Source organism: Maritalea sp., assembly GCF_051251695.1.
Classification (GTDB): domain Bacteria; phylum Pseudomonadota; class Alphaproteobacteria; order Rhizobiales; family Devosiaceae; genus Maritalea.
In genome coordinates this window covers 1-57,671 of sequence record NZ_JBPOEU010000009.1, presented here as the reverse complement: position 1 = coordinate 57,671, position 57,671 = coordinate 1, and the positions used below count along the sequence as shown (strand labels likewise).

Below are 57,671 nucleotides of genomic sequence, written 5' to 3'. Positions count from 1 at the left end.
GTGACGGCGTTGTTCCGATGGGCATTTCCAATGGCCCCTATTCCGGCAAACCAAATCCACATGCATGGATGTCGGCAAGTGATGCGATGATCTATGTCGATAATATTGCAAAGGCATTTGCAACGCATGACCCTGAAAATGCACAAACTTATCTTGCAAACGCTGAGCGTTACAAAACTGAAATTACGGCCACAGTAGACCCTATTCGAGCGGCAATTTCACAAATTCCAGAAGACCAGCGTTGGTTGGTGACGAGCGAAGGGGCATTTAGTTATTTGGCCAGAGATTTCGGCCTTAAAGAATTGTATCTTTGGCCAATCAACGCAGATCAGCAAGGCACACCGCAGCAAGTACGAAATGTGATTGACCAAATTCGTTCCAACAACATCAAAGCGATATTTAGCGAAAGCACCATTTCATCTTCACCGGCGGAACAGGTTGCCCGCGAAACTGATGCTCAATATGCTGGTATTTTGTATGTGGACTCGTTGACTGATGAGAACGGGGCCGTGCCGACATTCCTTGATTTATTGCGGGTTACATCTCAAACCATTGCCGATGGGCTGTCACAATGAACGATTTGCATGACACTATAGTTGAGAATAACTCCCAACAGGGCATCAATGTGTCCAATGTTACCGTGACGTATCGCAATGGGCACACCGCCTTGCGCGACGCTACGTTTCAGTTGCCAAGAGGCACGATAGCAGCGCTGGTGGGCATTAATGGCAGTGGTAAATCCACCTTATTCAAATCCATTATGGGCTTTGCGCCAATTTCCACTGGCGACGTACAAATTTTAGGACGCTCCGTCCGCGACGTTTTAAAAGAAAATCTGGTTGCCTATGTGCCCCAAACCGAAGATGTCGATTGGAACTTCCCAGTTTTGGTCGAAGACGTGGTGATGATGGGGCGTTATGGACATATGGGCTTTTTGCGCCGCCCGAAAAAGCACGACCATGAAATGGTCAATCAGGCATTGGCCCGTGTGAACATGGAAGAGTTTCGGCATCGGCAAATTGGCGAACTTTCCGGCGGACAGAAGAAGCGCGTTTTTCTTGCCCGCGCTTTGGCACAAGAAGGCGAAGTCATTCTATTGGACGAACCGTTCACTGGGGTTGATGTCAAAACCGAAGACACCATTATTGCGCTATTACGGGCGTTGCGCGACGAAGGCAAAGTCATCCTCGTATCCACCCATAATTTGGGATCAGTGCCCGAGTTCTGCGACCGCACCATTTTGGTAAAAGGTACTGTCCTTGCTTATGGCAAAACAGCAGATGTCTTCACCCAAGATAATCTGGAAAAAGCATTTGGCGGCGTACTGCGTCATTTCGTGTTTGGTGGCACCGATTTGCACGACGATGAAGATGCAAGGCAAATCGCTGTCATCACCGACGACGAACGCCCTCTCGTGATGTATGGCGAGCAGAACAAGATGAAACATCGACGTTCGAAGAGCCGAAAAGATGATTGATCTGCTGCTCGAACCCCTCACCTATAGCTATATGCGCAACGCCATTTGGGTTAGCGCGCTGGTGGGCGCCGTATGCGCGTTTCTGTCTGCTTATTTGATGCTCAAAGGGTGGTCGCTGATCGGCGACGCGCTCTCCCATTCAATTGTTCCCGGTGTTGCTGGAGCCTACATGCTCGGCCTGCCATTTTCCGTTGGGGCGTTCTTTTCTGGTGCTTTGGCCTCTGGGGCGATGTTGTTTCTCAACCAACGCACCAAGTTGCGAGAAGATGCGATTATCGGCCTTATCTTTACATCGTTCTTTGGGCTGGGATTATTTATGGTGTCGATATTTCCCACATCGGTGAATATTCAAACCATCGTGCTAGGCAATATTCTTGCTGTCACGCCTTCAGATATGGTGCAATTGGTCATCATCTCAGTGATTTCACTCTCCATTTTATTGTTGAAATGGAAAGACTTAATGGTGACATTTTTTGACGAGGAACATGCACGCTCCATCGGCATCAACCCCACTGCTTTGAAAATCTTGTTTTTCACGCTTTTGAGCGCCTGCACGGTCGCTGCGTTGCAAACTGTTGGGGCGTTTCTCGTTATCGCAATGGTCGTCACACCCGGCGCAACAGCCTATCTTTTAACGGATAGATTCCCCCGCTTGATCGCCGTTAGCGTCTTTATCGGCACCATGAGTGCCTTGGTCGGGGCTTACATAAGTTACTTTTTAGACGGGGCAACCGGCGGCATTATTGTTGTGCTGCAAACGCTCGCGTTTCTAACGGCATTTGTATTTGCGCCAAAGCACGGCATTCTTGCCCAACGCAAACGCCGAATGGCACAGCCGGAGGCAAGCCAATGAGCGAATTCTTCGAACTGGCATTAATGCCGTTCCAATTTGAATTCATGCGCAATGCGTTCATCATCTCGATTTTGGTGTCTATTCCCGCCGCGCTTTTATCTTGCTTTTTGGTGCTAAAGGGTTGGTCCTTGATGGGCGATGCCATTTCACATGCAGTTCTTCCGGGCATAGTACTTGCCTATATTTTAAACATCCCGCTTGCGATTGGCGCGTTTGCCGCTGGCATGACCTGCGCAATTTCGACGGGCTACATAACCGAAAACGCGCGCGTTAAAGAAGATACGGTAATGGGGGTCGTGTTTTCGGGCATGTTCGGCCTTGGCATTGTGCTTTACACAAAAATTGAAACAGACATCCATCTTGATCACATCTTGTTTGGCGACATGCTTGGCATCAGCGTTTATGACCTGTTTGAAACAGGTATTATCTCCGCGCTCATCGCCATTTTGATCGCGTTCAGATGGCGAGATTTGTTGCTATACATATTCGACCCTCAACATGCTAGTGCCATCGGACTGCCGGTTAAATGGCTGCACTACGGCCTTTTAGCGATTATTTCACTCAGCGTTGTGGCCGCGCTTAAAGCGGTCGGCATCATCCTCGCCATTGCACTTTTGGTCGCACCGGGGGCTATTGCTTATCTCATCACCCGTCGAATTGAGCAGATGTTAATTTGGGCATTATGCATATGTGTGGGGTCTGCTTTTACCGGGGTTTATCTTGCTTTTTTCATCGACAGCGCACCTGCCCCAACCATTGTTCTCGTCATGACGGTGCTTTTTGTGATTGCGTTTTTCCTGTCGCCAAATGCCAAAAAACTATCCGGCGTAGAGACAGAAGTTTCACCTCAATAAAAAAGGGCGGTGTTGATTAGACCGCCCCTTCATACGTTGTTTATTGATGATAGTTTCGTTCATCGCTAAGCCCTATATCTTTTCTAATATGCGGGCTTAATTCACCAGCCCCCAGATAATAGGCACGTACCAATTTCCGTTTTTGACGTGCCTCAATATAGTTCAGGAAAACCTGACCAAAGCGGCCTAATCGTTCGAAATATTGCTCCGATATTGCGTGTTGTTTTTTCATGTGAATATGCTCGGCCAGAACCACAAAGCTCCGCCGCTCCTCATTTTGAATAAATTTGTACTGAAATCACCGCGCAAAACTGCGCAGGAACGAACAGCGACTGATTGTTGATCATCCACACCGTGTGCAGACAAAGAGAGTTGAAAGGTGAATCCTAAAATGCAGCAGCTAGGACGCTGGACAAAGGATCAGTTGCGCTAGTGTTAAACTGGCAAACAATTTGCCAGAAGCGTTTGAAATGTGAACATATGAAACCTCCTTGGCGTTATGGCTGGCGGGACCAACCTGTTTTAAAGACAATCGTGCAATACGCTCGCAGAAATGCAACTGCAACTAAAAACTGCGACAGTTTGGCACATGCGCTCCAATTGTTGCAATTTGAACACATAGTTAGGTCGCCCCAAAATGGATACAAATTCTGCACCACTTGCAGAACATATAAAGAACAGTTATAGTTGTTCAACATTTGTTCCGATTCTATTTCAGGCTGTAAAGGACTTCAAAATGTTGACCCGCAAGCAACATGAACTGCTTATGTTCATTCATGAGCGCATGAAGGAAAGTGGTGTACCGCCCTCATTTGATGAGATGAAGGATGCTTTGGACTTAAAGTCCAAGTCCGGTATTCACCGCTTAATTACAGCTTTGGAGGAACGGGGCTTTATTCGTCGCCTGCCCAACAGGGCGCGAGCGATGGAAGTCATTCGTTTGCCAGACAGTATGAACCCGTCTCTTGGTGGTAAGAAGTCCAAGTTCGAACCCAGTGTCATTCAAGGTGATCTTGGCCGCGCCAGAGAACCTGTTTCCGCCTCCACAATTGCGCAGGATGAAAACCCCAACGCGCCTGTTACGATCCCTGTGATGGGACGAATTGCGGCCGGTGTTCCTATTGCAGCCATTCAAGAACAAAGTCACACCATATCGGTTCCACCTGAAATGTTGGCTGGCGGCGAGCATTATGCGCTCGAGGTTAGCGGCGACTCTATGATTGATGCAGGCATTTTTGATGGTGACACGGTACTGATCAAAAAGCAGGTTACGGCCAGCAATGGTGAAATTGTTGTCGCTTTGGTCAATGACGAGGAAGCAACATTGAAACGTTTGCGCAAAAAAGGTCAGTCCGTGGCCTTAGAAGCAGCAAACCCTGCTTATGAAACAAGAATTTTCGGCCCTGACCAAGTAGCGGTTCAAGGACGATTGGTTGGTTTATTTCGCAAGTACTGACCCCGTTGGGACCTAGTGGCCCCAACATCCCCGATTGCGAACACTTGACCCGACAGCTATGCTTTTCGCATCGGTTGCTCGGGTTTTTTTATGCACTCAAGGACGCCATGGTCGGTTTTCATCGTCTAGTGCCCACTTCACGTCAAAACCTCCGGTTTTGTTCCTAAATAATGTGGCGACGCCGAACCGGTCTAATTCTTTTTGTGTAATCACTAACGCGTTCGGGCAACTAACGGACCGCCGTTGCCTAACGATCAGGATGTCGGCATTGGGGCAATCTTCCCGTAAGCCAACGCTGTTTTTAACTGCAGAAATGACAAGTCCGTCGATCTGAGCGCTGCAGCCATGTTTGTCACAATTGCCAATCGCTTCATTGTTTAGCATATCGGCGCCAAACCGTTCAGACCAAGCCCTTGTTGTAAAACTGTTTGATTTGCGGCCGAGCTGATTGAACGACGCCCCATTATTTACAATTATCGCTTGTGTGCTGTCAGATATAACTGCAAACGGAAGTCTGGCTGGCCCGAAAGCAAACAGGCAGATTGAGAAAACAATTGGTGCGGCAAATTTGATTTTTCCATGGAAAAAGCTCAACCATCCGAGCATCACCAAACATGCAGGCAAAACCCAATTTGCCAACATTGGCGTCTGTGTGAAATCTGCACTTATGGCCGAAATATGTTTAGCAATTTGAACGATCAAATCGATGCCTGCGCCCATCAACAGCAAAAATGGTTCCTCAAGACCAAGAGGCATTAAAAGCACCGAAATCAATCCACACGGTAAAACAAAAAACCCAACAATGGGCACTGCGATCAGGTTGCCGAGCAAACCTAGCGGCGCGAATTGTTGAAAATGCACCGCAGCAATCGGGGCTGTCGCAATTCCAGCGATCAAGCTGGTTAGCGCAATCCCGCCAAACAATTTTGCCCAATAGGGAAAAACGATGGCCGACCGGCCAATGCCTGCGTAAACTGCGACCAGTCCGACCACTGCAGCAAAAGATAGCTGGAACCCAGGTTTGAAAATCTCATGCGGAAACATCAAGATGATCACAATCGCCGCAAGAGCAACGTTACGCATGGTGATGGCGCGGCGGCCCACAATGATAGCCATAAAAGCCAAAACCAACATCAAAGTAGCCCTTTGGGTCGCCAAATTTGAACCAGAAATCAAAAGATACGCAATTGCCACCCCAATCGCCACCAATGCCGCCATTGGTTTTATCCGTCGGTCATGCCGCACCAATTGCGATATAAACAGTCGAACCAGAATAAATACACTGCCCACAACCAACGTGAGATGAAGCCCGGAAATGGCAAGCACATGTGCCAATCCCGCATTCGCAATTTCCTCTCGAAGCTCGCTGGCAATGCCAGATTGGTCACCAATTATCAGTGCTCGTGCAATGCCCGACTGCTGATCTGACAAATATTGATCCAACCGATTTCCAATCGACCACCTCAACCCATCAATGTTTGCCGAAAGAGATTTTCCACCAGGCTCAATTATTTTGGCTGGTCCCAAGGAACTTGCAAACCCACCTACTCCCGCGAAAAAACTGTGAAATTGCGCATCATAACTATCAGCGTAAACCGGCTTGGGCACGGGAATAATTCGCGCCCGCAATTCAATTCGATCACCCAGCTGGAATGCATTTTCCGGGTCAAAATGTTCGCTTTTTACGTTCAGCCGCAAACGCCGAACATTCACCAAGCGCGTATCACCAGCCAGTTGGTCAATCACCAGCCGTTCTTTACTACCTTGGATGACCGTTCGGGCAACAACTACGCCCGAAAGCTGGTCAACTGCCATAGGATAGCTGATCATGAAGGTGCCGAACCATTGGGCGCTCAGCGAAATTAAGGAATAGCCAAACCAAGCAGCAAGTGTCAGCGCTAAAGCCCTTCCTGTTCGCTGCCGAATTCGTTGCCAAATAAAGCAAATACCCAGCACGAAAAGAACGAACAAAACCGCCATCCAGTTTGGTTCAAACCGAACATTTTTATAGATGGAAATGCCAAATATCAGCGCAAATGGCAGCAGCACAATGAACTGACGATGATAAATTGCACTAGAAACGGCATCGGCGAGCAGATTAGCAGGCGATTTGCGTTGTTTTACTGCCGCATTCGGGCGCAACCTTACAGGTTCGTCGCCCTTGGGCGACAATTGAGTATGGCTTTTAAGTATCGTTTCGCCTTCAAAAGCGGCCATTAGCTCGCCTCTATCTTGCGCAATATTCCGCTTATGTTACACATGCTGCAAAATTTCGCCAGCATTGCCTCCATCTCGGAGCAACAAGCGGTGCCATCAGCCTTCATTTGATAATTGAGAACGCTCAGCATGACAGATAAAGTGATTACACGGTTTGCGCCGTCACCAACCGGATTTTTGCACATCGGCAATGCCCGCACTGCCCTTTTCAACTGGGCCTTGGCCAAATCTCTTGGCGGCGAAATGTTGCTGCGCATTGAGGATACCGACAAAGATCGCTCAACCGACGAAGCCATTGCTGCCATCATCACCGGCATGGATTGGTTGGGGCTGGACTATGCAGGTGAGCCAATCTTCCAGTCGAAAAACATCGATCGACACACCGAAATTGCCAATCAATTGCTGTCGGAAGGCAAAGCCTATAAATGCTACGCCACCGCTGAAGAATTGACGCAAATGCGTGAGAAGGCGAAAGCAGACGGACGCCCAATGGTCTATGATCGTCGTTGGCGAGATCGGCCTGAAAGCGATGCGCCAGCAAATACACCATTTGTCGTGCGGATCAAAGCACCAACCAGCGGCGAAATCGTGGTTCATGACAAGGTGCAAGGCGACGTGCATTTCAAGGCTGAAAACCTTGATGATTTTGTTATTCTGCGCTCTGACGGTTCCCCGACCTATTTGTTGGCCGTTGTGGTTGACGATCACGATATGGGGGTCACTCACATTTTGCGCGGTGACGACCATTTGGTGAATTCGGCAAGACAAATCACGATTTATAATGCGCTTGATTGGCACATTCCGACGATGGCGCACACGCCGCTTATTCACGGACCAGATGGTGCAAAACTGTCAAAACGGCATGGCGCACTTGGCGTAGAAGACTATCGACGTATGGGCTATCTACCTGAAACAATTCGCAATTATTTTGCACGTCTAGGTTGGGCCCATGGCGATGAGGAAATTTTCTCATCGGAGCAGTTTATCGAGTGGTTTTCATATGGCGGGCTTAACAAAGGCGCCAGCCGCATTGATTTTGCCAAAATGGAAAATGTGAACGCGCATTACATTAAGGCAAGTGAAGACGCACGCCTGTTTGATTTAATGGTGTCGCTTGCAGAAGAAATTGAAGATGAAACGGCGCTCAAAGGTCTAACCAAGCACGCTGAAACGGTTAGGGAGGCCCTGCCCGCACTTAAGACCCGCGCCAAAACCATTCTCGAGTTGAACAAGGCCGCCGAATTTATTTTTGCCGCTCGTCCACTTGCGTTTGAAGATAAAGCATTGGCGGCGACACAGGGTGAAAACTTGGACATTCTTCGCAATGTCCAACCAGTTCTCCAAGGACTGAACGATTGGTCCCACGATGGAATCGATGCTGCGCTTCGCGCTTTTGCGGAACAAAACGATCTCAAGTTTGGCAAAGTGGCTCAACCAATTCGGGCAGCTGTGACCGCAAAGAACGCCTCCCCCGGCTGTTTTGATGTTTTGTTACTGTTAGGCAAAGAAGAAAGTTTGTCTCGTCTGAGCGAAACCACTGCGGTATAAACACGCAATTTGGTATTGGATTGGCGTTCATCGCTTGCGAATTAACGTCAAATCCGGTACCTCATGCGCAACCTGATTTGCAGGTCGACGACGCTTACGTTTGTGGGGACGATTCGCTGAGTCTAAATTTTTTGAAATCTTGAAGGAGGCCTTGCTTATGACCGATCGGATTGCAAAATTAGAAATTGATGGCAAAAGTTATGAATTCCCCATAATTTCAGGCACAGTTGGTCCTGACGTTATCGATATCCGTTCTCTATATGCTCAAACCGGGCATTTCACATTTGATCCAGGATACACGTCCACCGGATCTACAGAATCAGCAATCACCTATATTGATGGCGGCAAAGGTACTTTGTTGTACCGTGGCTATCCAATCGAACAACTAGCTGAAAAATCAAGCTTTTTGGAAGTCTCCTATTTGCTCTTAAAGGGTGAGTTGCCGACCGCCGACCAGTTTGCGGAATTTTCAAACACCGTCACACGACACACTATGCTACATCAGCAAATGGGGAAGTTTTTTGAAGGTTTCCGCCGCGATGCGCACCCAATGGCTATTGTTTGTGGTGCAGTTGGCGCAATGTCTGCATTCTATCACGATTCAACAGACATTACCGATCCGGCGCAGCGCGTTATTGCCTCGCACCGTTTGATCGCTAAAATCCCAACAATCGTTTCATGGGCATACAAATACTCCATCGGGCAACCGTTTGTTTCACCACGCAATGATCTTGATTACGCGTCAAATTTCTTGCGCATGTGTTTTGCTGTACCGGCTGAAGAATACGAAGTTTCGCCAACCATCGCCAAGGCGATGGACCGGATTTTCACGCTACACGCCGACCACGAACAAAACGCATCAACATCCACTGTGCGTCTTGCTGGCTCATCACATGCAAACCCATTTGCGTGTATTGCCGCTGGTGTTGCTTCACTTTGGGGCCCTGCACATGGTGGTGCAAACGAAGCTTGCTTGAGCATGCTGCGCGAAATCGGCACTGTTGATCGTATTCCAGAATTTGTAGCCCGGGCAAAAGACAAATCAGATCCATTCCGTTTGATGGGCTTTGGCCACCGCGTTTACAAAAACTTTGATCCTCGTGCCACTGTCATGCAGGCGACGGCGAAAGAAGTGCTTGCGGAGCTTGGTGTTGAAAACAACCCAACGTTACAAGTTGCTCAAGAACTTGAGCGGATCGCTTTGGAAGACGAATACTTCATCGAGAAGAAACTTTATCCAAATGTCGATTTCTATTCGGGCATTATTTTGGATGCGATTGGCTTCCCAACATCAATGTTCACAGCAATTTTCGCCCTCGCGAGAACGGTTGGTTGGACATCGCAATGGGCAGAAATGATCGAAGATCCAAAACAAAAAATAGGTCGTCCGCGCCAGCTATATACTGGCGAGACTTTCCGCGATTATGTGGATATTGCGCAACGCTAGTTCAAAAGTTCGATTACTCGATCTTCTGGGTTTTGACGGGGAGCTTCTGGCTCCCCTTCTTTCATTTTGGTGCGCATTTCTTCAAGTCCGGCGCGTTGGTCAGCCAACACTTTGTCGCTACCCATCAAGTTCTGCACTTCTCGCAAAATCTCATCTGATAAATCACGCATACCGATCACTTCGGGAATGAACTTCCTGCCAACTATTATGTTGTTGAGATTGATCAACGGACGGTTATTTTCTTCATAGGCCCGGATTTGTTTTGGCTCTGCAAGGTATGTCGTAACGTGTGGCACATCGGCAAAACCAATTTCGAGTGTCGCTGTACCTGAAACAGCAATGGCCGATTTGGCACTTTTCACAAACTTTTTGAACGTCTCACGCCCCTCGCCGATGGCAACCAATGGGTCTTGCAATATTTCCGAAACGTTTCGGGACAAGTTCCGGACTGTTGCCAGACAAAGTGGCGTAGTTTGATGCGATTCATGCAGCCAATTCACACTCATTTTCATCTCTGCAAGATTGCGTTTTATCTCGCCCGCACGACTACCCGGTAGCAGCAAAAACTGGTCTTGTGCTGTGTCTTTATCCCCGCGGATCAACCCTTCGCCAATGTGCCCAACATAGTGGCATACCGGTCCGCCAAGCTGTTTGAACACAGCCGGCTCAAAAGGCAACACGCCCAATAGTTCATTGTATAGCGGCTCAATTTCTTTCGCCCGTTCAGGCTTCCATGCCCAAACCGACGGCGCAACGTAAAGAATTATTTTGATATCTGGCAAGGCCTTGCGCACCCGCGCAGCAATGCGATTTGAAAACTCTTGGCTATCGATTAAAACAACAATATCAGGACGTTGGGCGATTATTGCATCAGCTGTTTGCTTTAAACGCCAAAGCAGTTTGGGCAAGCGCATGTAAACATCACGCCATCCCATTACAGCGAGGTCACTCATCGAAAACAGGGATTTTATCCCCACCTCTTCCAATGCCGGGCCGCCAACACCAAACAGCTCAATTTCAGTCTTTAAACGTAGTCTGGTCACTAGATCTGCACCAAGTTGGTCGCCAGAACTTTCACCTGCTACAACAAAAAGGCGCACCTTTTATCCCCACCCAAACGCACTGACGTTCAACTCATTCGCAAGTTCAACAAACCGTTTTCTATCCGCAATCAAACACTTCTGCCCCTCAACCACAATGGAGCCAACACCCGCAGCAGCACAATTAATCACCGTTTCCGGCCCAATCGTCGGCATGTCACCTAGACCACTTTGTTGTGGTTTTGCCACCTTTACCAGCGTCAATTCACCGGATTGAATATTGAGTTTTTCGGCGATAATCTTTGCCCGTTCAATTAGGCTATCCGTGCCCAAAACGTCTTCTGCAGCGATGGGGCGCAGACCATGAAAAACAACTGATTGACCGAGGTCTGTGCGCGCAACCGTCCGGGCCAATTGCACCATATTTCCAAGTACATTCGTCGAAACGTCGGTCTCCGGCCCGCCAATCTGCCCAGGACCAGCGAGTAGTTCCGGCACCAAATCATGAATGCCTTTAATATCAACGCGAGCATCTTTGGCGATTGTACGGTAGGCCGTTTCCAATCCCATGTCGGATACATCCAACTTGCCAGCGTAGTGTTCAACGAGATATTTACCAACATTGGTACGCAATTCCGGTGACAACTCAACTGCCCCAACCGCGCATAAAACCTCGATTTTCTCTGCACGAAGTCGATCAATTAATGTCGTAGGATCACCAACATTGATATTATCAGCAGGGTTAGATGAATTCCCAGTCATGGACCAAATAACAAATTCATCTCTGTACTGTGCCCGAACACCCTGTTCTGAAGCTTTGGCTAGCTCTCCGTTCCCGACAAGCAACGCAAGCTTACTCATGCGAGTCCACGCCGTTTTTGGGCATACACAAGGAACGCTCCGATGGCTTGCGCACGAAATTCACAACAATATCAACAAGTTCATGCCCGTTGAAAATGTCAGCGGCGTCTTCCACCCTCTCTCTCAGGGTACCCTCATTTGAAAAAATCATTCGATAGGCGGCGCGCAGTGTGTGAATTTCTTCCCTGTCAAAATTCCGTCGCTTCAATCCGACCAAATTTAGTCCCCCTAAATAGGCTCGGTTTCCCAACACAGAACCAAAAGGGATCACATCGTTTTCGACCATACTCATTGCGCCGATAATGGAATGAGCACCAATGCGAACAAATTGATGCACCCCACTCAAGCCACCAACAATGGCATGCTCATCAACCGTAACATGCCCGGCGAGCGCCACATGGTTTACGATAACGACGTGGTCGCCCAATTGACAATCGTGCGCCACGTGCGCACCAGCCATTAGCAGCACATCGTTGCCAATTACCGTTTCCATGCCACCACCGCTGGTACCAGGATTGATGGTCACATTCTCACGAATGGTACAATTGTCGCCAATGATCAGTCGGCTTAACTCGCCAGCGTATTTTTTGTCTTGCGGACAATGACCGATGGAAGCGAATGGAAATATTTCGCATCCCGTGCCGATTTCGGTATTGCCAGCCACCGCCACGTGGGAATGCAAGATCGTGTTATCACCAACAGAAATCTCACCGTCCAAAACACTAAAAGCGCCAACGCTGACATTTTCGCCCAGCGAAACATTGTCACCAATAATTGCCGTGGGGTGAATTAAGGTCATAATCTACTCGTCTCTGACAATCATGGCGCCAACTTCGGCTTGTGCAACGACAACGCCGTTAACAATCGCTTTTGCTTCATACTTACCGACATTACGACGACGCTGTATCTTCTTAATGTGATATTCCAACACATCGCCGGGTTCTGTTGTTTTTCGGAACTTAGCTTTGTCAATAGTCAGCAAAAAGACAGCATATTTGTCGCCGCTCTTTTGTTCTTCTGCAATCACAATGGCACCAGCAGTCTGCGCCATACCTTCCAAAATCAGAACGCCGGGAAAAATGGGTTGTCCGGGGAAATGGCCCTGAAAAATTGGCTCGTTAAAGGTGATATTTTTAACGCCAATTGCAGACTCATCACCATCTATCTCAATGATCTTGTCAATCATGAGAAATGGATAACGATGCGGCAAGCATTCCAGCAACCGGCCTATATTTAATGCAGTTAATTCACGCTCAGTCATAAACACCCCAATTACTTCTTAGGTCGAACCAGCCGCCGAATGGCCGCGACCTCTTTGCGCCACAATTTAATATCGGTTGCTGGAGAGCCACCAACCATGCTGCCCTCTGGTACATCTTTGGTTACCAGCGAACATGCAAAAACGATTGCGCCGTCACCAACTTTTACCTTGTTGGAAATACCCGCTCGTCCTGCCAACAAAACGCCATCGCCCAACACAGCAGAACCTGCAAGCCCGACATGCCCTGAAAGCTGACACCGTCGCCCGATTATCGAATTATGAGCGATTTGAACAAGGTTATCAATTTTTGTTTGCTCACCAATAATCGTGTCATCCAATGTGCCTCGATCAATGCTGGTATTTGTGCCGATTTCAACATCATCTTGGATTACCACGCGACCCAATTGTGGGATTTTTCGTGGCCCCGTCGCGTCTGGAAGAAAGCCAAACCCATCTGCACCAATGCGCACCCCGGAATGGATCAAACACTTATCGCCAACATGCGCGAAATAAATCGACACATTGTCAGCAATTGTTGATCCACGACCAACGGTTACCCCACGTCCCAACACTGAATTTGGTCCTAGTACTACGTCATCGCCAATTTTGACGTTATCACCTACCATGACGTTGGGGGCGATATCACACCCTTCCCCGACTTCGACATCACCTGCTTCAAGCGCTGCTGACCAAGACTTTAGCCCTGCATATTGTGTGCGAAGTGAGTTTTCATAAAGTGCGGTAATAAGCAAAGTGAAAGTCTTGTATGGATTTGAAGAAACAATAAATTCAGTTCCTGCAGGACAATGACCCACCATGTTTTCTGGCAATATAACAATGCCGGCCTTAGTTGATTTCAGTGCGTCGACATATTGTTCGCTAGCGACAAACCCCAACTCGCCTTTTTCCAAAAAAGGAACGGTCGAAGCACCCACAATTTGGATAGAAAGGTCAGCATTGCTGACATCAAGCCCATCTTTGGCACTTGCACACTCAAGTAGCTCATCAAGTGTTGGGTGATTATCCAAAGGGAAAAATCGATTATCGACCATATTGCATCCTAAATAAAAGGGATCGCAGATTGTGTCTGCGATCCCCAATAGTCTTCAAGTAACTTCGTTTCTATAACCAGAAACTTCGCTCTTAGAACAATGTCGAAATCGTAAGAGCAAACACCTGTGTTTGGTCTGCAACATCTTTGTCGAGTACGTGTGCGAAATCTCCGCGAAGTGGCCCAAGTGGTGAGTCCCACAGAATACTTGCACCAATTGATGTCCGCGTTTGTACAGTGTTACCACTGGTAATCAAAGCAGGATTAATCGCACTTGCGCCAAGATACGCTGCGTCCGCCCAAATTGCACCTTTCAAGCCATAACTCTCAGGTACAACTGGGATTGGAAATTCAACCTCAGCAGACAATGTCGCATACTCAGATATACCCAGCGAATTTGAACCGTTTTTCGGACCGAAGCCGCGCGCCTTAAAGCCACGAATTAGGTTTTGACCCGGAACAAAAGTTTCCGTTGGGTGCGCGTTCGATCCGCCAAGAGCATTGATCATACCGACTTGGCCTTTAACACTGGCGATCACACCATGGTCAGGCAAGACCGGAATATAGTAACGGCCCTTAAGTTCGGTTTTCAGCAAGTTATGGTCGATGCCCACATATTGCTGAACAAGGCTGATAGCGTAGCCTTCGCTAGGTGACAACTGGCTGTCTACATCAGTGTAGGTAAGCGAGTAACCCAAGAATGCCTTCTGCAACGATGTCGGAATATATGCAGGTTTATCGATTGGTTTAGGTGGTGTCCCCGTACCATCTGAGAACGTCGTGATATCGTACCCGCCGAACACACCCAACTGTAACTTGTCTACAATCGGCGCACCGATACGAACCTGAAAACCAGTCGAATCTGTACCGTAGTTATAATACTTATCTTCATCAATCGTACGACGGTAAACATCGATACCAGCAGAGATGTTAAGCCCCATGAACTTAGGTTCAGTGAAGGAAAAATCATAAGTCCGGCTGCCAAATGTACCGCCAAGTGCCAATTTCAAGCTTTGACCTTTACCCAAGAAGTTTCGCTCTTCAAGGGATAATTCGACACCAAAGCCAGACTGTGGAGAGTAATTAGCACCGCCACCCCAACTACCGGTCGATTTCTCTTCAACAACAACATTGATCACAACTTGATCTGCTGATGAGCCCTGTTCTGCATTAACTTGAACTTGAGAGAAGAAACCCAAAGCCTGCAATGATTCACGACCAGCGGCCAAGAATGTGCGGTTGAACGGATCACCTTCAGCAAATTCAAATTCGCGACGGATCACGAAATCACGTGTTCTTGTGTTGCCGTAAATATTGATGCGTTCCACATAAAGACGCGCACCTTCATCGACCAAATAAGTGATGTTAAAGCGCTTATTTTCTAGGTCACGGTCAATACGAGGACGAACTTCAGCAAATGAATGTCCTTGATATGCAGCGTCGCGCGCCATGTCCGCTGCGGTACGTTGGAGGCTCGAAACAGAGTAACGACGGCCCTCGTGCGTACGAATTGAAGATCTCAACGTATTCGCATCAATACCTGCAATGCTCGTCTCGATGCCTATTGTTCCAAACTCATAGCGTTCACCTTCATCAATCGTGAAATTGATAAAATAAGCATTGCGCTCTAGGTCGCGCTCCGCAACCGCAGAAAGAACCTGTGCGTCCGGAAAACCTCGGTCAGCGTAATACAAACGCACCAATTCGCTATCAACGTTTAGTTTATCTTCGTCATACACATCATCGCGGAACAAAAAGCTCAACAAATGTGACTCGCGTGTACGGATCGCAGCTTTAAGCTGCGCATCACCGATAGATTTATTGCCGGTAAATGTAATCTTTGCGATCCCAGAACGGTCACCTTCATCAACGACAAAGACAACTTTCAAACGAGAATTCGCCGCAGATTCTACACGTGTTGTAACGGATACGGCATTGAAGCCTGCTTGATCATATGCAAGTTCAATATTACGCGCGTCCTGTGCAACGGCGGCCTCGGTGTAAACACCGCGTGAGCCCACATCAACCAAGTCTGAAAGCTTAGCATCGGAGAATTTTTGGTTACCCTCAAATAGGACCGATGAAATAATTGGATTTTCTTTAACTGTTACCCGAAGCGTGCTGCCTGAAGAGGCTACATTGACGGTAGAAAACAGCCCGCTTTGGTAAAGTGCATCAATCGATTCGTCGATTTTTGATGCAGTAGCGTTCTGCCCTTTGCGAACAGCAAGGAAGGAAACGATTGTACTATCGTCAACACGCTGGTTGCCGTTAACTACAATTGTACGAATTGTCGCCGCATGTGCGGCATTTACACCAAGCAAACCGCTGATTTGAGCCGGAATGAGAGGACTTCCCAAAACCAGTAACAAACCCAGTATTATACTTGGCAATATTCTTGTTCGTGCAATCATTGTTCTCTGACGCCTTTCAGCACTTCCCGCACGAGCACAGACACAACTCTGTCCCTCGCGACACTAACTCCATGATCCGTTTTACTGTTTCTTAAGCCAAACGCAAGACTAAATAGGGCTTTGAGTTACCAAAAGATTTGCACTGCACCCCTTGTGCAACACTTTTTTAGCATCTAGGGGCCGAGTCTATTCGCTAAAATATGTCGTTTATTAGAGAAAACACCATTAGCGACATGACGATAACCAGACCAAAGCGAAACCCAATTTCTTGTATACGTTGGCTCAACGGCTTACCGCGCACCACTTCATACAAATAGTAGAACAGATGTCCCCCATCCAACATTGGAATTGGGAACAAATTAAAGATACCAATATTCAGTGACAAAAGCGCCATCAGATTTATAAGCGTAAAGATGCCCAAAGCTGCTGCTTCGCCTGATATTTGAGCAATTTTAACTGGACCGCCAAGTTGTTCAACGTCCCCTCGCCCCACAATGAGCTCGCCTAAAAATGCGAAAGACCGATCAACGATTAGCACCATGTCGTCAATGGTAATGAAAACGGCTTCAACCGGGTTTGGTCGAACAAACACCACATCTTCTTGTTCAGCTTGCCGTGAAACGCCCAGAAAACCAATTTTTGACGTGTTTCCAAATCTGTCTTCTCGTTCACGAACGCCAGTACGTACATTGAGGTCGATAATTTGTCCTTGGCGATCTACTTGGACCACCACATCGCGGTCAGGGCTTGTTGCAATAAGCCGCTGAAAGTCGCCAAAGCTGCGGACCATATAGCCATCGACACGCACAATTTTATCAAGTGGCATCATACCGGAAATTGAAGCGGGCGTGTCAGGTTGTACTTCATCAATGGTCGCATCAAGCGTATAGCGCCCTAGCCCCATAAGCAGTCCATAAAGAACAACAAAGGTAAAAAGGATATTTGCTATTGGCCCTGCAATCACAACGGCAATACGTTGCCAAACATTCTTGAAATAAAACAGCGAAGATTTGGTCTGCGGGTCAAGGGTTTCAAGTTGATCATGGTTTGGCACGCTGGCCGCATTCATATCGCCCACAAACTTAACATAGCCACCAAGGGGGACGGCGCAAATCTTCCAACGCGTACCGTTTTTGTCGTTAAATCCCCAAAGTTCTGGCCCGAATCCAATGGAGAACACTTCCACTGCAATGCCGTTCCATCGCGCAACGAGATAATGACCCATCTCGTGAACAAAGACGATCACTGTGAGAACCGCTAAAAACGGAACGATTGTATATAATGGTGCGAGAAAACTTTCCAAGAACTTGTCCTTTTGTCACCGAAACTCAGGCTACCAAAGCAAGACGCCCTCAGCGACATGGTCTGATGTGAAGTGTGCGACGCCAATAAAATAAAGCAATACCGCGCCCACTGTAAAACTATCAATGCGATCCAAAACACCGCCATGGCCGGGAATGATGTCGCCACTATCTTTAATCAGGAAATGCCGTTTTAGGGCACTTTCCGCAAGATCACCGATTTGAGCAGATGCGCTAATCGCGGCCGAAATCAAAATACCAATCCACAGGGGGGACAATGTGCCAAAGCCCCAAACGAGCGTTCCGCCTAATGTTCCAAAAACGAGACCGCCAACGGCACCGCTCCACGTCTTAGATGGAGAGATTATTGGCGCAAGCTTTTTACCGCCCAGTTGACGCCCCACAAAAAACGCGCCGCTATCCGTCAGCCAAATGACAGCAGTCAGATAAACCGCAGCCAATATGCCCAGATTTGTATCACCTCTCAGCGCTAAAACGCAAAGACCTGAAAAGCCCAAAAACCCAGCAGCTATACCATTTGTTGGCCATTTGCCAATTCGATCATTCAACAACATCGCCAAAATGCCAGTGAATATAAATAGACCAAGAGACACCCAAAACCCGACAGCTGGGTAGGCAATAGAACTCAAAGCCAACATACCCATAATGAAGTAGGAAAAACGACTTACCTTCCCCCCGCCGGTCATAAGTGACCATTCATGGTAGGCAACCGCCAGTACGGCGCCGATGAGCAACGCCACAGCTAACTGTCCGATAACTATTGCCGCAACAAAAATGGGAATTAGGAACATCGCCGAAATCAAACGCGGTCCGAGATCGTTCCATGACGGACCAGAGTTCTCATTTAATGTTTTTTGAGGTTCTTTTGACACACCCACCACTATTCAATATTGCCAAAACGGCGCTTGCGGGTAGCGAAAGTGTGAAGCAAATCAAGAAACGAGCTTCTGCTGAAGTCAGGCCAAAATTCCTGCGAAAAAACGAACTCCGAATAGGCTGATTGCCAAAGAAGAAAATTGGATAGGCGCTGTTCACCGCTTGTACGAAAAATGATATCAGGATCAGGAAGGCCGCCGGTATAAAGTGCACGGGACATGACATCTTCATCAATATCTTGCGTCTTTAACTCACCACGAGCAACCCGCTCGGCGATATCAATCGTCGCATCCAAAATTTCAGCGCGCGCACCGTAATTGAACGCAATATTCAATTGAAGGCCCGTACATTGGGTTGTGCGCTCCTCAGCCTCCTGGATCATCTTGAGTACAGAACTGTTCAGTCCTTTCCTGCTACCCAAAATACGAATTCGAACATTGTTTTTTGCAAATGTACCAATATCTGAGGCGACGAATTTCTTCATCAATCCCAATATTGTGTTGATCTCATCCTGCGGACGACGCCAATTTTCCGAGGAAAAACTAAACACCGTCAGATATTTGATTTCAAATTCGACAGCGCAAGTAACGAGACGTCTTAAGGCCTCAACCCCTGCTCGATGACCGTCTGATCGATGTTTGCCGCGGGCCTGTGCCCAACGACCATTGCCATCCATAATGACACCAATATGGCTCGGCAACTGGTCCGGCGCGATGTCTATAACAGTTTTGGCAACGGCGTTGTCCATAAAGGTCGTCAATCCAGTTTTGTTAAACCCGCATAATGTCGGCTTCTTTAGCCGCCAAAAGCTTATCAATTTCAGCAACAGCACCGTCGGTAAGTTTTTGCACGCTCTCAGATTCTGAGTGCAAATCATCCTTGCCGATATCGCCGTCTTTTTCCAATTTTTTTAATGCGTCCATGCCATCGCGACGAATATGACGAACAGCAACTTTGGCTTGCTCCGCATATTGGTTTGCAACCTTAGTAAGTTCCTTACGACGCTCTTCGTTCAGTTCAGGCAACGCAACGCGAATAAGCGTTCCTTCTGAGGCAGGATTAAGGCCAAGATTGCTATCTCTAATACCTTTTTCAACAGCTTGCGTCATTGACTTGTCCCAAACTTGGACTGTCAACATGCGCGCGTCAGCTGCAGAAACTGTAGCAACCTGGCTAATCGGCATTTTAGACCCGTAGGCATCAACCATCACAGGTTCCAAAAGGCTGGGGTTTGCACGCCCGGTGCGCAAGCCGCCAAATTCTTCTTGCATGGAAACTATGGATTTCTTCATGCGATCATCAAGATCCGCGATTGAAAAGTCTGTCATCGTTTTATTCCTTATTCTACGCTACCAGCAACCAAAGTCGACAGTGCGGTCCCCTCAATAACGGCGCGAACGCCCCCATCAACGTCTAGTTTGTATACATATATCGGCAGATCATTGTCACGCGCTAGAGCAAATGCAGCCATATCCATAACTTTAAGGTCTTGGGAGATCACATCGTCATAGCTAACTTTGTCAAACCTTGTCGCGGTTGGGTCAGTTTTTGGATCAGCTGAATAAACACCATCAACTTGGGTACCCTTAAACAAGGCATCACATTGAAGCTCCACCGCCTTAAGCGCCGCTGCGGTGTCAGTGGTGAAAAATGGATTACCCGAACCACCTGCGCAAATTGTAATTTTACCCTCTTCCAAAGCTCGACGGGCATCCCGCACGGTAAAGGTGTCAGCAACCGAAGGCATTGCAATGTTGGAGTAAACCTTTGCTTTGCCACCGTAACGCTTTATCGCGTCGCCAAGCGCAAGAGAGTTTATGACTGTTGCCAACATGCCCATATGGTCGCCCACGACTCTATCCGCGCCACCTGCCGCCACCGACATGCCACGAAAAATATTGCCACCACCGACAACAATTGCAACTTCTAAACCTGAATCTGAAAGATCCCAGAGTTGGCGCGCAACCTGGTCGAGAAATTCGGGTTCAATCCCGAATGAATTGTCTCCAGCAAGTGCTTCGCCGGAGACTTTAATCAATATACGCTTATGCGAATGAGAGGCCATTAGCCACCCTGACCTTTGTTACAATGAGAAAGAGAATCTCTTTGCGTGAAAGGTTAGGCTGTACCAGCAACCGCCGCAACCTCGGCAGCGAAGTCTTGCTCTTCTTTTTCAATGCCTTCCCCAATTGCGAAGCGAACAAACTCAGTCACTTCAACAGGAGCACCAGCATCTTTTTCTGCCGCTTTCAAAACGTCAGCGATTTTGCTTTCACCATCGATCACGAATGTTTGAGACAATAAGCAAACTTCTTCGTAGAATTTGCGAACGCGACCTTCAACCATTTTTTCAACAATGTTAGCAGGCTTGCCAGATTCAGCTGCTTGCTCAGCAAATACTGAACGTTCTTTTTCAACAACAGCTGGGTCAATTCCATCTTGTGAAACAGCCAAAGGTGCTGGATCAGCAGCCGCAACATGCATTGCCAACTGGCGACCAAGTGCAGCCAAACCATCCGTTTTGCCAGTTGTTTTCAAACCAACAAGAATACCGATGCTGCCCATGCCATCAACAACTGGGTTGTGAATGTAAGAGCCCACAACACCGTTTTCGACGGTCACAACAGCACTGCGACGCACGTTCATATTTTCGCCAATTGTTGTAACTTTTTTCGTTACTTCTTCAGCAATCGAATGATCAGTACCCGGGAACGGTGCAGCATTAAGCTTTTCAGCATCAGCGCCATCCGTGAGAGCTGATTTTGAAATTTGGCCAACCATTGTCTGGAATTCTTCATTCCGAGCAACAAAGTCCGTTTCAGAATTCACTTCAACCACGGCGCCTACATTGCCTTCAGTTGCAACCGCAACCAAACCCTCTGCAGCAACACGGCTGGCTTTCTTAGCAGCTTTGGCTAAGCCTTTGGTCCGCAACCAGTCTACGGCTGCGTCCAAATCGCCATTGGTTTCGCCAAGAGCCTTTTTGCAATCCATCATGCCTACGCCAGTCATATCGCGTAGTTCTTTTACAAGTGCAGCTGTGATAGCCATTTTATCACTCCTTCTTGCCGGACAAGGCCAGCAAATCATTTCATCTAGTCTAGGCTGTTACGCGATTTTTATGACGCTGATTTGGCAAGCTCAGCAGCTTGACCCAACCAACCATCACGCTCGATACGGCCTTTAAAGCTCAAGCGATCATCAACATTTACAATGTCTTCTGGTGTAAACGCAGCTACTTGCGCGTAGGTGTAAATGCCAAGTTCGTTCAACTTGCCTTCAAGCACTGGACCGACACCTGAGATTTTTTTCAAATCATCAGCTTCACCAGCAGGCTTTTCAAACAAAGCGCCTTCAGTCGCAGCAGGAGCCGCAGCTTCTTCAACAGGAGCAGCAACAGCTTCTCCAACTGCAGCTGGTGCAGTTTCAGCAGCCAAAACTGGCTCTTCTTGAATATCAACAGCAGCGCCAAGATCTTCACCAAACTGAGAAGACGAACGAGAAATGCCGTCCAAGGCAGCGCGTGAAATCAACGAACAGTACAATTCGATTGCGCGTGCAGCATCATCATTGCCTGGGATTGGAAGATCAACAGCTTCAGGATCACAGTTTGTATCTGAGATCGCGATCACTGGAATGCCAAGACGACGTGCTTCATGCAGCGCAATTGCTTCTTTGTTTGTGTCGATAACGAACAAAAGATTAGGCACATTGCCCATGTCTTTAATACCACCAAGATCACGCTCAAGACGCTCTTGCTCGCGTGAACGTTGCAAACGCTCTTTTTTAGTTAGGCCAGCAATGTCTTTTTGCTCTTCCAACTGACGCAAACGTGCGATTGATTTAGAAATTGTCTGCCAGTTGGTGAGCATACCGCCCAACCAACGTGAATTAACATAGTACTGAGCGCATTGTTGTGCAGCTTGTGCAACAACTGGTGCAGCTTGACGCTTTGTACCCACGAACAATACACGACCGCCTTCAGCCACTGTATCGGAAACCAACTGCAACGCACGGTGCAAGTTAGGAACAGTTTGAGCCAAATCGATAATGTGAATATCGTTACGAACACCGAAGATGAACTTTTCCATCTTTGGGTTCCAACGGTGTTTTTGGTGTCCGAAATGTACGCCTGCTTCTAGCAGTTGACGCATAGAAAAATCTGGAAGTGCCATGGGGCCTTCTCCTTTAAACCGGTTATGTCCTCCGCAAGGCATTGCAATACTTTAAAAGCATCACCGGTAGGCGTCCAATGTGGATAACCCAACCTTGCGTGTGAATTTACAGCGCGGACTTAACCCAGAAACATGGAAATGGCAACAACAAATGGGTGCTAAACAGCACTAATGACAACCAATAGGAAAAAAGCCCCTAACCATTGGCCTTTTGCACGCTTACCTTGGCATCTTCAACGCCCGGTACAACCTTTAGCGAACTGGCAAGTTCATGAGATAATCTATAGTTTCCAGGCAATTCAATTTCATATTCTTTTGCCCGATCCTCACCCATCACTACAACGCTAACTTGCCCCTCACCGCCGCGAATGAGCTGATTTTGCAATGATGACAAGCCTTTGGTATTCTCCAGATAAAGCGTCAACTTGTTTGCCATTCGAGCAACTGCTTTTTCAATGGAATGCAAATTGATCAGTATTAACCGCACCCCGTCAGGCTGAGAATCTGCTTCGACCTCAAGCACCACAGATTGCCCTTGAGATAGTAACTGGTCAAATCGATCCAATTGCTCCGAGAACACCAAACATTCAAATGTCCCGGACGGATCAGACAATGTAAGAATGGACATCGACGAGCCCTTGCGGGTTTTTCTGTCGTTTCTGGTTGCAATTGTGCCTGCCAGCCGCCCTGCGCGCGCGCCGTTTCGAGCCGCTTTCTCAAACGATATCCAACTCTGCACATAACCCTCATTATAAAGGGATTTATGATCATCCAACGGGTGCGCCGATAAATAAAAACCAATCGCGGAAAACTCTTTGGCCAACCGCTCAGACAGTGCCCAAGACTTAATGCCTTTTGCTGGAATAATGGGTTCGGGCTTGTCGGCCGCAAACATATCAACAACACCTTCACGACGATTGTTGGTTGCGCGTTGTGAAGAACTCACCATCACATCGACGACGGACATTACTTCCTCACGACGGATACCCATTTGATCGAATGCACCAGCACATGTGAGCGTTTCCAAAGCACGCCGATTGACAATTTTAGGGTCAACACGAGACGCAAAATCCGCCAAATCGGCAAAAGGTTGATCGCCACGAATAGCGACAATATGCTGGGCGACGTTGCGCCCAACGCCCTTCACCGCACATAGACTATAGTGAATGGCTTCACCATGAACTGAGAAATGAACCTCGGACGAATTCACGCAAGGTGGTTGAACCTCAATATTAAGTCTATTCGCTTCTCGTTTGAAATCATTAAGTTTTTCAGTATTCCCCATATCCAACGTCATCGAAGCAGCCAGGAATGCTTTTGGATGATGAGCTTTCAGATAACCGGTTTGATACGAGACCAATGCATAGGCAGCAGCGTGAGATTTGTTAAACCCATAATTGGCGAACTTAGCGACAAGTTCGAAAATGTTAGCGGCTTGCGTTTTCTCAACGCCCTGCTTCACCGCGCCATCAACGAACAATGCTTTTTGCTTATCCATTTCAGACTTAATCTTCTTACCCATCGCGCGTCGCAGCACGTCCGCTTCACCAAGTGAATAACCCGACAGCACCTGCGCCAACTGCATTACTTGTTCCTGATAAACAATAATGCCAAAGGTCTCTTCAAGGATCGGTTTAAGCTTCTCGTGCATATAGTCAGGTTTTTCCCGACCATGCTTACGCGCACAAAAACTTGGAATATTGTCCATCGGACCGGGTCGGTAAAGCGCTACAAGCGCAATAACATCTTCGAACCTATCCGGTTTCATATCAACCAAGGTACGACGCATTCCTGGGCTCTCGACCTGAAACACCCCAACCGTTTCACCCTTGGAGTAAAGCGAATAGGTCAGTTCATCGTCGAGAGGGATTTTCTCAATCTCAAACTGACCACCGTCAAGATTGATAATGTTCACCGCATACTCGATGACAGTAAGCGTTTTAAGGCCCAAAAAGTCGAATTTAACGAGCCCAGCGTCTTCCACCACTTTCATGTTATATTGGGAAACAGGCATATCAGAACGGGGGTCGCGATAGAGCGGCACCAATTGCTGCAAAGGCCGGTCACCGATTACAATACCAGCGGCGTGGGTCGAAGCGTGTCTGTAAAGACCCTCAAGCTTTCGCCCGATGGTCAACAGTTCCGCAACAGTTTCATCTTCATCACGCATCGCTTGAAGGCGGGGTTCGCCATCAATGGCTTCTGTTAGGGTAACGGGGTTCGCAGGATTGGAAGGCACCAATTTACAAATTCGGTCGACCTGTAAATAAGGCATTTGCAACACCCGACCCACATCGCGCAAAACAGCCCGCGCCTGCAACGAACCGAACGTAATAATTTGCGCAACCTGCTCGGCACCATATTTCTTTTGAACATAGGTGATCACCTCTTCACGCCTATCTTGGCAAAAATCGATGTCGAAATCGGGCATCGACACCCGTTCCGGGTTCAAAAACCGTTCGAAAAGAAGGTTATAGCGCAAAGGATCAAGGTTGGTGATGGTCAGTGAATATGCAACGAGAGAACCCGCACCAGACCCACGCCCCGGCCCTACGGGAATGCCATTATTCTTCGCCCATTTGATAAAATCCGCAACAATCAAGAAATAGCCAGGGAACTTCATGTTGATAATGACGTTCAATTCAAAATCTAATCGATCCCGATAGACTTTTTCGCTTAATCCTTCAGCCGGACCAATTTCTTTTAGGAAAAGTTCCAGCCCTTCATGGGCCTGCCGTGAAAGCTCCGCGCCTTCTGCCGCTACAGCATCTTCTGCGGACAAATCTTTTGGTGCAGCAAAATTCGGTAAAATTGGTGCGTGTTTTCTGGGGCGAAAATTGCAACGTTGCGCAATCTCAAGCGTCGAGTTTAGCGCCTCGGGCAAGTCGGCAAAAACGTCACACATTTCTTGGCGCGACTTAAAGTAATGTTCTTGCGAGAGTTTGCGCCGTTCGGTCTGCGCTAAAACACTACCTTCCGCGACAGCCAACAACGCATCATGAGATTCATAGTCTCCCGCTTTGGCGAAGAACGGCTCATTGGAGGCAACCAATGGAATGCCATTTTCATAAGCGTAGTCGATCAGTTGTGGCTCAACCAATTTCTGGCGATCAATATCGTGGCGTTGAAGTTCAATATAGAGGCGGTCACCAAAGCGTTCTTTCAGAGAATTGAGGCGGCTTTTGGCGACACCGTCATATCCTTGGGCAAAAGCGGGATCAATGCCGCCCTCAAGACCGCCCGTCAAACAGATCAAATCCTCCGTCAGTTCACCATCCATCCAATCAAGATGAAGTTGAGCCAACCCATCCTCACTCTGCAGATAAGCTTGGGATACCAATTCACTTAAATGCAGAAATCCCGTTTTGGACTGCGCGATAAGCACAATTGATTCTTTGGCAAATTTCTTGCGTTCTTTTCCCGGAATGTCCTCGGGTGGCTCGAACTGAACTGGTATTTCACAACCAACAATTGGCTGCAGTCCCTTACCGCTCGCCATCTCTGAAAATTGTAGGGCGCCGAACAGGTTCCCAGTATCAGCTATACCCAAGGCTGGCTGATTGTCAGCCACAGCCAAGTCGATAAGTTTGGGCAGCTTAATCGCTCCTTCAAGAAGCGAATAAGCAGAGTGCGCATGTAAATGTATGAAGCCGGGACCGTTTGTCATAATTCCCTATCTTTGTCAGAGCCAAGCCGCCACGCCAAGCCGATATCTGAACTCATACACAAGTGTCAGAGGCAAAGCTTAGGATAAGGAAGAAAGTATATCTAACCAAACCAATACGGCGCCACTAAATGCAGTAATAGAACAAAGGGCCATCATGTCTTTAATAAGGTGTGTCATATCAATCTCCATGTTTCCTGTTTGTTCTTATATATTCCCTTTTTGTTCTTGTCCACAGCTTTTCAACAACTGGTCCACAGGTCAAGCATTTATGGTAAACAACGCGGCTGGTTGAATTTATTTTGGATATATCGTGAAATGCTATCGCATAAATCGTGATCAACCTGACCGCATGGATGACACCTTGAAGGAACAAAATGCCAAACAACAAATCAAATTTTGACTGGCATAGTGAGCATTTGACACCGGATACAATCATCACGGACAGCTACAAAACCAGCCAAAATGTACGCAGGTTTTTCACCCAGCAATTGGGCAACGACTTCAAGTTTACAATCGCGTCCATGACTTGGATGAAAGAAAATGTGGGCAAAACGCTTGGAGAAGCGGTAATTGAAATACAAAGGCTGCGCCAAAAATCAAAAGCCCAAAAGGACTAAACCACTGGACCCGTCCCAACCAAAAACTAAAATTCAAACGGCACCAGCTGCCCGTCTTTAAGCGTCAAAATACGGTCAGCGCGCTTTGCAATGTCGTAATTGTGTGTCGCGATTAGCCCTGCTGCATCATGATTGCGAATGGAGTTTGCCAACAAGTCAAACACGGTCGAGCTTGTTTCAGGGTCCAGATTTCCAGTTGGCTCGTCCGCCAAAATCAATCCGGGCTTATTGGCTAACGCGCGCGCGATGGCAACACGCTGTTGTTCACCACCAGACAGTTGCGCGGGTCTATGTGTTCCGCGTTCTGTTAGCCCCATCATGCCAAGCAACTCGTCGCCACGTGCGCGGGCAACATCATCTGAAATGCCTGCAATGAGTTGCGGCATCATCACGTTTTCTGTTGCACTGAATTCAGGCAACAAGTGATGGAATTGATAAATATAGCCAACATGTTGTCGACGAACGAGCGTCCGTTCCCGGTCGCCAAGCCCATCAGTCGCCACATCGCATATGCCGACTTTACCGGCATCCGCACGCTCCAATAACCCCGAAATATGTAGCAAGGTGGATTTACCAGCACCCGATGGCGCCACCAGAGCAACAATCTCACCGCTAAGGATCTCCAAAGAAGCGCCTTGCAAAATCTTAAGCTGGCCCTCGCCCTGTTTATAGTGACGATGAACATCGACAAGGCTTAGTTTGACATTTTGATCAACCATTACGAAGTGCCTCAACCGGGTCATATTGGGCCGCACGCCATGCGGGGTATAGCGAAGCGGCAAAGCTTAGGAACAACGCCAGGCCGACAACGAAAGCAACCTCAACTGGATCGGTTTTCGATGGTAGTTCTGACAAAAAGAAAATTTCAGGTGGAAATAGCGCTACGCCAATTGTGTCAGATATCCAGGCGCGTAGGCTTTCCGCGTTGGCGGCAATCACTAATCCAATCACTAAGCCAAGCAATGTGCCGGCGACACCGATGGCTGTGCCTGTCATGCAGAATATGCGCATAATTGATGCACGGGTCGCCCCGATCGTGCGTAAAACAGCAATATCCGCGTTCTTTTCTTTCACCAGCATCACCAGTGACGAAATAATATTAAATACCGCGACAAGAACAATCATCGAAAGAATAACGAACATCACCACGCGTTCCACCTGCAAGGCAGAAAAGAACGTCTCGTTTCGACGTTGCCAATCGGTGAAGATCATCGGTCTTCCCGCGGCCAACTGCAACTTTTCACGCATCGCTGTTGTTGCGTCAGGATCATCCAAAAATATCTCTATCGCGCTTGCCCGGTATATCCGTTCATATGCCGCATCAATCTGCTCGTCCGTTGCATCCAGCGGCAGCGGCCCCTCGCCGTCTTTCAACTCATCCCTAAAGAGCTGAAAATAGCTTTGCCCCTGTTGCAAAGGCATAAACACGTAAAAACTATCAAATTCGACCATGCCAAGTTCAAAGATTACGTTGACTGGGTAAGAACGGATTTGTGGCGTTGTCCCAAAAGGCGTCACAATTCCGTTTGGTGTAATAATCGTCACCGGATCGCCGATTGAAACGCCAAGTTTTTGTGCAAGCCGAATGCCGATGGCCAAGCCACGGCTATCGTCCCACCCGTCAAATCCACCCAAAATGGCCGATTTTTTCAGGTCCGGTAGCTTTTCAACATCACGTAAATTCATGCCGCGAACTGAAACGCCCGTAGATTGGCCAACGCCAGATGCCAGTGCCTGCCCTTCAGCAAACACCACAACAGATTGAACACCGTCAATTTTTTCTAAGCGCAGCAGTACATCTTCATAATCTTCGAACTGTTCCTCTATCGGAAACACAGTGAAGTGGCCATTCAATCCAAGGATTTTGTCCAACAATTCCGCACGAAAACCATTCATCACAGATGTGACAACAATCAACGTCGCAACCCCAATGGCGATGCCAGTGAGCGTTAGCGCCGCAATGACGGAGATAAATGTCTCCTCGCGCCGCGCCCTTAGATATCGCCAGGACACCATGAATTCAAACGCAGAAAATGGTCGGTTTTTCTCAATCACTGATGTGCCGCTATTTGCCATAGATTAGATTGTGTCCAAACGTAATGGTTCGATAATCGAACGAATGTGTTCAACTGCTGCTTCAATCGAAACGTTGCTGCGCTCACCGGTTTTACGATCTTTGATTTCAACTTCGCCATTTTTAAGACCACGCGGCCCAACAATCATTTGGAACGGCAAACCAATCAGATCGGCCGTCGCGAACTTGCCGCCTGCACCCATATCACGATCATCGTAAAGCACATCAATACCGGCTTTCATCAACCCACCATAAAGCGATTGGCAGGTCTCAACGCATTTATCGTCGCCAGTTTTTAAATTGATCAACCCAAGCTCAAATGGCGCTACTGGCACAGGCCAGATAATGCCATCATCATCGTGGCTGGCTTCAATAATCGCGGGCAATACACGCGTCAGGCCAATGCCATATGACCCCATATGCACGGCAACTTCTTCGCCGTCTGCGTTGGTGACTTTCGCGCCCAATGGCTCAGAATATTTCTCGCCGAAATAGAACACTTGGCCAACTTCAATACCACGCGCGGCGATCCGACGATCTTGTGGCACATCAGCTTCGAACTTGTCCATTTCGATCATGTCTTCTGTCGCCGCATACATTGACGTCCAATCCGCAACTATGCCGCTAAGATCGCCATCATAGTCAACATCGATGGATGGAATTGCTTTATCCAACAATGCGCTATCGCAGAACACGCCACTTTCGCCCGTGTCCGCCAACACGATAAACTCATGGCTTAGATCACCGCCAATTGGGCCGGTTTCTGCCTGCATTGGGATCGCCGTTAGACCCATGCGGCGGAATGTGCGCAGGTAGGCAACAAACATGCGATTGTAGGCCTTGATAGCGTTTTCCTTGTCGAGTTCAAAGGAATAAGCATCCTTCATCAAGAACTCGCGGCTGCGCATAGTGCCAAAACGTGGGCGGATTTCATCGCGGAATTTCCACTGCACATGATAAAGATTGAGCGGCAGATCCTTGTAGGATTTCACACTTGAACGGAAGATCGATGTGATCATCTCTTCGTTTGTTGGTCCATAAAGCAAATCACGGCCATGGCGATCTTCGATCCGAAGCATTTCCTTGCCATAGTCGTCATACCGGCCACTCTCGCGCCACAAATCAGCAGGCTGCAAGGTCGGCATCAACATTTCAATTGCGCCCGCACGGTTCTGTTCTTGCTCAATTATCGCTTGAACTTTACGCAGCACTTTGTAGCCCAATGGCAACCAAGCATAGAGCCCACTGGCTTCTTGCTTAATCATACCAGCACGCAGCATTAGGCGGTGCGATACGATCTCGGCTTCCTTAGGGGTCTCTTTTAGGACGGGCAGAAAATAACGGGAAAGGCGCATAGTGGTAGCAGCTCTTTTCGACTCGAGTATTCAAATTGAAGGTTCGGCTGCGAGAAAACGCCAAATGTCCGAAATTATCAAGCCAAAACCACAAAATCAGTCATTAAGCGTTCCAGTAAACCAAACATGCCAATATTTGCATGATGATGACAAAAAGTTGATGACTCCCAACAAATCCCTTGTTAGTGTCCAAACCCAATGAGAGGGTTGCCAAAACTTAAACGGCGTTCCCCATCTCGCTGACAAGGTCTAGGGAGGAACATTGGCTGCATTAATAAGTATAAGACCAATGAATTGTCGCGACACTAATGAGCAGAGCTTCGGCTCTGCTTTATTTTGACTTCAAGCACTTACAGGCGTTAGCTCCAGTAGTTTATCAACCACTCGCTGGCCAACCCCAAGCTCAATAAATAGAGCAACACACCTGCAAGTACTGTTGTCAAAAGCATCTTCAACTTCAGTTTTGGTTTGGTTGGCGCGCCTGGGTCGTGACCGACTTCAACGCTCTGCCCATCCTCATGCGCAGCGCGCACGCCAATGGGCAGCATGATGAACAGGCACAGCCACCAAAGAACAAAATACAGTGCGATCGAACTCAATAAATCCATAGCGATACCCCTATCAAACCCATCATACCCGATGCACGAACACTTTCACATGCGGTTTTTTGCCCCAAAGCTGACTAATGTCTGAGCGAACACCACGTCGCAGTGACTCTGCTAAAGCTTTATTGTCTGAGCGTCGTTTTTGCGGCATCGACTTCAGCACACCAGCAATGGCTTGCTCCACCACCTCGCCAAAATCACCGTCTTCATCAACAAATGCCGGCAATCCAACAAGTTCAAATTGCGGCTTGCCAGATAGCTGCCCCTTGCTTGTCACGCAAAGCGAGACATTCACAGAACCACTAAACGACAAACGTCGTCTGTCCCGTACGCCACTTTCGTCAGGCTGACATAATATTTCGCCATCCAGATAGACCCGGCCGTGCGGCACTTCATCCTTATGTACACTCGCGACTGGGTAAAGTTGAGCCATATCGCCATTGCGCACACTCAGGCAGTTTTCAATACCAAGCTCTTGGCCGAACTTCAGGTGGGCGTTCAAATGCATGGCTTCACCATGGGCAGGCACCAATGTTGTTGGCTTTACCCAACTATAAAGCATTTTTAACTCATCCCGACGCGGGTGGCCGGAAACGTGAATTAAGGCGTCTTTGTCGGTAATAACTTCAACACCCTGATTGATCAGCATATTTTGAACATCACCAACTTCGCGTTCATTACCAGGTATGGCTTTGGACGAGAAAATGACTTTGTCGCCCTTATTGAGCGTGATAACCGGATGATCATCCCGAGCGATCCTAGCGATTGCAGCCCGGCTTTCACCCTGTGAACCGGTGCAAATCAAAACAACCTTGTCGCGTGGTAAATAACCGAAAGCGTCTTGGTCCAAAAACGGCTCAAGATCATCCATCAATCCAAGATCGCGCGCAATTTCGCTGGTTTTGTGTACCGAACGGCCAGCCGCCACCACATGACGGCCCGCTTTTTGCGCGGCACGAGCAATCGAAATCATGCGCCCAACGTTAGACGCGAAAATCGTCACGGCGACACGCGCCGGGGCGTCTGCAATCAGTCGATCAAGCGTTTCGGCAACTTCACCTTCGCCGGGGCTTGACCCATCACGGATCGCATTGGTGCTATCACCAATTACCGCTAACGGGCGTTTATCTTCGCCCAATTCCTTGAAGCGACGCTCATCAGTTGGGGCATTGCCCACAGGCGACGGGTCGATTTTCCAATCACCAGTATGTAAGACGCGTCCAGCCTCGGTTTCGATGTAAAGCGAGCAGCTCTCCGGAATTGAGTGTGCAACATTAATCAGTTCCAACGAGAACGGGCCTGCCTCAAACTTTTGACCGGGCTTTACGGTCGTAACAACAGGCAAGTTTTCTGTGTAGTTGTTGGAACGCGCTTTTGAATCATTCATCGCCTTAGCGAAAGGCGTCGCGAACACTGGGCACTCAAGATAGGGCCAAAGCTCCAACAGCGCACCGTAATGGTCTTCGTGAGCATGTGTGAGGACCAAGCCTTCGATATTCTCAACTTCGTCCTCTAAAAATCTTATATCTGGCATTACCAAATCAATGCCCGGCAGGTCCGGTCTGGCGAAAGTCAGGCCGCAATCGACAATAAGCCATTTTCGCTCACTGGGTGCGCCATAACCATATAGGCCAAAATTCATACCGATTTCGCCAACCCCACCAAGGGGCACGAAAACCAATTGATCACTCATCAAATATTGCTTTCAAAATTTACATCGAGCGGAAATATTTCCCCCGCTGTGATTGTGCGCTGACGACCTTGATGGTCAACAATCAAATTGCCGGTCTCATCGACCCCATCAAGACGCGCTACAAAACTTTCAGTGCTCGTATTCACCCGCATATCTTGCCCCATTCTATAGGCGTTGGACAACCAGTCCTGCCGAATAGATGAAAAGCCATGACCCATTTCCCATTCAGCAAGCCGTTGCGCAATCGCATCACTTAGGTACGGGAAAAAATGCTCAACAGATGTGGGTATACCCAATTCATTCAAATTACTGGCCGGATGATTTGTTTTGTCTGGGTGCGAAACAACATTCACCCCAAGCCCAATAACTACAAAACGTGATTGCCTCAAAGCGCCGCCCTCAAGCAAAAGCCCGGCACACTTTTTACCATTGATCATCAAATCATTTGGCCATTTGACTTCAACTTGCTCGGGCGTCAATTCACCCCCTGAATTAACGGCCAAAACAGCATCCCGAAGGGCAAGCGCCAGCACGAATGAAAGCTGTGCGATCTTGTCAGAGGGCGCAGGATCGATAAGCAGCAAGGAAGAATATAGATTACCCTTTGGGGAGTTCCAGAACCGGCCCCGGCGCCCTTTGCCGTCCACCTGTTCATCTGCCACCAGCCATTGATTGCCCGCAGCACCGGCGAGCGCATCCTTCATCAGGGTTGAACTAGTTGAACCTAGTGTTTCAACGTGTTTTAGCCTAAATCCGTTCTGCGCTGCCTTTTCACCTAAACTGACCACTTAAAACAAGCTACCAGCAGCCATCCCAGCTACGTCGGTCAAGAAACTTCCAACACTCAGATAATACGTCACGATCAATGCACCCGTTAGCGCAATAACAACATTCAACTCATTTGGTGTGTTGATGAATTGATGATTTGGCTCATCAAAATACATCGTACGTACAACACGCAAATAATAGAATGCACTAATTGCACTGGTCAAAACGCCGATCACCGCCAGAACAAACAGTTCCGCTTCAATAGCAGCCAAGAACACAGACCATTTGGCAAAGAAGCCAGCAAGTGGTGGCAACCCAATCAGTGAGAACATCATGATCGCCATGCCGGTGGCAACAAACGGTCTAGTCTGCGCAATACCCGCCAAGTCTGAGATGTCTTCCACATAACCTTGATCTGTGCGCAATGCCAAAATGCAGGCAAACAGGCCGATCGTCATGGTGAGGTAAATCGCCATATAAATGGCAACACCCTCAACCCCGGTTTGTGATCCAGCGGATAACCCGACCAACGCAAAACCAACGTGCCCGATTGAAGAATAAGCGATCAAGCGTTTTAGCTTTTTCTGGCCGATAGCCGCAAACGCCGCCAACACCATAGAAGCAATCGACAAGAAAATTACGATTTGCTGCCAGTCTTTAGCGATAGGTTCAAACGTGTCGAAAACGATACGAATAAACAATGCCATCGCAGCTACTTTCGGCGCGGATGCGAAGAACGCTGTTACCGGCGTTGGAACACCTTCGTAAACGTCTGGCGTCCACATATGGAACGGCACCGCAGAAATCTTGAACGCCAGCCCAGCCAAAACAAACACTAAGCCAACAATCAAACCAAGCGATGGATCACCAAGTGCAATGACTTTAGCAATTTCGTCGATCTGCGTTTGCCCCGTAAATCCATAAACCATCGAAGCACCGTAAAGCAGCATACCAGACGACAAAGCGCCAAGAACAAAGTACTTTAACCCAGCTTCTGTAGCGCGGCCTGAATCACGTTTGAACGCTGAAATCACGTATAGCGATAAGGATTGAAGTTCCAGCCCGATATAGAGTGACATCAGATCGTTCGCTGAAATCATCATCATCATGCCCAAAGTGGCAAGCACCACAAGCACAGGGTACTCGAACTTGTTCAGATTATGATCTGACGCGGTGGAGACCGACAGGACAAGCGCAAATGCAGAGCCAGTCAACACAAGCACCTTCATATAACGCGCAAACCCATCCTGAATAAACCCACCGTTAAACAACACACCTTCAGCCGGATGAACTGCCACCAGCACAGCCGTTACGGCCAGCAAGCCAATCGTGGCCCCAACAATCATGGTGTTGCCACCATCCTTGTTCGAAAACACGCCAACCATCAGCAAGATGATCGCGCCAATTGCCAACAATAGCTCTGGATATGCAGGAGCGAGAGCAACAAAACTTGTTAGATCAGATTCCATTTGTTCCTCCTAGCGCGCAACGTCAACGAGCGCACCGACCTGCGTGAGGCCTGCTTGATAGTGTGAGACCAACGCTTCAACCGAAGCAGCAGTCGCATCCAAAATTGGAGCTGGATAAAAACCAAAGAAAATAGTCAGAACGATCAATGGCACAATGACTGCCATTTCACGCGGGTTCATATCCAAAATTGATTTCAATGTATCTTTTTCGAGCGCGCCGAAAATCACACGTCGATAGAGCCACAAGGCATAGCATGCTGATAGGATCAGTCCGAATGCCGCGCCGAACGCCACCCAAGTATTCACTTGGAACACGCCGATCAGGATAAGGAATTCGCCAACGAACCCACTTGTGCCCGGCAAGCCAACATTGGCCATGGTGAATATCATGAAGGCAAACGCATATTTCGGCATCCGCTCCACAAGCCCACCATAGGCTGAAATTTCTCGAGTGTGCATCCGGTCATAAATAACGCCAACGCATAAGAACAACGCGCCTGAAACGATACCGTGTGAGATCATTTGGAAAATCGCGCCTTGGATACCCAATTGGTTGGCAGCGAAAATCCCCATGGTCACGAACCCCATATGGGCGACAGACGAATAAGCAATCAGCTTTTTGATGTCTTCCTGCACAAGCGCAATCAGCGAGGTCGCAATAATCGCCACAACCGACAGAAAGAACACAAAGTCCGCAAAATAGGCTGACGCATCTGGGAACATCGGTAACGAGAAGCGCAAGAACCCATAACCACCCATTTTAAGCAAAATGGCAGCTAGGATGACGGAACCCGCAGTTGGCGCTTCAACATGAGCTTCTGGCAGCCAACGGTGGAACGGCCACATTGGCATTTTCACCGCAAACGAAGCAAAGAATGCTATCCATAACCAGAATTGAGATTCCGGTGAGAACTTAAACTTGAGCAGTTGTGTAATGTCCAAAGTGCCGGCCTGCCAATACATCGCCATAATAGCTAACAGCATCAGCACTGAACCAGTGAACGTATAGAAGAAGAACTTGTAACTCGCTTGAACGCGTTTTTTGCCACCCCAAATCCCGATAATCAGGAACATTGGGATAAGGCCACCTTCAAAGAACACATAGAACATTGCCAGATCGAGCGTCGCAAAAACACCAATCATCAAAAACTCAAGCAGCAAGAACGCCGCCAGATATTCTTTGACCCGCTTGTCGATGCTGTCCCAACTGGCCAAAACGCACATTGGCATCAGCAAGGTTGTTAGCACGATGAATAGGATCGAAATCCCATCAACGCCCATACGGTAGCCGATGACGTCGCCCAACCATTGGTGGTTCTGTACGAACTGAAATCCAGGGTCCGTCGCGTCAAACAACGCCCACATCACCATCGACAAAATGAACGTCACGGTGGTCGTTACAAGCGCAATGTAACGCATATTGTTTTTGGCCAATGCATCATTGCCCGGCACAATAAGCACGAAGAATACGCCAACCAACGGTAGGAACGTAAGGATCGTGAGGATGTTATTGTTTATTATGTTCATCCTAGTAGGCCCCCTGCAGCAATAGCCCAGGTTATTAGCGCAGCAACACCAATCAGCATTGCCAACGCGTAGTGATAGAGATAACCGGACTGAAGCCGCACAACTTGCGCTGTGACATCCTTAACCCGTCGGGCGATACCGCCCACAATCATGTCATCGATAAACCAATCATCGAACCCGCGCCAAAGCGCTTTGCCAACCCATTTGGCCGGACGAACGAACAAGAAGTCATAGAGTTCATCGAAGTACCATTTGTTGAGCAAGAAGGCATAAAGACCAGAATGTTCTTTCGCCAAAGATTTGGGTACGTCTGGCCGCACAATGTAGAAATACCAAGCCGTAACAAATCCGATGATCATCGCGATGGTCGCTGAAAGTTTCACCCAAAGCGGTACATGATGCGCTTCGTCGATCAACTCGCCATTTACAACAACTGCGCCTTTAAAGAAGTGCTCAACATGCTCGGCATGGCCGAAGAAACTATCATACCAAAGGTATCCTGAAAGCACAGCACCAGCGGCCAGCACGAATAGCGGCACTAGCATAACCATTGGGCTTTCATGAGCATGGTCGAATGTCTCTTCAGACGCACGGGTCTTGCCGTGGAATGTAAGGTGAACCAAGCGCCATGAATAAAAACTGGTGAACAAAGCCGCGATAACCAAAGACCAGAAAGCGAATGTTCCCGCTTGCGTCCCTGCCCCGTAGGCCGCTTCGATAATGCTGTCTTTCGAGAAGAACCCAGCAAATCCAATTTCAGTGAGCGGAATACCAACGCCCGTAAGCGCCAACGTACCGATCATCATCATCCAATAGGTCACTGGCATCTTGTCTTTAATGCCGCCCATTTTGCGCATGTCTTGCTCGTGATGCATCGCATGGATTACGGAACCGGCACCTAAGAACAACAGCGCTTTAAAGAACGCGTGGGTAAACAAGTGGAACACACCAGCAGAATATGCGCCAACGCCAAGGGCCACAAACATGTAGCCAAGCTGCGAACAAGTTGAATAAGCAATCACACGCTTAATGTCGTTCTGAACCAAACCCACAGTTGCGGCGAAGAACGCTGTAATCGCGCCAACATAAATCACAACAGTCGTTGCTGTTTCTGAAGCTTCAAACATCGGCGACAAACGCGCCACCATGAAGACACCAGCGGTTACCATGGTCGCGGCGTGGATCAGCGCAGACACAGGTGTCGGGCCTTCCATCGCGTCAGGCAACCAAGTGTGCAGCAAGAACTGAGCCGATTTTCCCATTGCGCCAAGGAACAACAGCAAACAAATGACTGTCATCGCATCCCATTGCGCCCAAAGGAACGAAATGGTTTTGCCTTCCATGGCCCCAATATTGGAAAATGCGGTATCAAAATCGAGTGAACCCAGCATCATGAATGCAGCGAATATGCCAAGGGCAAAGCCGAAGTCACCAACACGGTTGACGATAAACGCTTTCATCGCCGCAGCATTGGCGCTTGGTTTTTTGTACCAGAAACCAATCAGCAAATATGAAGCAACGCCGACGCCTTCCCAACCAAAGAACATTTGAAGAAAATTGTTTGCGGTGACCAACATCAACATCGCGAAGGTAAAAAGCGACAAATATGCAAAGAAACGCGAGCGATGCGGATCTTCATGCATATAGCCAATTGAATAGATATGAACCAGGCTTGAAACCGTCGTCACAACCACCAACATCACAGCTGTTAGTGTATCCGCCCGGATCATCCAATTCAGATCAAGTCCGGCAGTGGAAATCCAGCGGAACAATTCAACTTTGACGGATTCTGCGGCAACAAACGCATGGTCACCGCCATGTGCTGCTTCTGCTCCATGGCCAGCATCGCCACCGCCCATAGTCCATTGCAAAAACACAATCCAAGAGAACAGAGCCGATAGAACCAAAAGGCTCGACGTAATGATCTCAGAAGATTTATGCCCGATGGACCGGCCAAAAAGACCAGCAATCAATGCCCCAAGCAGCGGCAAAAAGACAATAAGTTGAAGGAGTGTTTCGTTCATGCCGCTAGCCCTTCATCACGTTCACATCGTCAACAGCGATGGAACCTTTGTTTCGATAAAAGACCACAAGGATAGCCAAGCCAATCGCCGCCTCAGCTGCTGCAACGGTTAGGATCAGCAATGCAAATACTTGCCCCGCCATATCCTGTAGATGCGCACTGAATGCAACGAAATTGATATTGACCGCCAATAGGATCAACTCAATCGACATCAAAATAATGATGACGTTCTTGCGGTTAAGAAAAATACCAAACACGCCAAGCGTGAACAATATTGCTGCGACGGTCAAAAAGTGACCAAGTGGAATTACTGGTATCATATCAAGCCCCGATTAAATCCCTTTGCCACTTTCAACTGAAACGACTTCCACAGCGTCTTCACGCTTGCGGCCAACTTGCATTGCAATGTCCTGACGTTTCACATTTGGCTTGTGACGCAACGTAAGAACAATCGCTCCAATCATCGCCACCAGCAAAATAAGTCCTGCTGCTTCAAACAGATAGACATAACGTGTGTAAAGCACTGTGCCCAGGGCCTCAGTGTTCGACATGCCCTCGATAAACGGCACTGCGCTTGACCCAGCAACTTCTGGAGCAATCAAGAATGATGCAGCAACCATTATCAATTCGATCAACAACAGTCCGCCAATCATTGCGCCAACCGGAGCATATTGCAGAATGCCTTTTCGCAATTGTGCGAAATCAACGTCCAACATCATCACAACGAACAAGAACAGCACCATCACCGCGCCTACATAGACAACGATGAGCAGCAGCGCGAGAAATTCAGCGCCCGCCAACATGAAAATTCCAGCACCATTGACGAACGCCAAGATGAGGAACAACACCGAGTGAACCGGGTTGCGTGACGAAATAACCATTACCGCCGCAAAAATTGCGATGGCAGAAAACAGATAGAAAAAAGCAAGCTCTAAAGTCATCATTCTTCCCTATCGATACGCCGCGTCTGCATCTAAGTTCGCAGCAATTTCACGTTCCCAGCGATCGCCATTTGCAAGAAGCTTGTCTTTATCAAAGTAAAGCTCTTCGCGTGTTTCTGTCGCGAACTCAAAGTTCGGCCCTTCAACAATCGCATCAACCGGACACGCCTCTTGGCAAAATCCGCAATAAATGCACTTCACCATGTCAATGTCATACCGAACGGTACGTCGAGTGCCATCGTTCTGGCGTGGTCCCGCTTCAATGGTAATAGCTTGTGCGGGGCAAATCGCTTCACACAATTTGCAAGCAATGCAACGTTCTTCACCATTTGGATAACGCCGCAAAGCGTGCTCACCGCGAAAACGTGGGCTCACATACCCTTTTTCAAACGGATAGTTGATCGTTGGCTTTGGTTTAAAGAAATAGCGCATCGCCAAAAAGAACGTAGAAACGAACTCCTTGAGCAAAAGCGAATTGAGAAACTGTATAGCTCGCATTTTTCGTTTCCCCTTATGCCACGCCGCCATGCCAACCCCAGCCCGTAAGCTGGAGGACAAATGCAACTGCAAAAATCATCACGATTGAAATCGGTAGGAAGACTTTCCACCCAAGACGCATGAGTTGGTCATGTCGATAGCGCGGCACAATCGCCTTGACCATCGCAAACATGAAGAACACCGCGCCCGTTTTCAAAATGAACCACACCATACCTGGGATCCAGTTAAATGGCGCGATATCAAGTGGTGGCAACCAACCGCCCATAAACAATATGACCGTCATTGAACACATCAACACGATGGCCACATACTCACCCAACATAAACATCATGTAAGGGGTCGAGCCATATTCCACCATGAACCCAGCAACCAATTCACTTTCGGCTTCCGGCAAATCGAACGGCGGGCGGTTTGTTTCAGCCAATGCTGAGATAAAGAAAATCACAAACATTGGGAACAACGGCAACCAGAACCAGTTCAGCATTGAGAACCACGGCACGCCAAGCGTGTGGGCCAAGCCCATATCGCGTTGTGCAATCACAATGTCAGTGAGGTTCAACGAGCCAACACACAACAGCACGGTGATGATCACGAAGCCAATGGATACTTCATATGAAACCATTTGCGCAGCAGACCGCAAAGCACCCAAGAATGGGTATTTCGAGTTTGAAGCCCAACCGCCAATAATCACACCGTAAACGCCGAGCGAAGAAACCGCCAATACGTAAAGAACGCCAACGTTCAGGTCAGCAAGTGCCCAGCCTTCATCAAGTGGAATAACCACCCAAGCTGCCAAGGCGACCAAAACGGTGATCAGCGGTGCCATAAGGAATAAAACCTTGTCAGCACCCGCAGGAATAACCGGCTCTTTAAAGACGAATTTCAAAAGATCGGCAAAGCTTTGAAGCAATCCGAATGCGCCCACTACGTTGGGTCCGCGTCGAATTTGCACTGCAGCCCAAATTTTTCGGTCAGCCAACAAGAAGTAAGCCACGAAGATCAAAAGGGCGACCAAAAGCAATAGCCCTTTCCACACGAAACCAACCATTGAGCCCCAGCCCAAAATTGGTACACCGAGCAAATAATCCAAAGCTAGGAGTATCCAGTCCCACATAATTCTACTCCGCCGCCTCGTTCATGCCACCTGCCGCGAGTTGCGAACATTCGGCCATCACAGCAGATGCACGCGCAATCGGGTTGGTGAGGTAGAAATCATTTATCGATGATGAAAGCACCGCAGATTTAATATTCGCGGGTACCTTCGCCAATTTCTCAATCGGTTTAGCATCATGTTGAGCAGGCTGCTCAAGCACCGCAAAATGAGGGTATTGCACGTAAATCGCAGCACGAAGTTGCCCCAGATTGTCGTAAGGCAATGCTTCACCAAGATGCGCGGACAATGCCCGCAAAATAGCCCAATCTTCTTTTGCTTCACCCGGTCCAAACACAGCGCGGTTAGCTTGTTGCACCACACCTGCGGTATTGACATAAGTTGCGCTTTTTTCAGTGTACGTAACGCCGGGCAAAATCACATCTGCCGCATGTGCGCCAGCATCGCCGTGCGAGCCAATATAAACAACGAAAGAATTCTCATAGGCCGCCGCATCAACATTGTCAGCGCCCAAAAGGAACACAACGTCCAAATCGCCTTTGGCTGCGGCTTTGTCCATTCCCGAACGATCAAGACCGCCCCGCTCTGGCACAAAACCAACATCCAGACCACCAACCCGGCCAGCAGCAGAATGAAGAACAGCAAAGCCGTTCCAGTCTGCCGTCAACGCGCCGTTATCTTTGGCGATAGTCGCACAAATGCCCAAAACATCTTTTGCAGCGGGGCCAGAAAGCGCGCCCTCACCCACAATGATCAAAGGCCGTTTGGATTTAGCCAGAGTTTTGGCGAACTTAACGTCCCCAGCAGCAACAGCTGCTAAACTTTGGGTGCTTGCGCCCAGATATTCATAGTCAAATTTAAGATCCGCTTGATCACCAATAACAGCAATCGGGGTGCCATTTGCGCGCCATGCTTTGCGAATACGCGCATTCAAAATAGCAGCTTCTTTGCGTGGGTTCGATCCAACGATCAAAATCGCGTCCGCATCTTCAATTCCAGCAATACCAGTATTGAAAATATAGCTTGCGCGACCCTTTGAAGGATCAAGTGCAGAACCTGCAGGGCGACAATCAAGGCTTTTTGCACCCAATTGGTTCATAATGCCTTTCAGCGCGAACATTTCTTCCACGCCCGCAAGGTCACCAGCGATCGCGCCAATTTTATCGGCAGAAGTCTTTTTAACGGCCCGTGCAACAGCACTAAGTGCATCAGTCCAGCTTGCAGCCTGAAGTCGTTTGCCTTTTTTAACGTAAGGCTTGTCCAAACGCTGTGATTTCAAGCCGTCCCAGATGAAACGGGTTTTATCTGAAATCCACTCTTCGTTTACCGCTTCATTGATCCGGGGCATAATCCGCATCACTTCGCGACCACGGCTATCCACCCGAATGTTCGAGCCAACCGCATCCATCACGTCGATGCTTTCGGTTTTGTTCAATTCCCATGGACGGGCGGCAAATTCATAAGGACGTGATGTCAACGCACCAACGGGGCAAAGATCAATAACATTGCCCTGCAGCTCAGATGTCATCGCGCCTTCAAGGTAGGTGGTGATTTCAGCATCTTCACCCCGACCAATAAGGCCCAGTTCAGAAACGCCAGCAACTTCGGTGGTAAAGCGCACACAACGCGTACAGTGAATACAACGCGTCATGATGGTTTTCACCAACGGACCGATATATTTGTCTTCAACAGCACGCTTGTTTTCTTGGTAACGAGAGCTATCTACACCATAGGCCATTGCCTGGTCTTGCAGATCACATTCGCCGGCTTGGTCACAAATTGGGCAGTCAAGCGGGTGGTTGATCAAAAGAAATTCCATCACCCCTTCACGCGCCTTTTTGACCATTGGCGTATTGGTGAACACTTCTGGTGCTTCACCATTTGGCCCAGGGCGCAAATCACGCACACTCATCGCACATGAAGCGGCTGGCTTTGGTGGCCCGCCCTTCACTTCAACAAGGCACATGCGACAGTTGCCCGCCACTGAGAGCCGTTCATGATAACAAAAACGCGGAATTTCTGCGCCCGCTTCCTCACACGCCTGCATTAGCGTGTAGTGATCGGGAACTTCGATTTCCTGTCCGTCTACTTTTATGTTGGCCATGCTTGCCGCCTACTCCGCTGCAATGGATGGAACAGCCCCATCCGCTTTGGCATTGTGTGTATATTGATCAATCCGCTCTTCAATCACAGGACGGAAATTTTTAATGAGACCTTGGATTGGCCACGCCGCCGCATCACCGAGCGCACAAATCGTATGCCCCTCGACCTGCTTGGTAACCTCAAACAACATGTCAATTTCGCGCTTTTGCGCTTCACCGCGCACCATACGTTCCATCACACGGTTCATCCAACCGGTACCTTCACGACATGGCGTACATTGTCCGCAACTCTCATGCTTATAAAAGGCGGAAAGACGCGCAATCGCAGCGATAATGTCAGTCGATTTATCCATAACGATCACAGCGGCGGTGCCCAAAGAAGAACCAACTTCCTTAAGACCGTCAAAATCCATAATCGCATCGCGCATTTTGTCGCCCGGTACACATGGTACAGACGACCCACCCGGAATAACCGCTAACAAATTGTCCCAACCACCGCGAATGCCACCGCAATGTTTGTCGATCAATTCACCAAACGGAATGCCCATTTCTTCTTCAAATGTCGATGGTGTATTCACATGTCCAGAAACACAAAACAGTTTTGAACCCGTATTGTTTTCTCGACCAAGACCAGCAAACCACGATCCGCCACGACGCAAGATTTCAGGTACCACGGCAATCGATTCTACATTGTTCACTGTCGTTGGCGAACCATATAGACCCATACCAGCGGGAAACGGAGGTTTCAAACGCGGTTGACCCTTTTTGCCTTCAAGGCTTTCAAGCAGCGCAGTTTCTTCACCACAAATATAAGCACCCGCGCCATGATGAACGATGATGTCCATATCCCAGCCGTGTACGTTATTCTTGCCAATCAAGTTGGCGTCGTACGCCTGATCAACCGCAGCCTGCAAATTCTCGCGCTCGCGAACAAATTCACCGCGCACATAAATGAACGCATGATGCGCATCCATCGCCCGCGCCGCCAACAAACACCCTTCAACAAGATGATGAGGATCGTGGCGCATGATTTCGCGGTCTTTACATGTGCCTGGCTCAGATTCATCGGCGTTCACCACCAAATAGTGAGGACGACCGTCGCTCACTTTGGGCATGAATGACCATTTAAGCCCGGTTGGGAAACCCGCACCACCACGACCACGAAGGCCTGAAGATTTAACTTCCTCGGTGATCCAATCGCGCCCTTTATCGATAAAACCTTTGGTTTGAGACCAAGAACCACGCTTTTGCGCGCCCTCTAAGCCCCAATCACCCTGGTTATATAGGTTTGTGAAAATACGGTCTTGATCTGACAACATATTTTAGCGCCCCCGCTTGTAGGCAACAAACAACAAAAAGCCGACGACAGCGCTAACAACAAAGCCCAAAAAGCCTGTCGTAAGCAAAACAGCGAACGTACCCACAACCCGAATGGCGAGATAAGTGGCGATCATAAATGCAATCGCCATCACAATGTTTTTCGCCGACATTTCAATGCCCATAATCTTTTGTGCCATTAGCGTGGATCCTTACCAAAGACTTTGCGATATTCCTCAGCACCACCCTTAGCCAATGCTTTGGCCTGTGCTTTCCAGTTGTCGCGTTCAATTCTGCCCCTAAAGCTCAAACGGTCGTCAACGTCCGCAATCTGCTTTTTGGTGAATTTCGCAACCTGCGCAAACTGCGTGATTCCAAGGGCGTTCAACTTGCCCTCCAAAACGGGCCCCACGCCTGAAATCAGCTTCAAATCATCTTTGTCGCCTGCGGGTGCTTCAAACAACGGCGCATTGTCACCATCAGCGGACTTGGGTTTTGAAGCTGTTGCTTTTGCAGCACTTGCTTTGGCTGATGTGTTTTTCGCCGTTGGCTTTTTAACCGGTGCATTTGGCGCTTCGGCTTTGGCAAGCGGCGTCGCCTTAGGCTTGGAAGTCGGTTTCGCAGCTGGCTTATCGTTAGAAGCTTTTACCGGTTTGCGTGCCGGCACATCCGTTAAGGTCACCGCGCCACCTTCAGGCGCAGAGAACTGACGGTCGATTTGGGTGCCGGTTTTAACGTCTTTACCCGCTTCAAACTCGTCAATAATTTCTTCGAGCCGTTCAGGTGTCAGGTCTTCATATGTATCTTTGAAAACCATCATCATTGGCGCATTCACACAAGCACCAAGACACTCAACTTCTTCCCATGACAACGTACCGCTGGCATTGGGTTCAAACGGCTTCGCGTTGATCTTGGATTTACATACCTTGATCAACTCTTCAGAGCCGCGCAGCATACAAGGCGTCGTGCCACACACTTGAATGTGGGCCTTAGTGCCAACTGGCTTCAACTGAAACTGGGTGTAAAACGTTGCGACTTCCAAAACGCGGATATACGGCATTTCAAGCATGTCAGCGACATGTTCAATGCATCGTTTGGTTACCCAACCATCTTGGTCTTGCGCACGCATCAACAACGGAATAACCGCTGATTGCTGGCGACCCTTTGGGTATTTCGCGATTGTTTGTTTTGCCCATTTTTTGTTTTGCGCGTTGAACGCAAAGCCTTCGGGCTGAACTTGGTCTTCTGCGAGACGACGTACTGACATTATCTGTCCACCTCACCAAATACGATATCAAGGGTACCAATAATCGCTGAAACGTCAGCAAGCATATGGCCCCGACTTAGGAAATCCATTGCAGACATATGTGCAAATCCCGGCGCTCTAATTTTACAGCGATAAGGTTTGTTCGACCCGTCAGAAACAAGGTAAACACCAAACTCACCTTTGGGCGCTTCAACCGAAGCATAAACTTCACCCGCTGGCACTTTGTAGCCTTCGGTATGCAGCTTAAAGTGATGAATAAGCGCTTCCATAGACTGTTTCATCTCAGCACGTTTAGGTGGCACAATTTTACCATCGGTGGATGAAATTGGCCCCTGCCCTTCAGGCGCGCGAAGCTTGTCGATACACTGGCGCATAATGCGTACAGACTGACGCATTTCTTCCATGCGGACCAAATAGCGGTCATAGCAATCGCCATTTTTACCAATTGGAATATCGAATTCCATTTCCTCATAGCACTCATAGGGCTGCGATTTACGCAAATCCCATTTCGCACCAGAGCCGCGAACCAATACGCCAGAAAAACCCCAGTCCCAGGCATCATCCAGAGCAATGTTGCAAATATCAACGTTTCTCTGTTTGAAAATTCTGTTGTTGGTCAGCAGACCTTCAAGGTCGTTACAAACTTCAAGGAACGGATCACACCACGCCTCGATGTCATCAACCAATTCAGGTGGTAGATCTTGATGAACGCCACCGGGACGGAAATATGCTGCGTGCATACGCGCACCACAAGCACGTTCATAAAAGACCATCAGCTTTTCGCGCTCTTCAAACCCCCAAAGAGGCGGAGTAAGCGCGCCAACGTCCATGGCTTGCGTGGTCACATTGAGCAAATGGCTCAGGATGCGACCAATTTCAGAATAAAGAACGCGGATTAGCTGCCCACGACGCGGCACTTCAATGCCTAACAATTTCTCAACAGCTAACGCAAACGCGTGCTCTTGGTTCATTGGCGACACATAGTCCAACCGGTCAAAGTACGGAACGGCCTGCAAATAAGTTTTTTGCTCGATCAGCTTTTCCGTACCACGATGCAGCAATCCAACATGGGGATCACAGCGATCCACAACTTCGCCATCCAACTCCAACACCAAACGCAAAACACCATGTGCTGCAGGGTGTTGCGGCCCAAAGTTAATGTTGAAATTTCTTACCTGAGCTTCTGCCATAATAAACCTCAGCTCTTCGCTTTTTCATCACCGGGCAGCACATAATCAGTGCCTTCCCATGGTGAAAGATAATCGAAATTACGGAATTCTTGTGCCAATTTCACTGGCTCGTAAACAACCCGCTTTTGCTCTTCGCTGTAGCGCACTTCAACAAAACCAGAAACCGGGAAATCTTTGCGCAGAGGATAACCCTCAAAACCGTAGTCAGTTAGCAGCCGACGCAAATCAGGGTGTCCAACAAACAATATGCCGTACATGTCATATGCTTCACGCTCAAACCAATCGGCTCCCGGGAACACGTCACAAATAGACTTAACGGGCGATTTTTCGTCGGTGGTCAGGCGAATACGAATGCGCAAGTTCCTTGATGGGCTCAGCAAATGATAAACGACGTCAAACCGCTCTGGGCGTTCAGGATAATCTACGCCACACGTATCGATGAAACAGATGAACAAGCATTGGCTGTCCTCTTTAAGGAACCGCACGACATCAACAATCGAATTGCGTTCCACATTAAGGGTCAGTTCACCGAAACTCATTTCAGTTGAAAGAATGACTTCTCCCAGCTTCGTTTCAATATATTCGCCGAGTTCTAAAAGCGTTGTGTCCATGTCGTGTACGCCCTATCGCTCAATTGTGCCGGTGCGGCGAAGCTTCTTTTGCAAAAGCAACACGCCGTAAAGAAGTGCTTCAGCAGTCGGAGGGCAACCAGGAACATAAATGTCCACTGGCACAACCCGGTCACAACCGCGCACAACTGAATATGAATAATGGTAATAGCCGCCACCATTCGCACATGACCCCATAGAAATCACATAACGAGGTTCAGGCATTTGGTCGTAAACTTTACGAAGCGCTGGCGCCATTTTGTTGGTCAACGTACCAGCCACAATCATCACGTCAGATTGCCGTGGGGACGCGCGCGGCGCAAAGCCAAAGCGTTCCGCATCATAACGCGGCATCGACATCTGCATCATTTCAACAGCGCAACATGCCAACCCAAATGTCATCCACATCAGAGAGCCTGTACGTGCCCAATTTATTAGATCGTCAGTTGTCGTAACCAAAAAACCTTTGTCAGCCAGTTGGTCGTTGATATCGAGGAAGAACGGATCATCCGCGCCAACAGGCTTACTCGTTTTAGGGTCAATAATGCCTTTTGGCTGCGAGGAGACCAAAGTTGAACTATTTTCTAATCCCATTCTAAGGCCCCTTTTTTCCATTCATATACAAACCCAATGGTCAGCACCCCAAGAAACGCCATCATTGCCCAGAAACCGAACCATCCAACACTCTTAAACGCGACGGCCCAAGGAAATAGGAACGCTACTTCCAAATCAAAGATGATGAACAGGATTGCAACCAGGTAGAACCGCACATCGAATTTCATACGCGCATCGTCAAAAGCTTCAAAGCCACATTCGTAGGCCGAAACTTTTTCAGGATCTGGATTTTTCACTGCGATGATGAATGGCGCTACCAAGAGCGCGAGGCCGATAACGGCAGAGAGCCCGATAAAAATTATCACAGGCAGGTAGTTGAGGAGCAATTCGTTCATAATTGCCTTGCCTTTAGTGTTGCCAGCTTATGCCAGCTTGGGGATTGTGTTTTTGAGCTAAAGACACATTTCAGCCCAAATCATCGTTGCTACGGCTTAACGTAGCACTTTGCTCGATTCAAGTGGAATTATCATCCCGCACCGTCTTTATCGCCCAATTCCCGTCACCGGGCGAAAAATCAACAAATCAAATAAATATGATTTATATACTCCTGTTTATTTCCCGAATTTTACCGAAATCTTTTCAAATTACGATTCGGCACAAAAAAGCCGCCTCCCAAAAGAGAAGCGGCTTAAAATTGGTAGTCAGATGATACTAGTTAAAGTACCAACGAATTTTACCGTCAACTTCGTGAGCAACTGTGCCGCCGTTGTCGAACAGGTAATTATATTCAGCACCAATGGTCACGTCTTGAGCAACAGCGAATTCCATGCCGGCACCAACAAGTCCAACACCAACGCCATTATAAGATCCGCCACCGCCGGTTGCATAAAGCAACACGTCGTCGCTTACCAAAACACCGGCACGAACAGTAGCTTCATAAATACCACCGGAAATGTTTCCGCCGATAATACGGGCGCTTGCTTCAAGCTCACCACCGTAAACCATGCTACCATCTTGGATATTGATACCCGCTACACCGCCAATGCCCCAATAATTGGTGCCAGAAACAATGTAAGATGAGTTCAAACCAATATAATAGCGATTCCAGTCAAAACCTGGAGTCGCGTAAACTGGTGCTTCAGATACATAATTAGTCACAGGGTCAGCCGCTTGGGCACCTGCCGTCATTGCAGCGCCTGCTAGGGCAGCAATGGAAATAGTTTTCAAAATGTTCATCTGGGCCTCCAAGGCTCAACTAGTCTAAACAACAATACCGATGTAAGAAGCATAGCATTTTAATCAATGCTTAGTCACATCACAAATGCCATAAGCGCTTCGAAACGCACCGGTAGGTTAATTATCCCCTAACAACCTGGCCATTTGGCGGTATTTGCGTGGCGAGAATGAGGCAAAATGTGCCAAGCCTTCAAATCACCCACAATAAACCCACTGGCCGCATAAACCGGCGCAAAACACGAGTAACGCGCGTCAGCATAGATATAACGTTTGAAAAACAGAAAAGTTCCCAACCAACTTTGTGATTGAGGAAAAAACCAATTCTTTACTGAAAAAGAGTGGCGGGAGTGACGGGACTCGAACCCGCGACCTCTGGCGTGACAGGCCAGCGCTCTAACCAACTGAGCTACACCCCCAGCGTTTCGCAATCATGTGATCGCTGAAGATGGGCGATGTTTAAGGGCGATCTGTGGGCAAGTCAAGCACATAAAGCACACTTTATGACGCTTTTTTTTCAATCCCCGGAAACACGGGACTTAACGCCACAATTATAGCGTCCGCTACCCTACCCCACACGAAAACGCACAGCGAAAACAATGCAGTATCCGCAGTTGAGTGGTTTTGATTTAGTTTAGTAATGAGGGAGAATGGTGGGCGATGAGAGACTCGAACTCCCGACATCTTCGGTGTAAACGAAGCGCTCTACCAACTGAGCTAATCGCCCTCTTTATGAGGTGTGCATCGTTTAATTCTTTCAAACGGCCACGTCAACAAAAAAGGCCCGGATTTTCATCCGGACCTTCAAAAAAATGTAATATTTTTTGTTTCTTAGCTGTTTACAGCTTCTTTAAGCTGCTTGCCCGGCTTAAACTTAGGCACATTTGTCGCAGCAATATCAATTTCCGCACCAGTCGCAGGGTTACGACCTTTAGTCGCTTTACGGTGAGACACAGAGAATGTGCCAAAACCGACCAAGCGAACATCGTCGCCACTTTTCAATGTTGATTCAACAGCTTCAAAAACCGCATCAACAGCTAGAGCGGCATCAGCTTTGGTGATGCCTGCTTTTTCAGCAGCAACTGCAATCAATTCATTCTTATTCATTCGTCTATCCTCATATCTGTGCCCGAGCTTATTACTCGAGTATGCGGAAAATACATTTCGACGATTCTATCACGAAAGCAAGGTAATCCGGTGCTTTGCGGGACTTTTAGACAAAAAAAGAGGCTGAAAACATCGTCTTCAGCCTCAATCAGGTTCTAACTTAGCTCAAACGTTAATGAGCAGTTAATCCGGGTGTTGTCGCATTTTGCTGTCTTAAGCTTTCAGCATAGGCTTCAAAATCCCATTCAATTGATTCTGGCTCACGAACCAAAGCGTGTTTGATCACGTCTTTCATTTCAGACACAGGCACAATTTCCAAACCATCTTTAACGATGTCCGGCACATCCACTAAATCGCGTGCATTTTCTTCAGGAATGATAACCTTTTTAATGCCACCACGTAACGCCGCAAGCAGCTTTTCTTTCAAGCCACCAATTGGCAGAACGCGACCACGAAGCGTAATTTCGCCTGTCATTGCCACATCGTTGCGAACTGGAATACCCGTCATCACAGAAACGATAGCGGTTGCCATGCCAACACCTGCAGAAGGTCCATCTTTTGGCGTTGCCCCTTCTGGTACGTGAACGTGTACATCAAGAGAATCAAACAATGGTGGCTCAATGCCAAAGTCCACTGCCCGCGAACGCACATAGGTTGCGGCCGCTGAAATTGATTCTTTCATGACATCCTTAAGGTTGCCCGTAACAGTACGCTTGCCTTTACCGTGGGTTGTAACACCCTCGATTGTTAGCAACTCGCCACCAACTGGCGTCCATGCCAAGCCGTTAACAACACCAACCTGTGCCTCAGCCTCGATCTCACCATGGCGATGCCGCGGTGGGCCCAAATATTCTTCAACTTTGGCCATATCAAGCATTATGGACTTTTTCTTTTTGTCCAAGGTCAGCTCTTTAACAACCTTGCGCATGAGATTAGCCATTTCACGCTTCAAATTCCGCACACCAGCTTCCCGCGTATAACGCTGGATAACAAACGTCAGTGCATCGTCCGGCAACGCAAATTCAGAAGCTTTCAAACCATGTTCTTTCATGGTTTGCGGAATGAGATGGCGACGCGCAATTTCAAGCTTTTCCTCTTCCGTATACCCGGACAAACGAATGATCTCCATTCGATCCATCAAGGGGCCGGGAATATTGAGGGTATTTGCAGTTGTTACAAACATTACGTCCGAAAGATCGTAATCGACTTCCAAATAATGGTCGGCGAACGTGCTGTTTTGTTCTGGATCAAGCACTTCAAGCAATGCTGATGATGGATCACCACGGAAATCTTGGCCCATCTTGTCGATTTCATCCAAAAGGAACAAAGGATTGGATTTTCCAACCTTCTTCATCGACTGAACAACTTTACCCGGCATTGAACCAATATACGTCCGACGGTGACCACGAATCTCTGCTTCATCACGAACGCCACCAAGTGACATACGCGCGAACTCACGCCCGGTCGCTTTCGCAATAGATTTACCGAGCGATGTCTTACCAACACCCGGAGGACCAACTAGACACAGGATCGGCCCTTTTAGCTTGCCTGTTCGTGCTTGCACCGCAAGATACTCAACAATGCGCTCTTTGACTTTTTCCAAGCCGTAATGTTCCTCATCCAGAACATTTTGGGCAAACTCAAGATCTTTCTTGATTTTAGACTTCTTGCCCCAAGGCAATCCAAGCATCCAATCAAGATAATTGCGCACAACTGTCGCTTCAGCAGACATTGGGCTCATTTGTTTGAGTTTTTTCAGCTCAGCAGTGGCCTTGTCTTTTGCTTCTTTAGACAGCTTCGTTTTGTTGATACGCTCTTCGATCTCACCTAGCTCGTCCGTGCCATCCTCAGAATCACCTAATTCTTTCTGGATCGCCTTCATCTGCTCATTGAGATAATATTCGCGCTGGGTCTTTTCCATCTGGCGTTTAACGCGCGTACGAATACGACGCTCCACCTGCAAGACACCGATTTCGCCTTCCATCAATTCCAGCACACGCTGCAAACGCCCGGTAACGGAATTGATGGCAAGAATTTCCTGCTTCTCTTGGTTCTTCACCGCCAAATGGGACGCAATTGTATCCGCCAGCTTTGAATGATCGTCAATTTGAGAAACCGCACCCACAACTTCGGGCGAAATTTTCTTGTTCAGTTTGACATAGTTTTCGAACTCATTGACGGAAGAGCGGGCAAGTGCCTCAGCCTCTACTTCGTCATAGTCTTCAACTTCAAACGGAACAGCTTCGGCTTCAAAATACTCATCTGCGCGTACAAAATTTGAAATTTTCGCACGCGAAATGCCTTCGATCAGAACTTTGACCGTACCGTCGGGTAGTTTGAGCAATTGCAGAACAGAAGCAACCGTACCAACGTCAAAAACATCATCGGTAGATGGGTCATCTTCTTGCGCATTTTTTTGCGTAACAACAAGAATGTTCTTGTCTTCGCGCATCACTTCTTCAAGTGCTTTGACCGACTTCTCACGACCAACAAATAGGGGAACAATCATGCCAGGAAAGGCGACAATGTCGCGCAATGGCAAGACTGGATAGACGCGACCAGCGTCCGGCTCGATTGAAGTGTCAGTTTTATCCTTATCGGACATAGACGATCCTTTTCATCAACCGGCTATGAAGTCCCAAAAAGCGGCAACGTCATAACCGTCATAAGGCGCACATAAATGTACCCCACGGCCATCTCAACCCAATGTGGGTGGATGAAGACTCAATTGAAACTACTAGATAGGAACTTTAATCAGCCCGACAAGTACGCGTCGGGCCAATTAAACAAATTTATTTAGGCGCCTGCGTCGACTTCTTCTTTGCGGTCCGCATAAATGTAGAGTGGACGCGCGGTTTTATCGAGCACAACGTCTTCGCTGATCACAACTTCTTCAACGCCTTCGAGCGAAGGAAGATCGTACATTGTGTCCAGCAGAATGCCTTCCATGATCGAACGTAGACCACGAGCACCTGTTTTTCTCTCAACTGCCTGCTTGGCAATAGCGTTGAGCGCATCTTCTTGGAACGACAATTCAACTTCTTCCATTGCGAATAGACGTTGATACTGACGCACAAGTGCGTTCTTTGGCTTCGTTAGAATTTGAACAAGAGCTGACTCATCCAAGTTTTCCAACGTCGCAATAACTGGCAAACGACCAATAAATTCTGGGATCAAACCAAACTTTGTAAGATCTTCTGGTTCAACTTCAGCAAAAATTTCACCCAACTGACGATCAGTCGGATCTTTAACTTCTGCTCCAAACCCAATTGAAGTCCCCTCACCGCGCGCGCTGATGATTTTTTCAAGACCTGAAAAAGCACCACCAACGATGAACAAGATGTTTGTTGTATCAACTTGCAAGAACTCTTGCTGCGGATGCTTACGGCCACCCTGAGGCGGCACACTGGCTACAGTGCCTTCCATGATCTTCAACAAAGCTTGCTGAACACCCTCGCCTGACACATCGCGTGTGATAGATGGATTATCAGATTTACGAGAAATCTTATCAACCTCATCGATATATACGATGCCGCGCTGGGCTTTTTCAACATTGTAGTCGGAAGACTGCAACAATTTGAGAATGATGTTTTCAACATCTTCACCAACATAACCAGCTTCGGTCAACGTTGTCGCATCGGCCATTGTAAACGGCACATCAATGATGCGCGCCAAAGTTTGCGCCAAATATGTTTTACCGCAACCCGTTGGTCCAATCAGCAAGATGTTGGATTTAGCCAACTCGATATCTTGGCTTTTCTCAGAATGATTGAGGCGCTTATAGTGATTGTGTACAGCAACAGACAAAACACGTTTTGCCCGGAACTGACCAATTACATAATCGTCCAACACTTCGCAAATTTCTGCGGGTGCCATTACGCCATCAGAGGACTTTACCGTTGAAGATTTATTTTCCTCACGGATGATGTCCATGCATAATTCAACACATTCATCACAGATAAAAACAGTTGGGCCGGCGATGAGCTTTCGTACTTCATGTTGCGATTTTCCGCAAAATGAGCAGTAAAGCGTGTTCTTTGAGCTGTCGCCGCTACCTGTGTCTTTTGTCATTCAAAGCACTCCTGAATGTGCATCTTTCGTTCAGTCTATATACAAACGTTAGCATCTGCACATAAACAAACCGTAAGCTAATTGTGATCTCTATTGCGATCATTGCTCACAATTCCCGCATAAAAGCTTAATTGCCAAACCATCATTGGGAAACTTCCAATTATTGATTAACGAATTCTACGATGCATCTGGCGCATCTGCGCCACGGGTTTCATAAACTTTGTCAATCAATCCAAAATCTTTAGCTTCGTCCGCTGTCAAGAAATTGTCGCGATCAAGGGCATCCTCAATCGTTGCATAGTCTTGACCCGTATGTTTGACATAAATGTCATTCAAACGACGTTTCAAATTCGCTGTATGTTCAGCGTGAATAAGAATGTCCGTCGCGGTACCGCGATACCCACCGGAAGGCTGATGCACCATAACAGAAGCATTCGGCAACGCGCCACGCATTCCCTCAGTGCCAGCTGCAAGCAACAATGACCCCATTGATGCCGCCTGCCCAACACAAAGTGTCGCGATTTCTGGGCGAATAAACTGCATCGTGTCGTAAATCGACATACCAGATGTCACCACGCCACCGGGCGAATTGATGTACATCGCGATTTCCTTTTTCGGATTTTCCGATTCAAGGAACAAAAGCTGCGCAACAATCAGCGACGCCATGTGGTCGTCCACACCGCCCGTCACAAAGATGATGCGCTCACGCAGCAAACGCGAGAAAATGTCGAACGAACGCTCGCCACGGTTGGATTGCTCAACAACCATCGGCACAAGCGTGCTCATATAAGTGTCAATCGGATCTTTCATCAGTGTCATCCTTAGTGAATCGAATCGGCTCTATTCCCGATCAGATATCATGCGTCTTAACGTGCGGTAAAATAGCTAGATAGGTCTTGTCCTCTATCCGTTCAAGATAGAGTTAATTTTTCTTGTGCTGCACCCCGTGCATTAGGCAACAATTGGGGCAAATCAGAGGCGATCATCCCCGCACCACCAAACTGACGTCCAGCCAGTCCATGGACATAAACTGCTGCGCACGCTGCGTCAAACGCTTCCATACCTTGCGCCAGCAATCCGCCGACAATTCCTGCCAACACATCCCCTGACCCCGCAGTTCCCATCCAAGGTGGCGCGTTGGCGTTAATCACAGCCCGGCCATCAGGTCGTGCAATAACAGTATCAGCTCCCTTTAATAAAACTGTCGCTCCCGATCGTTTCGCAGCTTCTTTAGCTGCCTCAACTTTGTCTTCGCGCGCATCAAGGTTAGGGAAAAGACGAGTGAACTCACCCATATGGGGCGTCATGACCACATTTTCGCAACTACTGTTCTTAATAGCGTCAAACAAACGAATTGGATCACTTTTAAACGATGTAAGCGCATCTGCATCCAATACTAAGGCCCTCCCCGCAGCAAGGGCGGTCAACACATTGTGACATGTCAATTCTGACACGCCATTGCCTGGCCCGACAACAATTACATTGTAACGCTTGTCCTCTAAAAGCACGTCCAACGTGTCCGGTTTCAGCATTACATCCGTTACATGGGCTGCGTGTTCTGCAAGAGCGTCATTTTCACCGCAAAGCGAAACCAAACCAGCCCCGACCCTAAGCGCACTCATTGCCGATAAGCGCGAAGCGCCTGTGGCCAATGGACCACCACAAACAACCAAACAATGCCCGCGATCATATTTGTGGCCGTCAAAGGTCTGCTCCGGCAGACACCACATGTTTGGCCCATTCTCGAATTGGGTTGGATTGATGTTGGTCAAAACAATATCTGGAATACCAATCTGACATACAGCCAGTTCGCCACACAATTCTCGTCCGGGGAACAATAAATGCCCCGGCTTTTTCCTGAAAAATGTAACCGTGGCGTCTGCTTTAACAGCACAACCCAAAACATTGCCAGTGCGTCCGTCAACGCCGGTTGGCATGTCAATTGAGATCTTGGGAACATTTGCATCGTTCGCCAATCGAACAATATCCGCAATTTCGCCTGAAACTGGACGGTCCAGACCAGCACCAAACAGCGCGTCAACAATCAGCGACGCATCCGAAATCATGCAGGGTTCAAACGCTTCAATCTCGCCCCATTGGGAGATAAACGCTGTGGCTGCAGACGAATAACGTCCTATCTCACCCCACTGCGCCAGCCGAACAGGCCACCCACGCTGCCGAAGGGCGACCGCCACAACAAATCCGTCACCACCATTATTACCCGGTCCACACAGCACAGTGATCGGCGCTCGGCGAAAATGCGAAACAATATACTGAACAACCTCATGCCCAGCATTTCGCATCAACTCGACTTCACTGATACCAGTGCTGATCGCAAGTCGATCCGCCTGCCCCATTTCCTCCGGGCAAAGCAAGGCATTTAGTTGCGCGCGAAATTCGACCATCGATACAGTTAAAACTCCCAGTGTTGAATTGCCAGGTGACACCTGATCGCATTCAAGCGAATATTATGTATCATACACCACAAGAATGAAACCAAGGGGTAGTTCAGATGACCGATGATCCGACACTTCCAATGCGTAAACATGCTTGCCTTTACCCCGATGTGGACGAAGGCACAGCCTGCACACAAAGCTCGTTTAAGGTGAAAGGCAAATCATTCTTCTTCGCCGGCCCACAAGGCGGACGTTACAAAGCAATGTTTAAATTAGACCAGTCTCGCAACCAAGCAGAAGAATTGGCAAAGGCTGAACCGGACAAATACCAAATCGGAACCAACATTTGGGTGACAACCCGATTTTCAGCCGAAGATCCTATGCCCAAGCAGGTGTGGGAAGAGTGGTTAGACGAAAGTTATGCGCTAAGTTTGCCGAAGATGAAGACGTAATTTTTTGACGCAGTTGGAGCATAGTCATGTTGACGTTCGTGAATATTTTCGAGCAATTTTGCACTCAATTATTCCGTGAACAATGGCGGCTAAGCAGACAAATCGACTGATCTCAAAATTGTTCTATTGCTAAATGGGGCATAAATTGTACAGGCGTTCTGATACCTAGCCCT

The 57,671-nt window shown here is 48.2% G+C and carries 52 protein-coding genes and 2 tRNA genes (1 of these 54 running past the window's edge); 9 read left to right on the top strand and 45 right to left on the bottom strand.

All coding sequences use genetic code 11. The features are described from left to right. The 4 genes in view from ACSHWX_RS06975 to ACSHWX_RS06960 are tightly spaced (each overlapping or abutting the next) and all read left to right on the top strand, a layout consistent with a single transcriptional unit that may run on beyond the window. On the top strand, positions 1-575 hold the 3' portion of the coding sequence (locus ACSHWX_RS06975; protein ID WP_435667478.1) for a metal ABC transporter substrate-binding protein. 322 nt of this gene lie to the left of the window's left edge; 575 of the gene's 897 nt are visible here — the last part of the coding sequence; its start codon lies beyond the left edge, outside the window; the stop codon is at positions 573-575. After that, entirely contained in the window at positions 572-1,477 is a 906-nt protein-coding gene (locus tag ACSHWX_RS06970; RefSeq protein WP_435667477.1) for a manganese/iron ABC transporter ATP-binding protein, read from the top strand. Before ACSHWX_RS06975 ends, ACSHWX_RS06970 begins: the two co-directional genes overlap by 4 nt. Next, a complete protein-coding gene (locus ACSHWX_RS06965) occupies positions 1,470-2,330 on the top strand; it encodes a metal ABC transporter permease (RefSeq protein ID WP_435667476.1) in 861 nt (286 codons plus the stop codon). The genes ACSHWX_RS06970 and ACSHWX_RS06965 overlap by 8 nt, the downstream gene beginning before the upstream one ends. After that, on the top strand, positions 2,327-3,184 hold the full coding sequence (locus ACSHWX_RS06960) for a metal ABC transporter permease (RefSeq protein ID WP_435667475.1): 858 nt from the start codon (positions 2,327-2,329) through the stop codon (positions 3,182-3,184). Before ACSHWX_RS06965 ends, ACSHWX_RS06960 begins: the two co-directional genes overlap by 4 nt. Before the next feature lie 40 nt (positions 3,185-3,224). Here the strand turns inward: ACSHWX_RS06960 and ACSHWX_RS06955 are convergent, their stop codons facing one another. Then, complete coding sequence (locus ACSHWX_RS06955) at positions 3,225-3,416, bottom strand: hypothetical protein (RefSeq protein ID WP_435667474.1); 192 nt, start codon at positions 3,414-3,416, stop codon at positions 3,225-3,227. 504 nt (positions 3,417-3,920) lie between these two features. On the opposite strand from ACSHWX_RS06955, the gene lexA reads away from it, so the two are divergent. After that, a complete protein-coding gene (lexA, locus tag ACSHWX_RS06950; RefSeq protein WP_435667473.1) occupies positions 3,921-4,640 on the top strand; it encodes a transcriptional repressor LexA in 720 nt (239 codons plus the stop codon). A 96-nt stretch (positions 4,641-4,736) separates the two neighbouring features. Here lexA and ACSHWX_RS06945 read toward each other — a convergent pair whose 3' ends face one another. Further along, positions 4,737-6,857, bottom strand: a complete 2,121-nt coding sequence (locus ACSHWX_RS06945; RefSeq protein ID WP_435667472.1) for a ComEC/Rec2 family competence protein — start codon at positions 6,855-6,857, stop codon at positions 4,737-4,739. A gap of 129 nt (positions 6,858-6,986) precedes the next feature. Between ACSHWX_RS06945 and gltX the strand changes: the two genes are divergently transcribed. Both gltX and gltA read left to right on the top strand, forming a co-directional pair. Next, positions 6,987-8,405 (top strand): glutamate--tRNA ligase, encoded by a 1,419-nt coding sequence (gltX, locus tag ACSHWX_RS06940; RefSeq protein ID WP_435667471.1) that lies wholly within the window; start codon positions 6,987-6,989, stop codon positions 8,403-8,405. A 157-nt stretch (positions 8,406-8,562) separates the two neighbouring features. Further along, positions 8,563-9,852 (top strand): citrate synthase, encoded by a 1,290-nt coding sequence (gltA, locus tag ACSHWX_RS06935; RefSeq protein WP_435667470.1) that lies wholly within the window; start codon positions 8,563-8,565, stop codon positions 9,850-9,852. Here the strand turns inward: gltA and ACSHWX_RS06930 are convergent. The 14 genes from ACSHWX_RS06930 to dnaE form a co-directional block, all read right to left on the bottom strand. Next, positions 9,849-10,952: a lipid-A-disaccharide synthase gene (locus ACSHWX_RS06930; RefSeq protein ID WP_435667469.1), complete on the bottom strand. Its 1,104-nt coding sequence runs from the start codon at positions 10,950-10,952 to the stop codon at positions 9,849-9,851. The two genes, gltA and ACSHWX_RS06930, sit on opposite strands and share 4 nt — an antisense overlap. A 3-nt stretch (positions 10,953-10,955) precedes the next feature. Then, the gene (lpxI, locus tag ACSHWX_RS06925) at positions 10,956-11,753 is read right to left on the bottom strand and encodes a UDP-2,3-diacylglucosamine diphosphatase LpxI domain-containing protein (protein ID WP_435667468.1); all 798 of its coding nucleotides are present in this window, start codon (positions 11,751-11,753) and stop codon (positions 10,956-10,958) included. Then, positions 11,746-12,552, bottom strand: coding sequence for an acyl-ACP--UDP-N-acetylglucosamine O-acyltransferase (gene lpxA, locus ACSHWX_RS06920; RefSeq protein WP_435667467.1), 807 nt, complete (start codon positions 12,550-12,552; stop codon positions 11,746-11,748). The genes lpxI and lpxA overlap by 8 nt, the downstream gene beginning before the upstream one ends. Before the next feature lie 3 nt (positions 12,553-12,555). Further along, positions 12,556-13,014: a 3-hydroxyacyl-ACP dehydratase FabZ gene (fabZ, locus tag ACSHWX_RS06915; RefSeq protein WP_435667552.1), complete on the bottom strand. Its 459-nt coding sequence runs from the start codon at positions 13,012-13,014 to the stop codon at positions 12,556-12,558. 11 nt (positions 13,015-13,025) lie between these two features. Then, the gene (gene lpxD, locus ACSHWX_RS06910; protein WP_435667466.1) at positions 13,026-14,066 is read right to left on the bottom strand and encodes a UDP-3-O-(3-hydroxymyristoyl)glucosamine N-acyltransferase; all 1,041 of its coding nucleotides are present in this window, start codon (positions 14,064-14,066) and stop codon (positions 13,026-13,028) included. A gap of 91 nt (positions 14,067-14,157) precedes the next feature. Continuing rightward, positions 14,158-16,479: an outer membrane protein assembly factor BamA gene (gene bamA, locus ACSHWX_RS06905; protein WP_435667465.1), complete on the bottom strand. Its 2,322-nt coding sequence runs from the start codon at positions 16,477-16,479 to the stop codon at positions 14,158-14,160. A gap of 193 nt (positions 16,480-16,672) precedes the next feature. Next, positions 16,673-17,782, bottom strand: a complete 1,110-nt coding sequence (gene rseP, locus ACSHWX_RS06900) for an RIP metalloprotease RseP (protein WP_435667464.1) — start codon at positions 17,780-17,782, stop codon at positions 16,673-16,675. Positions 17,783-17,812: 30 nt separating this feature from the next. Further along, on the bottom strand, positions 17,813-18,673 hold the full coding sequence (locus tag ACSHWX_RS06895; RefSeq protein WP_435667463.1) for a phosphatidate cytidylyltransferase: 861 nt from the start codon (positions 18,671-18,673) through the stop codon (positions 17,813-17,815). Between the two features lie 8 nt (positions 18,674-18,681). Continuing rightward, positions 18,682-19,425, bottom strand: coding sequence for an isoprenyl transferase (locus ACSHWX_RS06890; protein WP_435667462.1), 744 nt, complete (start codon positions 19,423-19,425; stop codon positions 18,682-18,684). A 22-nt stretch (positions 19,426-19,447) separates the two neighbouring features. Beyond that, positions 19,448-20,005: a ribosome recycling factor gene (gene frr / locus ACSHWX_RS06885; RefSeq protein WP_435667461.1), complete on the bottom strand. Its 558-nt coding sequence runs from the start codon at positions 20,003-20,005 to the stop codon at positions 19,448-19,450. An 11-nt stretch (positions 20,006-20,016) separates the two neighbouring features. Further along, positions 20,017-20,742: a UMP kinase gene (gene pyrH / locus ACSHWX_RS06880; protein WP_435667460.1), complete on the bottom strand. Its 726-nt coding sequence runs from the start codon at positions 20,740-20,742 to the stop codon at positions 20,017-20,019. A gap of 53 nt (positions 20,743-20,795) precedes the next feature. Beyond that, a complete protein-coding gene (tsf, locus tag ACSHWX_RS06875) occupies positions 20,796-21,728 on the bottom strand; it encodes a translation elongation factor Ts (RefSeq protein ID WP_435667459.1) in 933 nt (310 codons plus the stop codon). Between the two features lie 68 nt (positions 21,729-21,796). After that, on the bottom strand, positions 21,797-22,852 hold the full coding sequence (rpsB, locus tag ACSHWX_RS06870; RefSeq protein WP_435667458.1) for a 30S ribosomal protein S2: 1,056 nt from the start codon (positions 22,850-22,852) through the stop codon (positions 21,797-21,799). A 196-nt stretch (positions 22,853-23,048) separates the two neighbouring features. Continuing rightward, entirely contained in the window at positions 23,049-26,519 is a 3,471-nt protein-coding gene (gene dnaE / locus ACSHWX_RS06865; protein ID WP_435667457.1) for a DNA polymerase III subunit alpha, read from the bottom strand. A gap of 374 nt (positions 26,520-26,893) precedes the next feature. Between dnaE and ACSHWX_RS06860 the strand changes: the two genes are divergently transcribed. Next, complete coding sequence (locus tag ACSHWX_RS06860; RefSeq protein ID WP_435667456.1) at positions 26,894-27,136, top strand: DUF6434 domain-containing protein; 243 nt, start codon at positions 26,894-26,896, stop codon at positions 27,134-27,136. Positions 27,137-27,162: 26 nt separating this feature from the next. Here the strand turns inward: ACSHWX_RS06860 and ACSHWX_RS06855 are convergent, their stop codons facing one another. From ACSHWX_RS06855 to ACSHWX_RS06715, 29 genes are all read right to left on the bottom strand, one after another. Further along, positions 27,163-27,855 (bottom strand): ABC transporter ATP-binding protein, encoded by a 693-nt coding sequence (locus ACSHWX_RS06855; RefSeq protein ID WP_435667455.1) that lies wholly within the window; start codon positions 27,853-27,855, stop codon positions 27,163-27,165. Continuing rightward, the gene (locus ACSHWX_RS06850) at positions 27,848-29,212 is read right to left on the bottom strand and encodes an ABC transporter permease (protein ID WP_435667454.1); all 1,365 of its coding nucleotides are present in this window, start codon (positions 29,210-29,212) and stop codon (positions 27,848-27,850) included. Before ACSHWX_RS06850 ends, ACSHWX_RS06855 begins: the two co-directional genes overlap by 8 nt. Positions 29,213-29,215: 3 nt before the next feature. Then, positions 29,216-30,565, bottom strand: coding sequence for a proline--tRNA ligase (proS, locus tag ACSHWX_RS06845; RefSeq protein ID WP_435667453.1), 1,350 nt, complete (start codon positions 30,563-30,565; stop codon positions 29,216-29,218). A 359-nt stretch (positions 30,566-30,924) separates the two neighbouring features. Next, positions 30,925-31,173 (bottom strand): DUF1467 family protein, encoded by a 249-nt coding sequence (locus tag ACSHWX_RS06840; protein ID WP_435667452.1) that lies wholly within the window; start codon positions 31,171-31,173, stop codon positions 30,925-30,927. A 22-nt stretch (positions 31,174-31,195) separates the two neighbouring features. Further along, a complete protein-coding gene (locus tag ACSHWX_RS06835; protein ID WP_435667451.1) occupies positions 31,196-32,863 on the bottom strand; it encodes a ribonuclease J in 1,668 nt (555 codons plus the stop codon). Beyond that, entirely contained in the window at positions 32,863-33,651 is a 789-nt protein-coding gene (locus ACSHWX_RS06830; RefSeq protein WP_435667450.1) for a biotin--[acetyl-CoA-carboxylase] ligase, read from the bottom strand. Before ACSHWX_RS06830 ends, ACSHWX_RS06835 begins: the two co-directional genes overlap by 1 nt. After that, positions 33,652-35,100 (bottom strand): NADH-quinone oxidoreductase subunit NuoN, encoded by a 1,449-nt coding sequence (gene nuoN / locus ACSHWX_RS06825; protein WP_435667449.1) that lies wholly within the window; start codon positions 35,098-35,100, stop codon positions 33,652-33,654. It abuts the gene before it with no gap. Between the two features lie 9 nt (positions 35,101-35,109). After that, complete coding sequence (locus ACSHWX_RS06820) at positions 35,110-36,627, bottom strand: NADH-quinone oxidoreductase subunit M (RefSeq protein WP_435667448.1); 1,518 nt, start codon at positions 36,625-36,627, stop codon at positions 35,110-35,112. Continuing rightward, the gene (gene nuoL, locus ACSHWX_RS06815; protein ID WP_435667447.1) at positions 36,624-38,651 is read right to left on the bottom strand and encodes an NADH-quinone oxidoreductase subunit L; all 2,028 of its coding nucleotides are present in this window, start codon (positions 38,649-38,651) and stop codon (positions 36,624-36,626) included. Before nuoL ends, ACSHWX_RS06820 begins: the two co-directional genes overlap by 4 nt. A gap of 4 nt (positions 38,652-38,655) precedes the next feature. Beyond that, on the bottom strand, positions 38,656-38,970 hold the full coding sequence (gene nuoK, locus ACSHWX_RS06810; protein WP_435667446.1) for an NADH-quinone oxidoreductase subunit NuoK: 315 nt from the start codon (positions 38,968-38,970) through the stop codon (positions 38,656-38,658). A gap of 12 nt (positions 38,971-38,982) precedes the next feature. Continuing rightward, entirely contained in the window at positions 38,983-39,591 is a 609-nt protein-coding gene (locus ACSHWX_RS06805) for an NADH-quinone oxidoreductase subunit J (protein WP_435667445.1), read from the bottom strand. A gap of 9 nt (positions 39,592-39,600) precedes the next feature. After that, entirely contained in the window at positions 39,601-40,089 is a 489-nt protein-coding gene (gene nuoI, locus ACSHWX_RS06800; RefSeq protein WP_435667444.1) for an NADH-quinone oxidoreductase subunit NuoI, read from the bottom strand. 13 nt (positions 40,090-40,102) lie between these two features. Further along, the gene (nuoH, locus tag ACSHWX_RS06795; protein ID WP_435667551.1) at positions 40,103-41,137 is read right to left on the bottom strand and encodes an NADH-quinone oxidoreductase subunit NuoH; all 1,035 of its coding nucleotides are present in this window, start codon (positions 41,135-41,137) and stop codon (positions 40,103-40,105) included. 70 nt (positions 41,138-41,207) lie between these two features. Continuing rightward, positions 41,208-43,304 carry an NADH-quinone oxidoreductase subunit NuoG gene (gene nuoG, locus ACSHWX_RS06790; protein ID WP_435667443.1) on the bottom strand — a complete coding sequence of 699 codons (2,097 nt, stop codon included), beginning with the start codon at positions 43,302-43,304 and terminating at the stop codon, positions 41,208-41,210. 9 nt (positions 43,305-43,313) lie between these two features. Next, positions 43,314-44,621 (bottom strand): NADH-quinone oxidoreductase subunit NuoF, encoded by a 1,308-nt coding sequence (gene nuoF, locus ACSHWX_RS06785; protein WP_435667442.1) that lies wholly within the window; start codon positions 44,619-44,621, stop codon positions 43,314-43,316. A 3-nt stretch (positions 44,622-44,624) separates the two neighbouring features. After that, positions 44,625-44,819 carry a hypothetical protein gene (locus ACSHWX_RS06780; protein ID WP_435667441.1) on the bottom strand — a complete coding sequence of 65 codons (195 nt, stop codon included), beginning with the start codon at positions 44,817-44,819 and terminating at the stop codon, positions 44,625-44,627. Next, positions 44,819-45,886, bottom strand: a complete 1,068-nt coding sequence (gene nuoE, locus ACSHWX_RS06775; protein WP_435667440.1) for an NADH-quinone oxidoreductase subunit NuoE — start codon at positions 45,884-45,886, stop codon at positions 44,819-44,821. Before nuoE ends, ACSHWX_RS06780 begins: the two co-directional genes overlap by 1 nt. Further along, positions 45,886-47,076: an NADH-quinone oxidoreductase subunit D gene (locus ACSHWX_RS06770; RefSeq protein ID WP_435667439.1), complete on the bottom strand. Its 1,191-nt coding sequence runs from the start codon at positions 47,074-47,076 to the stop codon at positions 45,886-45,888. The genes nuoE and ACSHWX_RS06770 overlap by 1 nt, the downstream gene beginning before the upstream one ends. An 8-nt stretch (positions 47,077-47,084) precedes the next feature. Then, positions 47,085-47,687, bottom strand: a complete 603-nt coding sequence (locus ACSHWX_RS06765; protein WP_435667438.1) for an NADH-quinone oxidoreductase subunit C — start codon at positions 47,685-47,687, stop codon at positions 47,085-47,087. Positions 47,688-47,699: 12 nt separating this feature from the next. After that, complete coding sequence (locus tag ACSHWX_RS06760) at positions 47,700-48,278, bottom strand: NuoB/complex I 20 kDa subunit family protein (protein WP_435667437.1); 579 nt, start codon at positions 48,276-48,278, stop codon at positions 47,700-47,702. After that, a complete protein-coding gene (locus tag ACSHWX_RS06755; protein ID WP_435667436.1) occupies positions 48,269-48,634 on the bottom strand; it encodes an NADH-quinone oxidoreductase subunit A in 366 nt (121 codons plus the stop codon). Before ACSHWX_RS06755 ends, ACSHWX_RS06760 begins: the two co-directional genes overlap by 10 nt. 316 nt (positions 48,635-48,950) lie before the next feature. Further along, positions 48,951-49,475: a hypothetical protein gene (locus tag ACSHWX_RS06750; protein WP_435667435.1), complete on the bottom strand. Its 525-nt coding sequence runs from the start codon at positions 49,473-49,475 to the stop codon at positions 48,951-48,953. Positions 49,476-49,814: 339 nt separating this feature from the next. Beyond that, positions 49,815-49,891: transfer RNA gene (locus ACSHWX_RS06745), tRNA-Asp, on the bottom strand. A gap of 232 nt (positions 49,892-50,123) precedes the next feature. After that, positions 50,124-50,199 (bottom strand) — tRNA-Val (locus tag ACSHWX_RS06740). Positions 50,200-50,303: 104 nt separating this feature from the next. Then, a complete protein-coding gene (locus ACSHWX_RS06735; protein WP_435667434.1) occupies positions 50,304-50,579 on the bottom strand; it encodes an HU family DNA-binding protein in 276 nt (91 codons plus the stop codon). Between the two features lie 172 nt (positions 50,580-50,751). Next, positions 50,752-53,184 (bottom strand): endopeptidase La, encoded by a 2,433-nt coding sequence (lon, locus tag ACSHWX_RS06730; protein ID WP_435667433.1) that lies wholly within the window; start codon positions 53,182-53,184, stop codon positions 50,752-50,754. A 191-nt stretch (positions 53,185-53,375) separates the two neighbouring features. Then, the gene (gene clpX / locus ACSHWX_RS06725; protein ID WP_435667432.1) at positions 53,376-54,650 is read right to left on the bottom strand and encodes an ATP-dependent Clp protease ATP-binding subunit ClpX; all 1,275 of its coding nucleotides are present in this window, start codon (positions 54,648-54,650) and stop codon (positions 53,376-53,378) included. A gap of 177 nt (positions 54,651-54,827) precedes the next feature. Next, positions 54,828-55,460 carry an ATP-dependent Clp protease proteolytic subunit gene (locus ACSHWX_RS06720; protein ID WP_435667431.1) on the bottom strand — a complete coding sequence of 211 codons (633 nt, stop codon included), beginning with the start codon at positions 55,458-55,460 and terminating at the stop codon, positions 54,828-54,830. A 101-nt stretch (positions 55,461-55,561) separates the two neighbouring features. After that, positions 55,562-57,055 (bottom strand): NAD(P)H-hydrate dehydratase, encoded by a 1,494-nt coding sequence (locus ACSHWX_RS06715; protein ID WP_435667430.1) that lies wholly within the window; start codon positions 57,053-57,055, stop codon positions 55,562-55,564. Between the two features lie 107 nt (positions 57,056-57,162). Here ACSHWX_RS06715 and ACSHWX_RS06710 point away from each other — a divergent pair, with 107 nt between their 5' ends. Beyond that, positions 57,163-57,498, top strand: a complete 336-nt coding sequence (locus ACSHWX_RS06710; RefSeq protein WP_435667429.1) for an MmcQ/YjbR family DNA-binding protein — start codon at positions 57,163-57,165, stop codon at positions 57,496-57,498. Positions 57,499-57,671 lie beyond the last annotated feature (173 nt).

Coding starts and splice junctions, on each gene's coding strand:
- ACSHWX_RS06970 (WP_435667477.1), top strand. CDS start 572: ATGAACGATTTGCATGACACTATAGTTGAGAATAACTCCCAACAGGGC.
- ACSHWX_RS06965 (WP_435667476.1), top strand. CDS start 1,470: ATGATTGATCTGCTGCTCGAACCCCTCACCTATAGCTATATGCGCAAC.
- ACSHWX_RS06960 (WP_435667475.1), top strand. CDS start 2,327: ATGAGCGAATTCTTCGAACTGGCATTAATGCCGTTCCAATTTGAATTC.
- ACSHWX_RS06955 (WP_435667474.1), bottom strand. CDS start 3,416: ATGAAAAAACAACACGCAATATCGGAGCAATATTTCGAACGATTAGGC.
- lexA (WP_435667473.1), top strand. CDS start 3,921: ATGTTGACCCGCAAGCAACATGAACTGCTTATGTTCATTCATGAGCGC.
- ACSHWX_RS06945 (WP_435667472.1), bottom strand. CDS start 6,857: ATGGCCGCTTTTGAAGGCGAAACGATACTTAAAAGCCATACTCAATTG.
- gltX (WP_435667471.1), top strand. CDS start 6,987: ATGACAGATAAAGTGATTACACGGTTTGCGCCGTCACCAACCGGATTT.
- gltA (WP_435667470.1), top strand. CDS start 8,563: ATGACCGATCGGATTGCAAAATTAGAAATTGATGGCAAAAGTTATGAA.
- lpxI (WP_435667468.1), bottom strand. CDS start 11,753: ATGAGTAAGCTTGCGTTGCTTGTCGGGAACGGAGAGCTAGCCAAAGCT.
- lpxA (WP_435667467.1), bottom strand. CDS start 12,552: ATGACCTTAATTCACCCCACGGCAATTATTGGTGACAATGTTTCGCTG.
- fabZ (WP_435667552.1), bottom strand. CDS start 13,014: ATGACTGAGCGTGAATTAACTGCATTAAATATAGGCCGGTTGCTGGAA.
- lpxD (WP_435667466.1), bottom strand. CDS start 14,066: ATGGTCGATAATCGATTTTTCCCTTTGGATAATCACCCAACACTTGAT.
- bamA (WP_435667465.1), bottom strand. CDS start 16,479: ATGATTGCACGAACAAGAATATTGCCAAGTATAATACTGGGTTTGTTA.
- ACSHWX_RS06890 (WP_435667462.1), bottom strand. CDS start 19,425: ATGGACAACGCCGTTGCCAAAACTGTTATAGACATCGCGCCGGACCAG.
- frr (WP_435667461.1), bottom strand. CDS start 20,005: ATGACAGACTTTTCAATCGCGGATCTTGATGATCGCATGAAGAAATCC.
- pyrH (WP_435667460.1), bottom strand. CDS start 20,742: ATGGCCTCTCATTCGCATAAGCGTATATTGATTAAAGTCTCCGGCGAA.
- tsf (WP_435667459.1), bottom strand. CDS start 21,728: ATGGCTATCACAGCTGCACTTGTAAAAGAACTACGCGATATGACTGGC.
- rpsB (WP_435667458.1), bottom strand. CDS start 22,852: ATGGCACTTCCAGATTTTTCTATGCGTCAACTGCTAGAAGCAGGCGTA.
- dnaE (WP_435667457.1), bottom strand. CDS start 26,519: ATGACAAACGGTCCCGGCTTCATACATTTACATGCGCACTCTGCTTAT.
- ACSHWX_RS06860 (WP_435667456.1), top strand. CDS start 26,894: ATGCCAAACAACAAATCAAATTTTGACTGGCATAGTGAGCATTTGACA.
- ACSHWX_RS06855 (WP_435667455.1), bottom strand. CDS start 27,855: ATGGTTGATCAAAATGTCAAACTAAGCCTTGTCGATGTTCATCGTCAC.
- ACSHWX_RS06850 (WP_435667454.1), bottom strand. CDS start 29,212: ATGGCAAATAGCGGCACATCAGTGATTGAGAAAAACCGACCATTTTCT.
- proS (WP_435667453.1), bottom strand. CDS start 30,565: ATGCGCCTTTCCCGTTATTTTCTGCCCGTCCTAAAAGAGACCCCTAAG.
- ACSHWX_RS06840 (WP_435667452.1), bottom strand. CDS start 31,173: ATGGATTTATTGAGTTCGATCGCACTGTATTTTGTTCTTTGGTGGCTG.
- ACSHWX_RS06835 (WP_435667451.1), bottom strand. CDS start 32,863: ATGAGTGATCAATTGGTTTTCGTGCCCCTTGGTGGGGTTGGCGAAATC.
- nuoN (WP_435667449.1), bottom strand. CDS start 35,100: ATGGAATCTGATCTAACAAGTTTTGTTGCTCTCGCTCCTGCATATCCA.
- ACSHWX_RS06820 (WP_435667448.1), bottom strand. CDS start 36,627: ATGAACATAATAAACAATAACATCCTCACGATCCTTACGTTCCTACCG.
- nuoL (WP_435667447.1), bottom strand. CDS start 38,651: ATGAACGAAACACTCCTTCAACTTATTGTCTTTTTGCCGCTGCTTGGG.
- nuoK (WP_435667446.1), bottom strand. CDS start 38,970: ATGATACCAGTAATTCCACTTGGTCACTTTTTGACCGTCGCAGCAATA.
- ACSHWX_RS06805 (WP_435667445.1), bottom strand. CDS start 39,591: ATGACTTTAGAGCTTGCTTTTTTCTATCTGTTTTCTGCCATCGCAATT.
- nuoI (WP_435667444.1), bottom strand. CDS start 40,089: ATGCGAGCTATACAGTTTCTCAATTCGCTTTTGCTCAAGGAGTTCGTT.
- nuoH (WP_435667551.1), bottom strand. CDS start 41,137: ATGGTTGGTTTCGTGTGGAAAGGGCTATTGCTTTTGGTCGCCCTTTTG.
- nuoG (WP_435667443.1), bottom strand. CDS start 43,304: ATGGCCAACATAAAAGTAGACGGACAGGAAATCGAAGTTCCCGATCAC.
- nuoF (WP_435667442.1), bottom strand. CDS start 44,621: ATGTTGTCAGATCAAGACCGTATTTTCACAAACCTATATAACCAGGGT.
- ACSHWX_RS06780 (WP_435667441.1), bottom strand. CDS start 44,819: ATGGCACAAAAGATTATGGGCATTGAAATGTCGGCGAAAAACATTGTG.
- nuoE (WP_435667440.1), bottom strand. CDS start 45,886: ATGTCAGTACGTCGTCTCGCAGAAGACCAAGTTCAGCCCGAAGGCTTT.
- ACSHWX_RS06770 (WP_435667439.1), bottom strand. CDS start 47,076: ATGGCAGAAGCTCAGGTAAGAAATTTCAACATTAACTTTGGGCCGCAA.
- ACSHWX_RS06765 (WP_435667438.1), bottom strand. CDS start 47,687: ATGGACACAACGCTTTTAGAACTCGGCGAATATATTGAAACGAAGCTG.
- ACSHWX_RS06760 (WP_435667437.1), bottom strand. CDS start 48,278: ATGGGATTAGAAAATAGTTCAACTTTGGTCTCCTCGCAGCCAAAAGGC.
- ACSHWX_RS06755 (WP_435667436.1), bottom strand. CDS start 48,634: ATGAACGAATTGCTCCTCAACTACCTGCCTGTGATAATTTTTATCGGG.
- ACSHWX_RS06750 (WP_435667435.1), bottom strand. CDS start 49,475: ATGAACATTTTGAAAACTATTTCCATTGCTGCCCTAGCAGGCGCTGCA.
- ACSHWX_RS06735 (WP_435667434.1), bottom strand. CDS start 50,579: ATGAATAAGAATGAATTGATTGCAGTTGCTGCTGAAAAAGCAGGCATC.
- lon (WP_435667433.1), bottom strand. CDS start 53,184: ATGTCCGATAAGGATAAAACTGACACTTCAATCGAGCCGGACGCTGGT.
- clpX (WP_435667432.1), bottom strand. CDS start 54,650: ATGACAAAAGACACAGGTAGCGGCGACAGCTCAAAGAACACGCTTTAC.
- ACSHWX_RS06720 (WP_435667431.1), bottom strand. CDS start 55,460: ATGAAAGATCCGATTGACACTTATATGAGCACGCTTGTGCCGATGGTT.
- ACSHWX_RS06715 (WP_435667430.1), bottom strand. CDS start 57,055: ATGGTCGAATTTCGCGCGCAACTAAATGCCTTGCTTTGCCCGGAGGAA.
- ACSHWX_RS06710 (WP_435667429.1), top strand. CDS start 57,163: ATGACCGATGATCCGACACTTCCAATGCGTAAACATGCTTGCCTTTAC.